This window comes from Streptomyces sp. NPDC031365 (genome assembly GCF_055569765.1).
In genome coordinates this window covers 489,678-541,012 of sequence record NZ_JBVIIM010000001.1, presented here as the reverse complement: position 1 = coordinate 541,012, position 51,335 = coordinate 489,678, and the positions used below count along the sequence as shown (strand labels likewise).

The 51,335-nt window shown below is 71.0% G+C and carries 46 protein-coding genes, 1 tRNA gene, 1 pseudogene and 1 riboswitch; of the genes and pseudogenes, 16 read left to right on the top strand and 32 right to left on the bottom strand.

Features of this window, described 5'->3' with window-relative positions; translation table 11 throughout:
- Positions 1 to 109: 109 nt before the first annotated feature.
- On the bottom strand, positions 110 to 478 hold the full coding sequence (locus ACZ5C2_RS02555; RefSeq protein ID WP_468785675.1) for a four-helix bundle copper-binding protein: 369 nt from the start codon (positions 476 to 478) through the stop codon (positions 110 to 112).
- Between the two features lie 229 nt (positions 479 to 707).
- Here ACZ5C2_RS02555 and ACZ5C2_RS02550 point away from each other — a divergent pair, with 229 nt between their 5' ends.
- Positions 708 to 1,871 carry a phospholipase D-like domain-containing protein gene (locus ACZ5C2_RS02550; RefSeq protein WP_468785673.1) on the top strand — a complete coding sequence of 388 codons (1,164 nt, stop codon included), beginning with the start codon at positions 708 to 710 and terminating at the stop codon, positions 1,869 to 1,871.
- A gap of 39 nt (positions 1,872 to 1,910) precedes the next feature.
- Here ACZ5C2_RS02550 and ACZ5C2_RS02545 read toward each other — a convergent pair whose 3' ends face one another.
- A complete protein-coding gene (locus tag ACZ5C2_RS02545; RefSeq protein WP_468785671.1) occupies positions 1,911 to 3,083 on the bottom strand; it encodes an acyl-CoA dehydrogenase family protein in 1,173 nt (390 codons plus the stop codon).
- Positions 3,084 to 3,264: 181 nt separating this feature from the next.
- Here ACZ5C2_RS02545 and ACZ5C2_RS02540 point away from each other — a divergent pair, with 181 nt between their 5' ends.
- Positions 3,265 to 4,608 carry a UDP-glucose dehydrogenase family protein gene (locus ACZ5C2_RS02540; RefSeq protein ID WP_468785669.1) on the top strand — a complete coding sequence of 448 codons (1,344 nt, stop codon included), beginning with the start codon at positions 3,265 to 3,267 and terminating at the stop codon, positions 4,606 to 4,608.
- Between the two features lie 90 nt (positions 4,609 to 4,698).
- Here ACZ5C2_RS02540 and ACZ5C2_RS02535 read toward each other — a convergent pair whose 3' ends face one another.
- Complete coding sequence (locus ACZ5C2_RS02535) at positions 4,699 to 5,205, bottom strand: CGNR zinc finger domain-containing protein (RefSeq protein ID WP_468785667.1); 507 nt, start codon at positions 5,203 to 5,205, stop codon at positions 4,699 to 4,701.
- Between the two features lie 126 nt (positions 5,206 to 5,331).
- Here ACZ5C2_RS02535 and ACZ5C2_RS02530 point away from each other — a divergent pair, with 126 nt between their 5' ends.
- Together ACZ5C2_RS02530 and ACZ5C2_RS02525 are read left to right on the top strand one after the other, a co-directional pair.
- Positions 5,332 to 5,691, top strand: a complete 360-nt coding sequence (locus ACZ5C2_RS02530) for a VOC family protein (protein ID WP_468785665.1) — start codon at positions 5,332 to 5,334, stop codon at positions 5,689 to 5,691.
- 15 nt (positions 5,692 to 5,706) lie between these two features.
- Positions 5,707 to 6,099: a VOC family protein gene (locus ACZ5C2_RS02525; RefSeq protein ID WP_468785663.1), complete on the top strand. Its 393-nt coding sequence runs from the start codon at positions 5,707 to 5,709 to the stop codon at positions 6,097 to 6,099.
- Positions 6,100 to 6,109: 10 nt separating this feature from the next.
- Here the strand turns inward: ACZ5C2_RS02525 and ACZ5C2_RS02520 are convergent, their stop codons facing one another.
- The 4 genes from ACZ5C2_RS02520 to ACZ5C2_RS02505 form a co-directional block, all read right to left on the bottom strand.
- Positions 6,110 to 7,237 (bottom strand): dipeptidase, encoded by a 1,128-nt coding sequence (locus ACZ5C2_RS02520; protein WP_468785661.1) that lies wholly within the window; start codon positions 7,235 to 7,237, stop codon positions 6,110 to 6,112.
- Between the two features lie 205 nt (positions 7,238 to 7,442).
- Positions 7,443 to 8,621: a dipeptidase gene (locus ACZ5C2_RS02515; RefSeq protein WP_468785792.1), complete on the bottom strand. Its 1,179-nt coding sequence runs from the start codon at positions 8,619 to 8,621 to the stop codon at positions 7,443 to 7,445.
- 17 nt (positions 8,622 to 8,638) lie between these two features.
- Positions 8,639 to 9,163 carry a 5-(carboxyamino)imidazole ribonucleotide mutase gene (gene purE / locus ACZ5C2_RS02510; RefSeq protein ID WP_468785659.1) on the bottom strand — a complete coding sequence of 175 codons (525 nt, stop codon included), beginning with the start codon at positions 9,161 to 9,163 and terminating at the stop codon, positions 8,639 to 8,641.
- On the bottom strand, positions 9,160 to 10,299 hold the full coding sequence (locus tag ACZ5C2_RS02505; protein WP_468785657.1) for a 5-(carboxyamino)imidazole ribonucleotide synthase: 1,140 nt from the start codon (positions 10,297 to 10,299) through the stop codon (positions 9,160 to 9,162). The genes purE and ACZ5C2_RS02505 overlap by 4 nt, the downstream gene beginning before the upstream one ends.
- A gap of 167 nt (positions 10,300 to 10,466) precedes the next feature.
- On the opposite strand from ACZ5C2_RS02505, the gene ACZ5C2_RS02500 reads away from it, so the two are divergent.
- Positions 10,467 to 10,958 carry a GtrA family protein gene (locus ACZ5C2_RS02500; RefSeq protein ID WP_468785790.1) on the top strand — a complete coding sequence of 164 codons (492 nt, stop codon included), beginning with the start codon at positions 10,467 to 10,469 and terminating at the stop codon, positions 10,956 to 10,958.
- Between the two features lie 4 nt (positions 10,959 to 10,962).
- Here ACZ5C2_RS02500 and ACZ5C2_RS02495 read toward each other — a convergent pair whose 3' ends face one another.
- Both ACZ5C2_RS02495 and ACZ5C2_RS02490 read right to left on the bottom strand, forming a co-directional pair.
- Positions 10,963 to 12,237 (bottom strand): ATP-binding protein, encoded by a 1,275-nt coding sequence (locus tag ACZ5C2_RS02495; RefSeq protein WP_468785655.1) that lies wholly within the window; start codon positions 12,235 to 12,237, stop codon positions 10,963 to 10,965.
- Positions 12,238 to 12,270: 33 nt separating this feature from the next.
- On the bottom strand, positions 12,271 to 12,948 hold the full coding sequence (locus ACZ5C2_RS02490; RefSeq protein ID WP_190165172.1) for a response regulator transcription factor: 678 nt from the start codon (positions 12,946 to 12,948) through the stop codon (positions 12,271 to 12,273).
- A gap of 514 nt (positions 12,949 to 13,462) precedes the next feature.
- On the opposite strand from ACZ5C2_RS02490, the gene ACZ5C2_RS02485 reads away from it, so the two are divergent.
- On the top strand, positions 13,463 to 14,959 hold the full coding sequence (locus ACZ5C2_RS02485; protein ID WP_468785652.1) for an oligopeptide:H+ symporter: 1,497 nt from the start codon (positions 13,463 to 13,465) through the stop codon (positions 14,957 to 14,959).
- A 266-nt stretch (positions 14,960 to 15,225) separates the two neighbouring features.
- Here the strand turns inward: ACZ5C2_RS02485 and ACZ5C2_RS02480 are convergent, their stop codons facing one another.
- Both ACZ5C2_RS02480 and ACZ5C2_RS02475 read right to left on the bottom strand, forming a co-directional pair.
- Complete coding sequence (locus ACZ5C2_RS02480) at positions 15,226 to 15,777, bottom strand: ATP-binding protein (RefSeq protein WP_468785650.1); 552 nt, start codon at positions 15,775 to 15,777, stop codon at positions 15,226 to 15,228.
- Positions 15,778 to 16,019: 242 nt separating this feature from the next.
- A complete protein-coding gene (locus ACZ5C2_RS02475) occupies positions 16,020 to 16,397 on the bottom strand; it encodes an STAS domain-containing protein (RefSeq protein WP_468785648.1) in 378 nt (125 codons plus the stop codon).
- 251 nt (positions 16,398 to 16,648) lie between these two features.
- Between ACZ5C2_RS02475 and ACZ5C2_RS02470 the strand changes: the two genes are divergently transcribed.
- Positions 16,649 to 17,563 carry an RNA polymerase sigma factor SigF gene (locus ACZ5C2_RS02470; RefSeq protein WP_468785647.1) on the top strand — a complete coding sequence of 305 codons (915 nt, stop codon included), beginning with the start codon at positions 16,649 to 16,651 and terminating at the stop codon, positions 17,561 to 17,563.
- 183 nt (positions 17,564 to 17,746) lie between these two features.
- Here the strand turns inward: ACZ5C2_RS02470 and hutI are convergent, their stop codons facing one another.
- The 4 genes from hutI to hutU all read right to left on the bottom strand — a co-directional run bounded on the left by hutI (position 17,747) and on the right by hutU (position 23,521).
- The gene (hutI, locus tag ACZ5C2_RS02465; protein ID WP_468785645.1) at positions 17,747 to 18,955 is read right to left on the bottom strand and encodes an imidazolonepropionase; all 1,209 of its coding nucleotides are present in this window, start codon (positions 18,953 to 18,955) and stop codon (positions 17,747 to 17,749) included.
- A 20-nt stretch (positions 18,956 to 18,975) separates the two neighbouring features.
- Positions 18,976 to 20,358, bottom strand: coding sequence for a formimidoylglutamate deiminase (locus tag ACZ5C2_RS02460; RefSeq protein ID WP_468785643.1), 1,383 nt, complete (start codon positions 20,356 to 20,358; stop codon positions 18,976 to 18,978).
- Entirely contained in the window at positions 20,355 to 21,557 is a 1,203-nt protein-coding gene (locus ACZ5C2_RS02455; RefSeq protein WP_468785641.1) for an allantoate amidohydrolase, read from the bottom strand. The genes ACZ5C2_RS02460 and ACZ5C2_RS02455 overlap by 4 nt, the downstream gene beginning before the upstream one ends.
- Before the next feature lie 275 nt (positions 21,558 to 21,832).
- The gene (hutU, locus tag ACZ5C2_RS02450; RefSeq protein WP_468785639.1) at positions 21,833 to 23,521 is read right to left on the bottom strand and encodes a urocanate hydratase; all 1,689 of its coding nucleotides are present in this window, start codon (positions 23,519 to 23,521) and stop codon (positions 21,833 to 21,835) included.
- Between the two features lie 122 nt (positions 23,522 to 23,643).
- Here hutU and ACZ5C2_RS02445 point away from each other — a divergent pair, with 122 nt between their 5' ends.
- Positions 23,644 to 25,065, top strand: a complete 1,422-nt coding sequence (locus ACZ5C2_RS02445; protein WP_468785637.1) for a type III PLP-dependent enzyme domain-containing protein — start codon at positions 23,644 to 23,646, stop codon at positions 25,063 to 25,065.
- A gap of 76 nt (positions 25,066 to 25,141) precedes the next feature.
- On the opposite strand, the gene ACZ5C2_RS02440 is transcribed toward ACZ5C2_RS02445, so the two are convergent.
- Positions 25,142 to 25,726, bottom strand: a complete 585-nt coding sequence (locus tag ACZ5C2_RS02440; RefSeq protein WP_468785635.1) for a hypothetical protein — start codon at positions 25,724 to 25,726, stop codon at positions 25,142 to 25,144.
- A 120-nt stretch (positions 25,727 to 25,846) separates the two neighbouring features.
- The gene (locus ACZ5C2_RS02435) at positions 25,847 to 26,689 is read right to left on the bottom strand and encodes a MurR/RpiR family transcriptional regulator (RefSeq protein WP_468785633.1); all 843 of its coding nucleotides are present in this window, start codon (positions 26,687 to 26,689) and stop codon (positions 25,847 to 25,849) included.
- Between the two features lie 278 nt (positions 26,690 to 26,967).
- Here ACZ5C2_RS02435 and ACZ5C2_RS02430 point away from each other — a divergent pair, with 278 nt between their 5' ends.
- Together ACZ5C2_RS02430 and ACZ5C2_RS02425 are read left to right on the top strand one after the other, a co-directional pair.
- A complete protein-coding gene (locus ACZ5C2_RS02430; RefSeq protein WP_468785631.1) occupies positions 26,968 to 27,546 on the top strand; it encodes a hypothetical protein in 579 nt (192 codons plus the stop codon).
- Between the two features lie 85 nt (positions 27,547 to 27,631).
- Entirely contained in the window at positions 27,632 to 28,054 is a 423-nt protein-coding gene (locus ACZ5C2_RS02425) for a hypothetical protein (protein ID WP_468785788.1), read from the top strand.
- A 371-nt stretch (positions 28,055 to 28,425) separates the two neighbouring features.
- Here the strand turns inward: ACZ5C2_RS02425 and ACZ5C2_RS02420 are convergent, their stop codons facing one another.
- Positions 28,426 to 29,814, bottom strand: coding sequence for a cystathionine beta-synthase (locus tag ACZ5C2_RS02420; protein ID WP_468785629.1), 1,389 nt, complete (start codon positions 29,812 to 29,814; stop codon positions 28,426 to 28,428).
- 162 nt (positions 29,815 to 29,976) lie between these two features.
- On the opposite strand from ACZ5C2_RS02420, the gene ACZ5C2_RS02415 reads away from it, so the two are divergent.
- From ACZ5C2_RS02415 to ACZ5C2_RS02405, 3 genes are all read left to right on the top strand, one after another.
- Positions 29,977 to 31,002, top strand: coding sequence for an SGNH/GDSL hydrolase family protein (locus ACZ5C2_RS02415; protein WP_468785786.1), 1,026 nt, complete (start codon positions 29,977 to 29,979; stop codon positions 31,000 to 31,002).
- Positions 31,003 to 31,303: 301 nt separating this feature from the next.
- Positions 31,304 to 32,524, top strand: coding sequence for an acetyl-CoA C-acetyltransferase (locus ACZ5C2_RS02410; protein ID WP_468785627.1), 1,221 nt, complete (start codon positions 31,304 to 31,306; stop codon positions 32,522 to 32,524).
- A gap of 325 nt (positions 32,525 to 32,849) precedes the next feature.
- On the top strand, positions 32,850 to 33,629 hold the full coding sequence (locus ACZ5C2_RS02405; RefSeq protein WP_468785625.1) for a hypothetical protein: 780 nt from the start codon (positions 32,850 to 32,852) through the stop codon (positions 33,627 to 33,629).
- Between the two features lie 9 nt (positions 33,630 to 33,638).
- Here the strand turns inward: ACZ5C2_RS02405 and ACZ5C2_RS02400 are convergent, their stop codons facing one another.
- A complete protein-coding gene (locus tag ACZ5C2_RS02400; protein WP_468785623.1) occupies positions 33,639 to 33,950 on the bottom strand; it encodes a hypothetical protein in 312 nt (103 codons plus the stop codon).
- A gap of 100 nt (positions 33,951 to 34,050) precedes the next feature.
- Between ACZ5C2_RS02400 and ACZ5C2_RS02395 the strand changes: the two genes are divergently transcribed.
- Positions 34,051 to 34,281: a DUF4287 domain-containing protein gene (locus ACZ5C2_RS02395; protein WP_468785784.1), complete on the top strand. Its 231-nt coding sequence runs from the start codon at positions 34,051 to 34,053 to the stop codon at positions 34,279 to 34,281.
- 83 nt (positions 34,282 to 34,364) lie between these two features.
- On the opposite strand, the gene ACZ5C2_RS02390 is transcribed toward ACZ5C2_RS02395, so the two are convergent.
- From ACZ5C2_RS02390 to ACZ5C2_RS02375, 4 genes are all read right to left on the bottom strand, one after another.
- Entirely contained in the window at positions 34,365 to 34,571 is a 207-nt protein-coding gene (locus ACZ5C2_RS02390) for a hypothetical protein (RefSeq protein ID WP_468785621.1), read from the bottom strand.
- Between the two features lie 347 nt (positions 34,572 to 34,918).
- Positions 34,919 to 35,812, bottom strand: a complete 894-nt coding sequence (locus ACZ5C2_RS02385) for a Bax inhibitor-1/YccA family protein (protein ID WP_468785619.1) — start codon at positions 35,810 to 35,812, stop codon at positions 34,919 to 34,921.
- A 190-nt stretch (positions 35,813 to 36,002) separates the two neighbouring features.
- A complete protein-coding gene (locus ACZ5C2_RS02380) occupies positions 36,003 to 37,193 on the bottom strand; it encodes a 4-hydroxybenzoate 3-monooxygenase (RefSeq protein WP_468785617.1) in 1,191 nt (396 codons plus the stop codon).
- A gap of 284 nt (positions 37,194 to 37,477) precedes the next feature.
- Positions 37,478 to 37,564 (bottom strand) — tRNA-Leu (locus ACZ5C2_RS02375).
- A gap of 391 nt (positions 37,565 to 37,955) precedes the next feature.
- Between ACZ5C2_RS02375 and ACZ5C2_RS02370 the strand changes: the two genes are divergently transcribed.
- Both ACZ5C2_RS02370 and ACZ5C2_RS02365 read left to right on the top strand, forming a co-directional pair.
- Entirely contained in the window at positions 37,956 to 38,753 is a 798-nt protein-coding gene (locus ACZ5C2_RS02370; RefSeq protein WP_468785615.1) for an ABC transporter ATP-binding protein, read from the top strand.
- Positions 38,754 to 38,827: 74 nt separating this feature from the next.
- On the top strand, positions 38,828 to 41,371 hold the full coding sequence (locus ACZ5C2_RS02365; protein ID WP_468785613.1) for an ABC transporter permease: 2,544 nt from the start codon (positions 38,828 to 38,830) through the stop codon (positions 41,369 to 41,371).
- Between the two features lie 85 nt (positions 41,372 to 41,456).
- Here the strand turns inward: ACZ5C2_RS02365 and ACZ5C2_RS02360 are convergent.
- From ACZ5C2_RS02360 to ACZ5C2_RS02320, 9 genes and pseudogenes are all read right to left on the bottom strand, one after another.
- Positions 41,457 to 41,816: pseudogene (locus tag ACZ5C2_RS02360) on the bottom strand (SAM-dependent methyltransferase); the annotation flags it as partial.
- Between the two features lie 240 nt (positions 41,817 to 42,056).
- Complete coding sequence (locus tag ACZ5C2_RS02355) at positions 42,057 to 43,448, bottom strand: NAD(P)/FAD-dependent oxidoreductase (protein ID WP_468785611.1); 1,392 nt, start codon at positions 43,446 to 43,448, stop codon at positions 42,057 to 42,059.
- Between the two features lie 429 nt (positions 43,449 to 43,877).
- Positions 43,878 to 44,843, bottom strand: coding sequence for a Ppx/GppA phosphatase family protein (locus ACZ5C2_RS02350; protein WP_468785609.1), 966 nt, complete (start codon positions 44,841 to 44,843; stop codon positions 43,878 to 43,880).
- A complete protein-coding gene (locus ACZ5C2_RS02345; protein ID WP_468785607.1) occupies positions 44,840 to 45,373 on the bottom strand; it encodes a DUF501 domain-containing protein in 534 nt (177 codons plus the stop codon). Before ACZ5C2_RS02345 ends, ACZ5C2_RS02350 begins: the two co-directional genes overlap by 4 nt.
- A gap of 30 nt (positions 45,374 to 45,403) precedes the next feature.
- Positions 45,404 to 45,880 (bottom strand): FtsB family cell division protein, encoded by a 477-nt coding sequence (locus tag ACZ5C2_RS02340; protein ID WP_468785605.1) that lies wholly within the window; start codon positions 45,878 to 45,880, stop codon positions 45,404 to 45,406.
- Positions 45,881 to 45,997: 117 nt separating this feature from the next.
- The gene (gene eno, locus ACZ5C2_RS02335; RefSeq protein WP_468785782.1) at positions 45,998 to 47,287 is read right to left on the bottom strand and encodes a phosphopyruvate hydratase; all 1,290 of its coding nucleotides are present in this window, start codon (positions 47,285 to 47,287) and stop codon (positions 45,998 to 46,000) included.
- 264 nt (positions 47,288 to 47,551) lie between these two features.
- Positions 47,552 to 48,253, bottom strand: coding sequence for a transglycosylase family protein (locus tag ACZ5C2_RS02330; protein ID WP_468785603.1), 702 nt, complete (start codon positions 48,251 to 48,253; stop codon positions 47,552 to 47,554).
- A 4-nt stretch (positions 48,254 to 48,257) separates the two neighbouring features.
- Positions 48,258 to 48,427, bottom strand: a riboswitch (cyclic di-AMP (ydaO/yuaA leader).
- 238 nt (positions 48,428 to 48,665) lie between these two features.
- Positions 48,666 to 49,643 carry a transglycosylase family protein gene (locus ACZ5C2_RS02325; protein ID WP_468785601.1) on the bottom strand — a complete coding sequence of 326 codons (978 nt, stop codon included), beginning with the start codon at positions 49,641 to 49,643 and terminating at the stop codon, positions 48,666 to 48,668.
- Between the two features lie 204 nt (positions 49,644 to 49,847).
- A complete protein-coding gene (locus ACZ5C2_RS02320) occupies positions 49,848 to 51,125 on the bottom strand; it encodes a cytochrome P450 family protein (RefSeq protein ID WP_468785599.1) in 1,278 nt (425 codons plus the stop codon).
- Positions 51,126 to 51,335: the final 210 nt, after the last annotated feature.

Here is a 51,335-nt window from a genome sequence, read left to right as displayed (position 1 = left end):
ACAAAAAAACAAAAAAGGAAACGACCACCCCCCCCCCCCCCCCCCCCACCCCCCTCCCCCCCCCCCCCCCCCCCCCCCCCCCCCCCCCCCCCCCCCACGTCCGGCGGTGTCACGTCATGCTGCCCGCCATGGCACGGCACATCTCGGAACAGCGGCGACAGGACTCCGCGCAACGCGTCATCCGGTCGTCGTCCGGCATGGACATACACGCCTCGGCGCACATGTCGCACGCCTGCGCGCACATCATGCACATCTCGTTCGCCAGCGGCGAGCGGCGCATCATCATGTCCGCGCACATGCGGGTCATCTCCGAGCAGTCCATGAGCGCCCGCATGATCGGCATCTGGGCCTGGCCGCCCATCTGCAGACAGGAGCTCATGGTCTCCTCGCACGCACCGTGGCAGGACATGCAGGCCTGGACGCAGTCCTGCGTCTCCTGGCTCATCGGTTCCGCGGCGGTGGGCTGCTGCTGGGTCATGGTTCCTCCCGGGGGGACGACGAGGACCGGCGCTCGGCCCCCGCCCTTCCGTCCTACGCCCCTCGCCGCATGACCACCACAGGGCGAGGCCCACCCCGCCCGTCCTCCGTCTGCCGGGCCCCCTGAGGGAGATGCCTGCTTGAAAGCGCCGGCAACGGCAAGAAGAGAGGGGGCCCAGGTCGACCGACGACGTCATGAGGGCTCGACGAGCAGCACAGGGAGAGCGCGCGTGACACCACAGGCGGAGAGAAAGCGGCTGCGCAGACGGCTGGAGCGGCTCATCGGCATCGCCGCGACCGAGGGCAACGAGCTCGTGCCGCTGCGCAACGGCGACCGGATCTTCCCCGAGATGCTGGCGGCCGTCCGCGCCGCGGAACACACCGTCGACATGATGACCTTCGTGTACTGGCGGGGCGACATCGCGCGGGAGTTCGCCGCCGCGCTGTCCGACCGGGCCCGCGCGGGCGTCCGCGTACGACTGCTGCTGGACGGTTTCGGCGCCAAGGAGATCGAGCCGGAGCTACTGGACTCCATGGCGGAGGCCGGCGTCCAGGTGGCCTGGTTCCGCAAGCCCACGCGGCTGTCGCCCTTGCGGCAGAACCACCGCTGCCACCGCAAGGTCCTGGTCACCGACGAGCGCACCGCCTTCACCGGGGGCGTCGGCATCGCCGAGGAGTGGTGCGGCGACGCCCGCGACCCGGGCGAGTGGCGGGACACCCACGTACGGGTCAGGGGGCCCGCCGTGGACGGCATAGCCGCGGCCTTCGCCCAGAACTGGGCCGAGTGCCACGACGACCTGTACGACGACCACGACCGCTTCACCGCCCAGGAACAGCCCGGGAACGCCACGGTTCAGGTGGTGCGGGGCTCGGCGAGCTTCGGCTGGCAGGACATGCAGACACTGCTGCGCGTCGTGATCACCTCGGCGCAGGAGCGCTTCCGGCTGTCCACCGCGTACTTCGCTCCCGACACCTACTTCGTCGGCCTCCTGGCCGCCGCCGCCCGCCGGGGGGTACGGGTGGAGATCCTGCTGCCGGGTCCGCACACCGACCAGCGTGCCTGCCTGCTGGCCGGGCGGCAGCATTACCAGACCCTGGTGGACGCGGGCGTGGAGCTGCGGGAGTACCAGCCGACCATGCTCCACACGAAGATCATCACGGTGGACGGCGTCTGCTCCCTCATCGGCTCCAGCAACTTCAACCGCCGCTCCATGGAGCACGACGAGGAGGTCATGCTGGCCGTCCTCGACGAGGAATTCACCGCGACGCTCGATGCCGATTTCAATGCCGACCGCGCGCTGAGCGAGCCCGTCGACCCGGCCCGCTGGCAGCGCCGTCCCCTGTCCGAGCGCTTCGCCGAGGCGGCCGTCGCCCCGGTCCGGCGCTTCCTGTGAGCTTCTCCCGGGCCGGTCGCCCCGGCCCGGGAGGAAGGGCTACGGCAGGTTGCGGGCCATCACGATCCGCTGGACCTGATTCGTGCCCTCGTAGATCTGCGTGATCTTCGCATCGCGCATCATCCGCTCGACCGGGTAGTCGCGGGTGTAGCCGTAGCCGCCGAGGAGCTGCACGGCGTCCGTGGTGACCTCCATGGCGACGTCGGAGGCGAAGCACTTGGCGGCGGCGCCCTGGAAGGTGAGGTCCCCTTCTCCACCTCCGGCGGCGACGCGCTCGGACTTGGCCGCGGCGGCGTAGGTGAGCTGGCGGGCGGCCTCGATCTTCATGGCCATGTCGGCGAGCATGAACTGGACGCCCTGGAAGTCGGCGATCGGCTTGCCGAACTGCTTGCGCTCCTTGACGTAGCCCTTGGCGTAGTCGAGGGCGCCCTGGGCGATGCCGAGGGCCTGGGCGGCGATGGTGATGCGGGTGTGGTCCAGCGTCTTCATCGCGGTGGCGAAGCCGGTGCCCTCCTCGCCGATCATGCGGTCGGCGGGGATGCGGACGTTGTCCAGGTACACCTCGCGCGTGGGCGAGCCCTTGATGCCGAGCTTCTTCTCCGGGGCGCCGAAGGAGACGCCCTCGTCGGACTTCTCGACGACGAAGGCGGAGATGCCCTTGGAGCGCTTGGCCGGGTCGGTGACGGCCATCACCGTGTAGTACTCGGACTCGCCGGCGTTGGTGATCCAGCGCTTCACTCCGTTGAGGACGTAGGTGTCGCCCTCGCGGACCGCCCTGGTCTTCATGCCGGCGGCGTCGGAGCCGGCGTCCGGCTCGGAGAGGCAGTACGAGAACAGCACGTCACCCTTGGCGAGCGGGGTCATGTACTTCTTCTTCAGCGCCTCGGAGCCGGAGAGGATGACCGGCAGCGAGCCCAGCTTGTTCACGGCGGGGATGAGGGAGGAGGACGCGCAGACGCGGGCCACCTCCTCGATCACGATGACCGTCGCGAGCGCGTCGGCGCCGGCACCGCCGAACTCCTCCGGGACGTGCACGGCGTGCAGGTCGTTCGCGACAAGGGCGTCCAGCGCCTCGCGGGGGAAGCGGGCGTCCTCGTCCACCGCTGCGGCGTACGGCGCGATCTTCGCCTCGGCCAGCGCGCGGACGGCGTCCCGGAGCATGTCGTGCTCCTCGGACAGGCGGTACAGGTCGAAGTCAGCCGATCCGGCCAAGGTCTCTCACGCTCCAAAACGCTGCGATGCTGATCACGCTAACTACCGTTAAGTAACTCCGATTTTAGGCCTTCCTCCACGGTCGTGGATAGGTGAGCTTGACGACAGCCGACCGGAGCCCGTCCCGGTCCCCCGGCTATGCTCGGGCGCGCACTGCATGCCGTATACCTCTGGAGCACCCATGGCCCTCAAGATCACCGTGATCGGCACCGGTTATCTCGGCGCGACCCACGCGGCGGCCATGGCGGATCTGGGGTTCGAGGTGCTGGGCCTCGATGTCGTACCGGAGAAGATCGACAAGCTCCGGCGCGGCGAGGCCCCGATGTACGAACCGGGGCTGGAGGAACTGCTGCGCCGGCATGTCGCCGGGATCGAGGGGTCGAGCGGGCGGCTGCGGTTCACCATGGACTGGGCCGAGGTGGGCGAGTTCGGCGATGTGCACTTCGTCTGTGTGACCACCCCTCAGCGGCACGGCGAGTACGCCTGCGACATGTCGTACGTCGATTCCGCGATCGCCTCGCTCGCGCCGCACCTCAAGGGTCCTGCCCTCGTCGTCGGCAAGTCGACGGTGCCCGTCGGTTCGGCCGACCGGCTGGCCGCCTACCTGGCGGAGCACGCCCCGGCCGGTGAGGACGTGGAGCTGGCCTGGAACCCGGAGTTCCTGCGCGAGGGCTTCGCCGTCCAGGACACGCTGCACCCGGACCGGATCGTGGTGGGTGTGCGCGGTGAGCGGGCGGAGAAGCTGCTGCGGGAGGTGTACGCCACTCCGGTCGAGGAGGGCTCGCCGTTCGTGGTGACGGACTTCCCGACGGCGGAGCTGGTGAAGACCTCCGCGAACTCCTTCCTGGCCACCAAGATCTCCTTCATCAACGCGATGGCGGAACTGTGCGAGGCCACGGGCGGCGATGTGGCCCGGCTGGCGGAGGCCATCGGCTACGACGACCGGATCGGCGCGAAGTTCCTGCGGGCGGGGATCGGGTTCGGCGGCGGCTGTCTCCCCAAGGACATCCGGGCGTTCATGGCGCGCGCCGGTGAGCTGGGCGCGGACCAGGCGCTGACGTTCCTGCGGGAGATCGACTCGATCAACATGCGCCAGCGCGGCCGGATGGTGGAGCTGACACGACAGGCGCTGGGCGGCGGTCCCTTCCTGGGCAAGCGGGTGGCGGTGCTCGGTGCCACCTTCAAGCCGGACTCGGACGACGTCCGGGATTCGCCGGCGCTGAACGTGGCCGGGCAGATCCACCTGCAGGGCGGCCAGGTCACGGTGTACGACCCGAAGGGCATGGACAACGCCCGCAGGCTCTTCCCGACCCTTGGGTACGCCGACTCGGCGCTGGAGGCGGTGCGGAGCGCGGACGTCGTCCTGCATCTGACGGAGTGGCGGGAGTTCCGGGAGCTGGACCCGGCGGAGCTGGGTGAGGTCGCCGCCGAGCGGCTGATCCTGGACGGACGCAACGCGCTCGACGCGGAGGAGTGGCGGCGGGCCGGGTGGCGTTTTCGCGCGATGGGGCGCCCCGCCGCCTAGAAGAACGGGTGACGCCGGTTCGGCCGAGGCTCAGTCGGCCGAACCGGCGTCTTGCTGCATTCTGCCCCACCGGGTGCGGGCGCGGTGCGGCTACGCCCCCTTCGCCCGGTACCGGCGCATCTTGGCGCGCGCCCCGCACACCTGCATGGAGCACCAGCGGCCGCGCCCGGCGGGGCTGCGGTCGTAGTACGCCCAGTGGCAGGTGACGGCCTCGCAGGCCTTCAGCCGGTTCCAGGTGCCCGCGGTGACCGCTTCGGCGACGGCGGCGGCGATCCGGGAGAGCAGCCGGCCGTCGTCGACCGGTGCGAGGGCGGCCGAGCCGTCGGTGGTGTCGACCGTGACCACCAGGGGCGCCCGCGCGAGCAGGTCGCCCAGGGGGGTGACCTCGCGGTGCGGGGGGTGGCCGGCGTGGGCGAGGAGGGCCGCGCGCAGGGACTCCCGCAGCTCGCGGGCGGAGCCGGCGGTGTCCTCGGTGAGCCCGAAGGGCGCACGGCCCTCCGCGGTGTCCAGCGCGTCGCCGCCCGTCTCGACGTCCAGCGTGTTGACCAGCGCCTGGATCAGGGCCGGCCCGCCGGGCGGGGCCGATCTCTCACTCATGCCTGGACCGTACCTCCCGGATCTCTCTTATCCGCTTGCGGCGTTACCCCCTATGGTGCAGCATGCAGTAACGGTTACCGGTTACCGGTTCTTACGGGTAACCATCACTACGTCGAGGAGGACGTCATGTCCGTTGCCAAGGTGGGCGCCGTTGTTCTGGACTGTCCCGATCCGCGGGCGCTGGCGGGGTTCTACGCCGGGATCGTGGGCGGCACGGTGGAGGGTGAGGACGACTGGGTGGACCTCGCGGTGCCCGGCGGCCCGGTCCTCGCCTTCCAGGCGGCCCCGGGGCACGTGCCGCCGCAGTGGCCGGCGGAGGACCGCTCGCAGCAGTTCCATCTGGACCTGACCGTCGAGGACCTGGACGCGGCCGAGAAGGAGGTACTGGCACTCGGCGCGAAGCCGCTGGACACGGAGGACCGCTCGCGGACCTTCCGGGTTTACGCGGACCCGGCCGGGCACCCGTTCTGCCTCTGCGCCTGCTGACACCTGGAGGAACGCATGGCCGCCGTGGCCCGCCTGCGCTCTGTCGTCCTCGACTGCCCCGACCCCCGGGAGCTGGCCGTCTTCTACGCGGCCGTCGGCGGCGGCACCCCCGTGGAGGAGGACCCGGACTGGGTGGTGCTCCAGATCCCCGCAGGCCCACGGCTGGCCTTCCAGCGCGCGCCGGGGTACGCCCCGCCCGGCCGGCCGCGCGCCGACCACGGCTCCCAGCAGTTCCACCTCGACTTCGACGCCGGGGGCACCTGGGAGGAGCTCGACGTGGCCGAGGAGAAGGTACTGGCGCTGGGGGCGCGGGTGCTGGACCGGGAGGACTACGAGAGCAAGGACTTCCGGGTGTACGCCGACCCTGCGGGGCATCCGTTCTGCCTCTGCCGCATCGAGCAGCCGTAGGGGCGGGGACTCAGCCGTCCAGGTCGGCGATCGACGCGGTGGACGGGGGGCGGCGCTGCTGGGCGGCGTGGGCCGTGAAATCGGCGCCGCGCAGCACCCGTTGGACGTTGCCCCAGGTCAGCAGGGCCACGTCGGACTCATCCCAGCCGCGCCTGAGGAGTTCGGCGATCAGCGCGGGGTAGCACGAGGTGTCGTGGAGTTCCTGCGGGTGGGCGCTGCCGGTGTCGTAGGTGCCGGACAGGCCCACGCACTCCGGTCCGGCGAGGGTGCGGATGTGGTCGAGGTGGTCGGCGACGTCACGGACGCTCGGGCCGGCCTGTTCGGCGGTCAGCGGCACCAGGCACAGGCCCTTGGCCTCCCCCACCCCGGTGAGCAGGTCGTCGGGAAGGTTGGCCGGGTGGGGCCGCAGGGTGCGGGCGGCGGAGCGGGTGAACAGCACGGGTGCCTTGGAGAGGGCGAGGACCCGGCGGATCGTCGGGGTGGAGGCGTACGAGAGGTCGGCCACCATGCCGACCCGGTTCATCTCCCGGACGACCTCCTCACCGAAGCGGGTGAGCCCCGGGGCGCCCGCCCAGGAGGTGCCGGTCAGGGTGAGGACGCGCAGCCCGAGGGTGTGCAGCGACCGCAGGACGCCCAGGGAGTCACCGAGCGCGGCGGCGTCGGCGGGCCCGAACAGGACCGCCACCCGGCCGCAGTTGCGGGCGTCGGCGATCTGTCCGGCGGTGCGGGCGGGCCGCAGTCCCTGCTCGTGGGCGGCGACCACCGCCTTCGCCAGGTCCAGCTGCTCCAGGGTCGCGCCGACGGCACGGTCGCCGCCCTGCCCCTCGGTCAGGTGCAGTGACCAGAACACGGCGCCGACCTGGCCCTTGCGCAACCGGGGTACGTCCGCGTCGAGGGCGCTCTCCCCGACGTCGAGGTCGTACCAGGGCCGCCGGCGCAGCTCGCCGGGGAGCCCGCTGTAGCCGTCGGCGACGGGGTGGGCGGCGAGGACGGCACGGGCGCGGGTCAGCGGGGCGTCGTCCGGGTCGGAGACGGGCTCGTAGGCCTCCGGCCCGACGACCACCGCCTCCTGCGGGTACGGCTCGTCGACCCGGCCGGCCTCGGCGGCGGGGTGCAGGTCGTCCTGGAGATCGGCCATCACGGGCTCCGTACGTCGTGACCTGGGCAGTACGGTCACGGTCGCACGGAGCGGGCGCGTGCTTCCTGGTGGACGCGGCGTTCGGGGTATGCCCGCCGGGGCATACGGCGTTCGGGGCATGCCCCGCCGGGGCATACGCTGCTGTGCCGCGCCCCCTCCGCCCCTCCCCGTCCCGCCCCGGAGGGCTCCGCCCCGGACCCCGCTGTCAGGCGTCCAGGGAGTCCAGGGTGGCGTTGGACGGTGCGCGGGTCGTGCGGAGGTCCCGGGACACGTCCTCCGCGGCGCCCAGTACCCGTACCGCGTTCTGCCAGGTCACCTTGGCCAGGTCGGTCTTCGACCAGCCGCGGTCGAGGAGCTCGGCGATCAGGTTCGGGTAGGCGGACACGTCGCCGAGGCCGTCGGGGGTGAAGGCCGTGCCGTCGTAGTCACCACCGATGCCGAGGTGGTCGATGCCGGCGACCTCGCGCATGTGGTCCAGGTGGTCCGCCACCGTGGACACCGTCGCGACCGGGCGCGGACGGGTTTCCTCGAAGGCGCGGTGGACCTTCATCGCCTCGGCTGTGGCGTCGAGGTGGTGGAAGCCGTGTGCGCGCATGTTCTCGTCGGCCGCCGCCGTCCAGTCGACGGCCGCCTGGAGCACGAACTTCGGGACGAACGTCACCATCGCCACGCCGCCGTTGGCGGGCAGCCGCTCCAGGACGTCGTCCGGGATGTTGCGCGGATGGTCGCAGACCGCGCGGGCGGAGGAGTGGGAGAAGATCACCGGCGCGGACGTGGTGTCGAGGGCGTCGCGCATGGTCGTCGCGGCGACATGGGAGAGGTCGACCAGCATGCCGAGCCGGTTCATCTCCCGCACCACCTCGCGGCCGAAGGCCGAAAGGCCGCCCACTCCCGGCTCGTCCGTCGCCGAATCCGCCCACGCCACGTTGAAGTTGTGGGTGAGGGTCAGATAGCGGACCCCGAGGGCGTACAACCCCCGTAGCGTTCCCAGGGAGTTGGCGATCGAGTGGCCGCCCTCCGCGCCCATGAGGGAGGCGATACGGCCCTGACCGCGCGCGGTCTCCATGTCGGCGGCGGTCAGCGCGGGCGCCAGGTCCTGCGGATACCGGGCCAGCAACTGCCGTACGCAGTCGATCTGTTCCAGCGTGGCCGGCACCGGGTCGGGCAGATCCGCGCGGACGTACACCGACCAGAACTGCGCCCCCACCCCGCCCGCGCGCAGCCGGGGGATGTCGGTGTGCAGGTGCTCGGACCGGTCGGCGGCGATGTCGCGGGCGCCGAGGTCGTAGCGGACCTGTTCGCGCAGCGCCCACGGCAGGTCGTTGTGCCCGTCGACGACGGGGAACTCGGCCAGCAGGGCGCGGGCTTCGTCGAGGTACTTCACGGCCGGACCCACCCCGCTCACGTGCCGAAGCCGAAGCCGTTGGCGGAGCCCTCGGCCTTGGCGCGCAGCCGCTTGCCCTTCTCGGTGGCCTGGTCGTTCAGCTCCTGTTGGAACTCCCGCATCCGGTTGAGCAGTTCCCCGTCGTGGGCGGCGAGGATACGGGCCGCGAGGAGACCCGCGTTGCGCGCCCCGGCCACGGAGACGGTGGCGACCGGGACACCGGCCGGCATCTGCACGATGGACAGCAGGGAGTCCATGCCGTCGAGGTACTTCAGCGGCACGGGCACGCCGATGACGGGCAGCGGGGTGACCGAGGCGAGCATGCCGGGCAGATGGGCGGCGCCGCCCGCACCCGCGATGATCACCTTCAGTCCCCGGTCCGCGGCCTGCTCGCCGTACGCGATCATCTCGCGGGGCATGCGGTGCGCGGAGACCACGTCGACCTCGTAGGCGATCTCGAACTCGTCGAGGGCCTGGGCCGCCGCTTCCATGACGGGCCAGTCGGAGTCCGACCCCATGACGATGCCTACAACGGGGCTCATTCGGTGATGGTCCCTCTCAGGTAGCCGGCTGCGTGGCCTGCGCGCTCCAGCACGTCGTCCAGGTCGTCGCCGTAGGTGTTGACGTGGCCGACCTTGCGGCCCGGCTTCACGTCCTTGCCGTACATGTGGATCTTCAGCTGGGGGTCGCGGGCCATGCAGTGCAGGTACGCGGAGTACATGTCCGGGTAGTCGCCGCCGAGGACGTTCACCATGACCGTCCACTTCGCGCGCGGGCGCGGGTCGCCGAGCGGGAGGTCGAGGACGGCGCGGACGTGGTTGGCGAACTGCGAGGTGATCGCGCCGTCCATGGACCAGTGACCGGAGTTGTGCGGGCGCATCGCGAGTTCGTTGACGAGGACGCGGCCGTCGCGGGTCTGGAACAGCTCGACCGCGAGGTGGCCGACGACGCCGAGTTCCCCCGCGATGGTCAGGGCCATCTTCTCGGCCCGCAGCGCGAGGTCCTCGTCGAGGCCGGGCGCGGGCGCGATCACCGTGTCACAGACGCCGTTCACCTGCCGCGACTCCACGACCGGGTAGGCGACGGCCTGGCCGTGCGGGGAGCGGACCACGTTCGCGGCCAGCTCGCGCACGAAGTCGACCTTCTCCTCGGCGAGGACCGGAACACCGGCCTTGAACGGCTCGGCGGCCTCCTCGGCGGAGTCGACGACCCACACACCCTTGCCGTCGTAGCCGCCGCGGACCGTCTTGAGGACGACGGGGAAGCCCTCGCCCTCCGCCGCGAACGCGGCCACGTCCCCGGGGCCGTCGACGATGCGGTGCCGCGGGCACGGCACGCCGATCGCGTCGAGCCTCGCGCGCATCACCCCCTTGTCCTGGGCGTGCACCAGCGCGTCGGGGCCGGGACGGACGGGGATGCCGTCCGCCTCCAGGGCCCTGAGGTGCTCGGTGGGCACGTGCTCGTGATCGAAGGTGATCACGTCACAGCCGCGCGCGAACTCGCGCAGTGTCTCCAGGTCGCGGTAGTCGCCGACGACGACATCGCCGACGACCTGCGCCGCGGAATCCTGCGGAGTGTCACTGAGGAGCTTGAACCTGATGCCGAGCGGGATGCCCGCCTCGTGTGTCATACGAGCGAGCTGGCCCCCGCCGACCATGCCGACTACCGGGAACGTCACGCACCCAGGGTATCGGCCCGCGCCACGGTGGCCGATTTCGCACCCGTCACGCCGGGAAGGTGCGCGGTCGCGGCCCGGGTCCGCGCACGCGTCCCGCAGGAAGATCGCGCGGGTGGGTGGTTAGCATGGCGGGGTTGACGCATTCGACTGACGGGAGCCTGCAGACGATGGAACGAGGTTCCTCGGGGCTTCGACGGCTCTTCCGGGAAGTGGCCAAGTTCGGCGCGGTGGGGGGAGCCGGAGTACTGGTCAACCTGGGCGTGTTCAACCTGGTCCGGCAGGTGACGGACCTCCAGGTGGTGCGGGCGAGCGTCATCGCCACGATCGTGGCGATCATCTTCAACTACGTCGGTTTCCGGTACTTCACCTACCGGGACCGCGACAAGTCCGGGCGCACCCGAGAGCTGTCCCTGTTCCTGCTGTTCAGCGCCATCGGCCTGGTGATCGAGAACGGCGTGCTGTACGCGGCGACGTACGGCTTCGGCTGGGACAGCCCACTGCAGAGCAACATCTTCAAGTTCCTCGGCATCGGCGTCGCGACCCTGTTCCGCTTCTGGTCCTACCGCACATGGGTCTTCCGCGCGCTGCCGGCCCGGGGGCCGGTGGCGGGGTCGGGCCCGGTCGCCGACGGCCGCAAGCCCAAGCAGCGGGTGCCGTAGCCGGTCAGCGCACCGTCCGGCGGCTGTCCTCGTTCCCGGACCTCTGCGGGGGCGTGCGGGAGAGGAACAGGCCGAAGACCGCCGGGGCGGCCTGGAGCATCTCCAGGCGCCCGCCGTCGGCCTCCGCCAGGTCCCGGGCGACGGCGAGTCCGATGCCGGTCGAGTTGCGGCCGCTGATCGCCCGTTCGAAGATCCGGGCGCCCAGGTCGGCGGGGACGCCGGGGCCCTCGTCGGTGACCTCGACGACGACCTGGTTGCCGGTGACCCGGGTGCGCAGGGCGACCGTGCCGCCGCCGTGCATCAGCGAGTTCTCGATCAGCGCGGCCAGCACCTGGGCGACCGCGCCCGGTGTGCCCACCGCCCGCAGCTCCCGCTTGCCGGAGGAGACGATCGCCCGGCCCGCGCTGCGGTAGGCGGGGCGCCACTCGGCGAGCTGCTGCTTGATCACCTCGTCGAGGTCGAAGGTGACCGCGGAGCCGGTACGGGGGTCCCGGGAGTTGGTCAGCAGCCGCTCCACCACGTCGGTCAGCCGCTCCACCTGCGCCAGCGCGATCGTCGCCTCTTCCTTCACCGTCTCCGGGTCGTCGGTGAGGGTGATCTCCTCCAGGCGCATGGACAGAGCGGTGAGCGGGGTGCGCAGCTGGTGGGACGCGTCGGCGGCCAGGCGGCGCTCGGCGGTCAGCATGCGGGCGATGCGTTCGGCGGAGGAGTCCAGTACGTCCGCGACGCGGTCCAGCTCGGGGACGCCGTAGCGGCGGTGCCGGGGACGCGGGTCACCGGAGCCGAGGCGTTCGGCGGTCTCCGCGAGGTCGGTCAGCGGGGAGGCGAGCCGGCTCGCCTGGCGGATCGCCAGCAACACCGCCGCGATCACCGCCAGCAGCGCCACCAGCCCGATGATCAGCAGCGTACGGCCGACCTCCCGGGTCACCGAGGAGCGCGGCTCCTGGACGGTGACCGTCTCACCCTCCTCACCGGGGGCCGAAGCGCTGATGACGTCGCCGTCCGGCTTGGCGCCGACCTCGATGGGCGGCTTGCCGGGGATCTTGACGACGGCGTACCGGTCCTCGGTGATCTGGTCGCTCAGGATCTCGGCGGTGACCTTGTCCTCGACCAGCAGCCGGCTGTCCACGATGCTGGCCAGCCGTACCGCCTCGGACTCCACCCGCTCCTGGGCGGTCTCGCTGATCGTGCGGGTCTCGACGATCACCAGGGAGACGCCGAAGACGGCGATCACGACGAGCACCACGGCGAGCGTGGACTGGATCAGACGACGGCGCATGTTCTCTTACCCACTGCTGAACCCCGGCGGGGTTCAGCTCTTCTCGAAGCGAAAGCCCACACCGCGCACGGTCGCGATGTAGCGGGGGTTGGCGGCGTCGTCGCCCAGCTTCTTGCGCAGCCAGGAGATGTGCATGTCGAGGGTCTTGGTGGAGGACCACCAGGTGGTGTCCCAGACCTCGCGCATCAGCTGGTCGCGGGTGACGACCCGGCCCGCGTCCCGCACCAGGACCCGCAGCAGGTCGAACTCCTTGGCGGTGAGCTGGAGCTCCTCGTCGCCCATCCACGCCCGGTGCGACTCGACGTCGATGCGCACCCCGTGGGTGGCGGGCGGCTGCTGGGGTTCGGTGGAGCCGCGCCGCAGCAGGGCCCGGACCCGCGCGAGCAGCTCGGCGAGGCGGAACGGCTTGGTGACGTAGTCGTCGGCGCCCGCGTCCAGGCCCACGACCGTGTCCACCTCGTCCGCGCGGGCGGTCAGGATCAGCAGCGGAACCGTGTGCCCCTCGGAGCGGAGCCGGCGGGCGACCTCCAGGCCGTCCATGCCGGGCAGACCGAGATCCAGCACCACCAGGTCGACGCCGCCCTGCATTCCGGCGTCGAGCGCACCGGGTCCGTCCTCACGCACCTCGACTTCGTAGCCCTCCCGGCGCAGGGCGCGGGCCAGCGGCTCCGAGATGGACGCGTCGTCCTCGGCGAGCAGTACACGGGTCATGGCAGTGATGGTAGTCCCGTCGCGGTGCGCCCAGTGGTGTGATCACCGGGCTTGGTTCTCACCTCCGGGCACACCGGGTTCCCGCCCTCGGCATTCCTGGTACGGACCTGGATTGCGTGGGGTACACCCCGGGAATACCTTCGAATAGGCGATCCGGTTCCTCCATGACCTGTGATCCGTGTCTCAAGTCCTTCCATATCCGGCACTGTCCTGCCGTATGGTGAATCCACGCCTGTTGCACCACGGGGACCTTTGGCGCAGTCGACGCCGAGGGTCTCTTCCGTGTCCGGGCCGGTTTTCCGCCGGCCCCGGAAGGAATGACCTGTGGCCGGGCCTCACCGTGCGCGGACGCACGGAGGAGGCGTGGATCCCGGTGGTCGCCGTCCGCCGTTCCGCGATCCGGAACGGCCTCCCCCGGGCGTGGGGTGGGCGGTACGGCCTCGCCGGTGCCGGCCTGCCCCCCACCGGGCGCGTCCGCGCATCCGCGACGCGTCCCGACAGCAAGGAACGACCAATGGCGTCCAGCCTGACGAAGGACTCGGTCTCTCCGGGCACCCCCGGGTCCGAGAAGACCTTCTTCGGCCACCCCCGCGGACTGGCCACACTCTTCATGACCGAGATGTGGGAGCGCTTCTCCTACTACGGCATGAGGGCTCTGCTCCCGCTGTACCTCGTCGCGCCGGGCGGACTGGGTCTGAGCGCCGGCACCGCCACCGCGATCTACTCGGTGTACCTCTCGCTGGTGTACCTGCTCACGATGCCGGGCGGCTGGTTCGGCGACCGCGTGTGGGGCCCCCGCAAGACCGTCGCCGTGGCCGGCGGAATCATCATGCTGGGCCACCTGACGCTGGCCCTGCCGTCCTCCGGCACCTTCTACGCGGGGCTCGGCCTGGTCGCCATCGGCTCCGGTCTGCTGAAGGCCAACATCTCCACGATGGTCGGCCAGCTCTACCAGGGCCCGGACGACCCCCGCCGGGACGGTGGCTTCACCGTCTTCTACATGGGCATCAACCTGGGTGCCTTCGCCGCGCCGCTGATCATCGGCACCATCGGTGAGAACGTCAACTGGCACCTGGGCTTCGCGCTCGCCGCGGTCGGCATGGGCCTGGGCGTGGTGCAGTTCCTGCTGGGCAGCCGCCACCTGGACGCCCGGTCCAGCGTCGTCCCGAAGCCGCTGTCCGACCGGGAGAAGTCCTCGACGCTGCGCAAGGCCGCGCTGTGGGCGGGCATCGCCGTCGTCGCGTACGCCGTCATCGGCATCACCGGCAACTACACCCTGAACTGGATCCTGGTCCCGCTGACGCTGCTCGGCGTGATCGTCCCGGTGATGGTGATCGCCCGCATCAAGCGCGACAAGGACCTGGACCGCGCCGAGCAGTCGAAGATGTCCGCGTACATCTGGTTCTTCGTCGCCGCCGCGATCTTCTGGATGATCTACGACCAGGGCGGCTCGACCCTGTCGATCTTCGCCGCCTCCTCGGCCGAGAACAGCGTCCTCGGCTGGGACTTCCCGGTCTCCTGGTACCAGTCGGTCAACCCCGTCCTGATCATGGCGCTGGCTCCGGTCTTCGCCTGGATCTGGCTGGCGCTGAACCGGCGCGGCAAGGAGCCGAGCACGATCGTGAAGTTCGCCTCCGGCCTGCTGCTGGTCGGCGTGTCGTTCTTCCTGTTCCTGGCCCCGCTGTCGATCGCCGAGGGCGGTCACAAGGCGGCTGCGCTGTGGCTGGTGGCGATCTACTTCACGCAGACCGTCGGTGAGCTGCTGCTCTCCCCGGTCGGCCTGTCGGTCACCACGAAGATGGCGCCCGCGAAGTACGCCTCGCAGATGATGGGTGTCTGGTTCCTGGCCGTCACGGCCGGTGACGCCACGACCGGTCTGCTGTCCATCGCCGGCGTCGACCTGAACAGGACGGGCATCGTCGCGATGGAGGCCACGCTCGCCGTGGCCGCCGGTTTCGCGGTGTGGATGTACCGCAACAAGGTCAAGGGCCTCATGGGCGACGTCCGCTGAGCGGTCCCCCGAGGAGCGAGCCGAACGGACGGAGGGTCCCGCATCCGGGTGGATGCGGGACCCTCCTGGCGCCGGACCGTACGTTGAGACGGCTGCCACCGCCGTCCCATGCGGGACGCTGGGCCGCCCCCGAAGAACTCCGGTGCAGGCACAAGCGAAGTGAGGCCCCGCCGGGGCGTCGGTCACGGTGGGGCGTCGGTCACGGTGGGGCGTCGGTCACGGTGGGGCGTCGGTCACGGTGGGGCGTCGGTCACGGTGGGCCGGTACTACGCCGGCGTCCCCAGTTCCGCCCAGACCGTCTTGCCCGCCACATCAGGAGCGCGTACGACACCCCAGTCCAGGCACAGCCGCTGCACGATGAACATGCCGTGGCCGCCGGGCCGCCCCGCCCGGTGCGGGGTGCGCGGGGCCGGCTGGCCCGTGCCGCGGTCGGTGACCTCCAGCCGGATCACCTTCCTGTCGCACGTGATGGCCAGATGATCCGGCCCTTCGGCGTGCAGGCAGGCGTTGGTGACCAACTCCGAGACGACGAGCAGAACGTCCTCGGCGGCGGCCCGCCGGTCCGCGGTGGCGGCGGGCAGCACGCCCCACTCGTACAGCGCCTGACGGGTGAAGTCACGGGCCAGCGGGACCACACCGCTCTGGCCGTCGAAGCTCAGCCGGCGGACACGGCCACCCGAAGAGCCCGGGGGCGCCGTCGGCGTGGCCACGCCGCCGTCGGACGCGCCCACGGCCGGTACCGCGCCCCCGGGCGTCCCGGAAGCGCCGCCGGGCTCCGGACCGCGGTCGCCCGGCGAATAGGGCCGGGTGGTGCTCATCAGCGCTTCACCTCACCGTGTCACCGGTTCACGATAGAAAACATTCCGTACTCGGTCGGTCACGTGCGTGCGGCACGTCCGGTTCCCGGCGTCCTCGCGGCCACCGCGTCCGGCACGTTCAGGATGTCTTTTGCCCGGGCGGACCGAGGGGACACCCCCGTATTCGCACGAAAAGGCGCGACGGATCTGGCCCTCCGACGACGGGCGGGACGGAAACGCCCCGCCGGGCGTGCCCGCGCGGGTCACGCCGAATCGTCGGCCAGGGCCGCCTCGAGAGTGTCATGGACAGTGAACACCGCGTCCGCACCCGTAATCTCGAACACCCGCGCGACCACGGACTGCATGGCCGCGAGATGAACCCCGCCTCCGGCGGCCTCGGCCTTCAGCCGGGCACCGAGCAGCACGTTCAGTCCCGTGGAGTCACAGAACTCCAGTCGGGCGCAGTCGATGACAAGACGCTTGAATCCCTTGGCGAGGCAGTCCTCCAGTGGCTCACGCAACAGATCGGCGGTGTGGTGATCCAACTCACCCGCCGGAGTCACGACGGCACTGGGGCCCTCTTCTCGCACCTCGACCAGAAGCCGGCCCGACTGTGCGCTGCCGACCGTCCCGCGGTCCATGCCGTCTCTTCTCCCGACGTCGTGGCTGCTTGCTGACGCTCTTGAACATTACGCCTTCCGGCCATGCATCGACACTCTAACAATCACGCACAAACCGACATATCCACACAGAACGCACTTGCGATGTGCTTGCGAGAGCCGATAGGGCTAGTAAAGACACGTACCCGAACACGGCCGGCTTTGGAGGCGCCGCACACCGCAGTGCACGTATCGGCTTCGGCAGCCATATGCCGAGAACGATGGAGGACATCATGTCACCCCGGCTCGACGCATCGCCTACCCCTGAAGCGACGTCGGCACCCGCTCCGGAACATCTGGATCCCATCGAGCAGGACGACCTGGGTGTCGTCCCGGACGACCTACTCGCCGGACTACCGGAGATCCCCCCGTACGACGAGGTGGGCCCGGTCGACGCACGGGCTTTGTCCAAGACCCTTTTCGAGCGCCTCGAGTCGCTGGAGGAAGGCACCCACGAGTACTCCTACGTACGCAACACGCTCGTCGAACTGAACCTCGCGCTCGTCAAGTTCGCCGCCTCCCGCTTCCGCTCGCGCAGCGAGCCGATGGAGGACATCATCCAGGTCGGCACTGTCGGCCTGATCAAGGCGATCGACCGCTTCGAGATGTCCCGCGGTGTGGAATTTCCCACTTTCGCGATGCCGACCATCATCGGCGAGATCAAGCGCTTCTTCCGTGACACCTCGTGGTCCGTGCGCGTACCGCGCCGGCTGCAGGAGTTGCGCCTCGACCTGGCCAAGGCCGGCGACGAACTGGCCCAGCAGCTCGACCGCGCGCCGACGGTGGCCGAGCTGGCGGAACGGCTGGGCATCACCAGCGACGAGGTCGTCGAGGGCATGGCGGCGTCGAACGCCTACACCGCCTCCTCGCTGGACGCCCAGCCGGAGGAGGACGACGCCGAGGGGGCGCTGGCGGACCGGATCGGTTACGAGGACCACGGGCTCGAAGGCATCGAGTACGTCGAGTCCCTGAAGCCGCTGATCGCCGAACTGCCGCCGCGGGACCGGAAGATCCTCTCCCTGCGCTTCGTCGCGGGCATGACCCAGTCGGAGATCGGCGAGGAGCTGGGCATCTCCCAGATGCATGTCTCCCGTCTGCTGTCACGGACGCTGGTGAAACTGCGCAAGGGGCTCACGGTCGAGGAGTGATCCTCACCGGGTGATGCTTGTCCTCCAGGGGGGCGGTCCGCAGCCGGGCCGCCCCCCTTCGGGCTGCCGGGACGCCCGCCGGCGGTCTGTCGGGGCCTACGGTCTGGTGCGGCGGCCCGCCGGGCACACGGTCTGGTGCGGCGGCCCGCCGGGCGCACGGTCTGGTGCGGCGGCCCGTCGGGGTCACACCGCGCGTACGCCCCGGCGCCACACCCCGGCGACGAGCGGGACGCCCGGCCGGTAGGCGAGGTGGACGTGGCTCGGGGCGTCGAGGAGGGTGAGGTCGGCGTACGCGCCCGGCGTCAGGCGGCCGATGTCGTCACGACGCAGGGCGGCGGCGCCGCCCGCGGTGGCCGACCAGACCGCCTCGTCCGGGGTCATCCCCATGTCCCGTACCGCCAGCGCGATGCAGAAGGGGACGGAGGAGGTGAAGGACGATCCGGGGTTGCAGTCCGTGGACAGGGCGACCGTCGCCCCGGCGTCCAGCAGCCGGCGGGCGTCCGGCCACTCGGCACGGGTGGAGAACTCGGCGCCGGGCAGCAGGGTGGCGACCGTGCGGCTGCCCGCCAGGGCGTCCACGTCGGCGTCGGTGAGGTGGGTGCAGTGGTCGGCGCTGGCCGCGTCGAGATCGACGGCGAGCTGGACACCGGGGCCGTAGGAGAGCTGGTTGGCGTGAACGCGCGGGTGCAGCCCCTTCGACCGGCCCGCGGTGAGGATGGCGCGGGCCTGGTCGCCGTCGAAGGCGCCCTTCTCGCAGAACACGTCGATCCAGCGGGCGTGCGGCGCGCAGGCGTCCAGCATCTCGCCGGTGACCAGGGCGACGTACCCGGCCGGGTCCTCGGCGTACTCGGGGGCGACGATGTGGGCGCCGAGAAAGGTGACCTCGTCGGTGTGACGGGCCGCCAGGCGCAGGGCTCGGGCCTCGTCCTCGACGGTCAGGCCGTAGCCGGACTTGGTCTCGAAGGTCGTGGTGCCCTGGCGCAGGGCCTCCGCGAGGTGGCGGGTGAGGTTCGCCTCCAGTTCCGCGTCGTTCGCGGCCCGGGTGGCGGCCACGGTCGTACGGATGCCGCCCGCGCTGTAGGGGCGGCCGGACATCCGGGCGTTGAACTCCTCGGTGCGGTCGCCCGCGAAGACCAGGTGGGAGTGGGAGTCGACGAAGCCCGGGAGGACCGCACGGCCCCCGGCGTCGACCCGATTGTCAGTGGCGGGTGCTTTGCTTGATTCACCGGTCCACACGACGCGGTCGCCCTCGATGACGACGGCCGCGTCCCGGACCAGACCGAGGGGGGAGCCTTCCCCACTCTCGAATGTGCCCGAGCGGGGGGACCCTCGTCCCAGGGAGGGGTCGTTGGTGACCAGCGTGGCGATGTTGTTGATGACGGTGCTGCTCATGGTGTCCTCGTGGGTGGTTGTCAGGCGCGCAGGGCGGCGACTGCCCGCGCGAGGGCTCCGGGCACATCGGGGACGAGCGTGTGCGCCCCGTCGCGTACGACGTGCCGGCCACCCACGATCGTGTGCCGTACGTCCGCTGCCGTCGCGGCGAATACGGCCGTCTCGGCGCCGGATCCGGGCAGGGGCCCCGCTGTTCTGACCGAGTCGAGCGCGATCGTGACGAGGTCACCGCGCGCCCCGGTCTCGATGCCGCCGATGCCGTCCCAGCCGAGGGCGGCATGTCCGTCGGCGGAGGCGGCCCGCAGCAGCGCGGCGGCCGTCCAGTGGCCGCGGGTGCGGGTGCGCAGGCGCTCGTTCAGCTCCAGCGCACGCGCCTCTTCGAGCAGGTCGATCACGGCGTGGCTGTCGGAGCCGAGGGAGAGGGGGGAGCCCTCGTTCTGCAGCGCCGCGGCGGGGCCGATGCCGTCGGCGAGGTCCCGTTCGGTCGTCGGGCACATGCAGGTGCCGGTTCCGCTGCCGCCGATGAGGGAGATGTCCTCGGCGGTGAGGTGGGTGTTGTGGACACCGGTGGTGCGCGGTCCGAGAACACCGTGCAGGGCCAGGAGCTGGGCCGGGGTGCAGCCGTGGATCTCGCGGCAGGCGTCGTTCTCGGCGGTCTGCTCCGACAGATGCACATGGAGCGGGGCCCGCCGCTCCTCCGCCCACCGTGCCACGGTCGCCAACTGCTCCGCCGGTACGGCCCGGACGGAGTGGATCGCCGCGCCGATCCGTGCGTGATCTTGTTCCTTGAGACCTGAACAGCGTTCGGCCCAGGCGTCCGCGTCGCCGTCGGAGAAGCGGAGCTGGTGAGTGGTGGGCGGCTGTCCGAAGCCGGAGGAGAGGTAGGCGGTGTCGAGGAGGGTGATCCTGATACCGGCTTCGGCGGCGGCCGTGACGAGCGCCTCGCCCATGGCGTTGCGGTCGGCGTAGGGCGTGCCGCCGGGGGCGTGGTGGACGTAGTGGAACTCGCCGACCGTCGTGATGCCCGCCAGGGCCATCTCCGCGTACACCGCCCGGGCGAGGGCCCGGTAGGTGTCCGGGGTGAGCCGGGCGGCCGTGGCGTACATGATCTCGCGCCAGGTCCAGAAGGTGCCGGAGCCCACCTGGGTGGTGGAGCGCAGGGCGCGATGGAAGGCGTGGCTGTGGGCGTTGGCCAGTCCCGGGAGGGTCAGTCCGCGCAGGATCTCGGCGCCGGGCGGCGGGGCGGGCGTGTCCGGGCGGACGGCGGTGATGCGACCGTCCCCGACCTCCAGGGCCACGCCCGGCTTGATGGGGGTCCCCCCTGCTCGAGCGGAGCCGAGAGCTTGGGGGAGGGTGCCGAGCCAGGCGTGCTCCAGCCAGTACGTCCGCGGGGTGGCTGTCACGTGCGGGCCAGTCCTTCCAGTACGTCGGCGAGTGCGAGGACCCCGGCCACGCAGTCGTCCTCGGACGCGTACTCGGCCGGGGAGTGCGAGACACCCGTGGGGTTGCGCACGAACAGCATGGCGGCCGGGACGCGTCCGGCGAGGATTCCGGCGTCGTGTCCGGCGCCGGTGCCGAGGACGGGCACCTTGAGGTCCGTGTCACTGCCCAGGATGCGGGCGAGTTCGCCGCGCAGGGCGTGGTCGAAGTCGACGACGGGCGTGAAGGACTCGCGTTCGACGCCGAGGTCGACTCCGTGGGCGGCGGCGTGGGCGCGGGCGGCCTTCTCCACCCCGCCGACCACGGCGTCCAGGCGCTCCTGGTCGGCGGCGCGGGAGTCGAGCCAGCCGCGCACCAGGGAGGGGATGGCGTTGACACCGTTCGGTTCGACCGCGATCTTGCCGAAGGTGGCGACGGCGCCGGCGCGTTCGGCCTCGCGGCGGGCGGCGAGGACGGTCTCGGCGTACGGCAGCATCGGGTCCCGGCGGTCGGCGAGCCGGGTGGTGCCGGCGTGGTTGGCCTCGCCGCGGAAGTCGAACCGCCAGCGGCCGTGCGGCCAGATGGCGGAGGCGATGCCGATACGGTCGCCGGACAGTTCCAGGGCCCGGCCCTGCTCGACGTGGAGTTCGACGAAGGCGCCGATGCGGTCCAGCCGTTCGGGGTCGGCGCCGAGGGCGTCGGGATCGTATCCGGCGGCCTCCATGGCCTGCGGGAGCGTGATGCCGTCGCCGTCGGTGAGCCGGTGGGCCTGCTCGACCGTGAGCACGCCCGCGGTGAGGCGCGAGCCGACGCAGGCCAGTCCGAAGCGGGCGCCCTCCTCGTCGCCGAAGTTGACGATGCCGAGCGGCCTGGCGAGTTGCACACCTCTGCGGCTCAGTTCATCGAGGGCGGCAAAGGCGGAGACGACCCCGAGAGGCCCGTCGAAGGCCCCGCCGTCGGGCACGGAGTCGAGGTGCGACCCGGTGACCACCGCGTCCCCCCGCGCGGGGTCGCCGAGCCACGCCCACTGGTTCCCGTTCCGGTCGACCTCGTAGGTCAGCTGCCGAGCGCGGGCCTGCTCCTCGAACCAGTCCCGACACTCGGAGTCCACCCGGGTCCAGGCGAACCGCCGGTAGCCGCCGGTCACGGAACTCCGCCCGACGGCCAGCAACTGACGCCACATCTCATGAAAGCCATCACCCGGAACGAACCCCGCCCCACCACGCGCCGCCCCGCCTCCGGCCTGCGGCCCTCCACCAGGCCCTGGGCCACCACCCGGCGGTGAGCTGCCACCAGCCCGCGGACCCCCGCCAGGCTGTAGGCCACCACCAGCCCGCGGACCCCCGCCAGGCTGTGGGCAGGCGTTCCGCAGGGCGGAACGGGTGGGCACAGCCGGAGCCGCAGGCGGCGACGAGAGCTCAGCCCTCACCGACGCGTCGCCGTCGCCGTCACCGTCCCTCACGCCGAACCACCCTCACGCATCGGCACCCGCACGCCCCGCTCGCCGGCCACCGACTCCGCGGTGTCGTACCCGGCATCGACATGCCGGATGACGCCCATCCCCGGATCATTCGTGAGCACCCGCCGGATCTTCTCCCCAGCCAGCGCCGTCCCGTCGGCCACCGTGACCTGCCCGGCGTGGATGGACCGCCCCATCCCGACACCCCCACCGTGGTGGATGGACACCCAGGACGCCCCGGACGCCACATTCACCATGGCGTTCAGCAACGGCCAGTCGGCAATGGCATCGGACCCGTCCAGCATCGCCTCCGTCTCCCGGTAGGGGGACGCCACCGATCCGCAGTCGAGATGGTCCCGCCCGATGACGATCGGCGCGGCCAGCTCCCCGCTCGCGACCATGTCGTTGAACCGCTCACCGGCCTTGTCCCGCTCGCCGTAGCCGAGCCAGCAGATGCGCGCCGGCAGCCCCTGGAAGTGGACCCGCTCCCCCGCCAGTTTGATCCAGCGGGCAAGGGACTCGTTCTCCGGGAAGAGCTCCAGGATCGCCCGGTCGGTCTTGGCGATGTCGGCCGGGTCACCGGACAGCGCGGCCCAGCGGAACGGACCCTTGCCCTCACAGAACAGCGGCCGGATGTACGCCGGCACGAACCCCGGAAAGGCGAACGCACGCTCGAAACCGGCGAGTTGCGCCTCACCCCGGATGGAGTTGCCGTAGTCGAACACCTCCGCGCCGGCGTCCTGGAAGCCGACCATCGCCTCGACGTGCCGGGCCATGGACTCGCGGGCGCGGGTGGTGAAGCCGGCCGGGTCCTTCGCGGCGGCGTCGGCCATGTCCTCGAAGGCCATGCCGGCCGGGAGGTACGCCAGGGGGTCGTGGGCGGAGGTCTGGTCGGTGACGATGTCGATGGGGGCGCCCTGGGCGAGCAGTTGCGGTACCACTTCGGCGGCGTTTCCGAGGACGCCGATGGACAGGGGCTCCCGCCGGTCCCGGGCCTCGACGGCCAGCCGCAGGGCGTGGTCGAGCGAGTCGGCCTTCACGTCCAGGTACCGGTGCTCGATACGGCGCTCGATCGCGCGCGGGTCGCAGTCGACGCAGATCGCGACGCCGCCGTTCATCGTCACCGCGAGCGGCTGGGCGCCGCCCATGCCGCCGAGGCCGGCGGTGAGGGTGATGGTTCCGGCCAGCGTGCCGCCGACCCCTTTACCCATGGAGTGCAGCTTCGCGGCGACGGCGGCGAAGGTCTCGTAGGTGCCCTGGAGGATGCCCTGGGTGCCGATGTAGATCCAGGAGCCGGCCGTCATCTGCCCGTACATGGTCAGGCCGAGCGCCTCCAGGCGGCGGAACTCCTCCCAGTTGGCCCAGTCCCCGACGAGGTTGGAGTTGGCGATGAGGACACGCGGGGCCCACTCGTGGGTCTGCATGACCCCGACCGGGCGGCCGGACTGGACGAGCATCGTCTCGTCCTGCTTGAGGGTCTTCAGCGTGCGGACCATGGCGTCGAAGGAACGCCAGTCGCGCGCCGCCTTTCCGGTGCCGCCGTAGACGACGAGCTTGTCGGGGTGCTCGGCGACCTCCGGGTCGAGATTGTTCTGCAGCATCCGCAGGGCGGCCTCCTGCTGCCAGCCCAGAGCGCTCGGTTCGGTGCCGCGCGGCGCTCGGACGGGGCGGGGTCCGGGACCGGCCATGGTGTGCCTCCTGTGGGCTGCGGATGATTACTGCAGATATTCATATCCTCAGGTTCTGAATAGAGCTAGTCAAGACGGGGGGTGCGTCGGCGCGGCGGTGCGGGGGATGTTTGGCTGGATACATGCGCGCGAACATGGAGAACACGGACGGGACGGGGGACACGGTGGCTTACGACGGCGGTCCGACGGACGAGGGCGACCCGCAGGGCGCCGGGCGGGCCGCCCGGCGGGACGAGGCGGTCCGGGCCGCCGTGGAGCAGGGCCTGCTCGAGGCGGACGTCCCCTTGGTGGCGCTGCTCGATGTGACCGGCATCCGGGAGTCGGCGGCCGGGCTGCGGGCGGCGTTCGACGCGGTGACGGCGCCCGGCACCTCCGTGCTGCACGCCTTCGCGGTGAAGGCGAGCCCGCTGGTGCCGGTGCTGCGGCTGCTGCGTGAGGAGGGCATCGGCGCGGAGGTGGCCAGCCCGGGTGAGCTGGCGCTGGCCAAGGCGGCGGGGGTGGAGCCGGAGCGGACGGTCCTCGACTCACCCGCCAAGACGCCCGCCGAGCTGCGGGAGGCACTGGCGCTGGGCATCGCCCTGAACGCGGACAATCCGCAGGAGCTGGAGCGCATCGACGCCCTGATGAGCGGTTCCGGCTCCCGCTCCCCCATTGGCATCCGGGTGAACGCGCAGGTCGGCGGGGGTTCCATCGAAGCGTTGTCCACGGCGACGGCGACCTCGAAGTTCGGGGTGGCGCTGCGCGACGAGGGGGCGCGGGAGTGGGTGGTGCGGGCATATCTGGACCGGCCGTGGCTGACCCGGCTGCACACCCACTCCGGTTCCCAGGGCGTCGCGCTGTCGATGATGGCGCGGGGGGTCTCGGAGGCGTACACGCTGGCGGAGGAGATCAACGGGCGTGCGGGGTGGCAGCAGATCGACACCATCGACATCGGCGGCGGACTGCCGGTCAACTTCGCGTCCGAGGCGAGCAGCCCGACGTACGGGGAGTACGCGCGGGTGCTGAGCGAGACGGTGCCGGGGCTGTTCGACGGGCGGTACGGTCTGGTCACCGAGTTCGGCCGGTCGCTGCTGGCCAAGCACGGCACGGTGGTCGCGCGCGTGGAGTACGCCAAGAGCGCGGGCGGGCGCCCGGTGGCGGTGACCCACGCGGGCGTGCAGGTGGCGACGCGGACGGTGTACGCGCCGGGGTCGTGGCCGCTGAGGATCGCCGCGTACGACGCGAAGGGGCGGCCCAAGGAGGGGCCGGCGGTGGTGCAGGACGTGGCGGGGCCGGCCTGTTTCGCGGGCGACCTGCTCGCGCAGGGTCAGGAACTGCCGCTGCTGGAGCAGGGCGACTACGCGGCGGCGCTGGACACGGGCGCGTACTACTTCGCCCACCACTACGCGTACAACTCACTTCCCCGCCCGGCCATCCACGGTTTCGCCCGGGACGCGACGGGCGCCGTCACCTTCGCGACCGTACGCCGTGCCCAGACGATCGAGGAGATCGTCGCCGAATCAGGCACCGCCCACACCGACGCCCTGACAGGCCTCGCCTCCTGAACAACGCCCTCAGAAGGAGCGCCCCGAGGGGCGCGGGGAACTGCGCGAGCCGCCCCCACGCCCCCGCGCGGAATCCTCAGGCCGGCGCGGCAACCCGCCGGCGCGAGCCACCCGGCGCCGCGTCACCCGCCGCGATCCCCGTCGCACGGTACGCCTTGACCCGCTTGCCGGCAGGCCGCCCCGCACCCGCGCGCAGCCAGTCGACGCGCACCCACAGCAGGGCCTCGTCCGCCTGCTCCAGCCGGCCGATCCAGGCCGCCTTCAGCCACAGGCCGACCCCGCCCCCGGCAAGCAGCAGCCCCCCGGCGGCGGGTGCGGCGAACGCGGTGCCCAGGGCGGCGAGGAAGGCGAGCAGCAGCCACCAGCGGTGCGTCCGGCGCCAGTTGCGCACGGTCACCGCCCGGTCCTGGAGCACGTCGTGTCTGCCCGCCCGCGCCGCCTGGCGGGCAAGCACGCGGTACCGCCCCCGTCCCGCGTACGCCACGACGGCCGCCGTCACGAGGAACAGCGCGGCACCCGCCAGCACGCCGATCCGGCGCCCGGTCAGTCCGGGCACCAGCACCCCGGTGCCCGCGGCGACGACTCCCAGCCACCACAGTGGCGCGGCTCCGGCCCGTACGACGACGGCCACCCGGGCCAGCCCCTGTCCTCCACGTGTCACGTCCAGCCTCCCGTGTCTCACGTCAGCGAAGCGTCCGATGTCTGAGCGTTTCTCAGGAGTCGGACGCTAGCGACGCAAGGTGAGACGAGTCTGAGAAACACGGATCGCACGGCACCTTGGTCAGTCCACGAACAGCCCGCGTGCCGCCGCCTTCGCGTCGAACTCCTCCAGCCGCGCCTGCGCTTCGGGCAGGTCGTCGCACATCGCCTCCAGCAGCACCCGGCCCAGCAGCATCGGCGCGCACGCCGTGTCGAAGGCCAGTCCCGTGCCGACGGCGGCGGGCAGCAGCAGGTCGGACACCTTGGCGACCGGCGCGAACGGGGAGTCGGCGACGGTGACGACGGTCAGTCCCGTCTCCTTGGCGTGGCCGAGCGCGTCGACGACCTCACGGGGATGGCGGGGCAGCGCGAAGCACAGCAGGGCGCTCGCCCCGGCGCGGGCGGCGGCATCGATCCGGTCGCGGAGCATCGTGCCACCCTCGTTGAACAGCCGTACGTCCGGATGGACCTTGGCGGCGAAGTAGGCGAAGCCGTGTGCCTGGGCCGCGGCGGCCCGCAGCCCCAGCACGGGCAGCGGCCGGCTGCCCGCGAGGACCCGCCCCGCCCGCCGCACGGGTCCGGCGTCCGCCAGCGCCTCCGCCAGGTGCCGCAGGTTCTCGATCTCGGCCTCGACGGCCTGCTGGTACGCGTTGTACGAGCCTGTCTCCGGAGCGGGCTCGACGGGCGCGACCTCGCGCAGATGCCGGCGCAGGGCCGGGTAGCCATCGAATCCGAGAGCGACGGCGAACCGGGTCACGGACGGCTGGCTGACCCCGGCCAGCTCGGCCAGCTCCACGCTGGACAGGAACGGCACGTCGGCGGCCCGCCGCACCATGCTGTGCGCGATGCGCCGCTGGGTCGGCGTCAGCCGGTGCCCCTCGAAGAGCGCCTGGAGGCGCGCGGCAGGGCTCTCGGTGCCGCTCATGACGTGACGTCCCCCTCGGACCTCGGACCCTTCGGGCCTATTCACCCATCACCACTTCTGCATGCCGTTATACAGCCGCACGTGAGGTCGCGCCGTACACACCCCCCGATGGGCGGGGATCACACACCGTGCCCGTTCGGGGACAGATCCGGACCTCGGCGGTTTTGCTACGAACGTCCGCGCATCCCGAAGGGGCCGGATAGCGTAACGCATCGAACAACTAAGCGCCTTGAGACGCAGGGGCCCCCTCGGCGCCCGACGACAGGCCCGGTACAAGCGTGGATGCGCCAAGTCGTGGACAGGCGGACGGGACCGACCCTGCCGACCAGTGGGTACGCAACCCGAGGACGGGCGAGTACGAACTCCGGCTGGAGGGCTCCCCGGAGCGCGGCCCGGTCCCCCGCCCTCGTGGTACGTCCCACCCCGGCCCTGCCGCCCCCGCGCCGGGCCCTGTCCCCGGGCAGCGCGGTCGCCGCACCGTTCCCGTTCCCGCGCCCGTTCCCGCTCCTGCTCCTGCTCCCGCGCCCGTTCCCGCTCCTGCTCCCGCGCCCGTTCCCGCTCCCGCTCCTGCTCCCGCGCCCGTTCCCGCTCCCGCGCCGGACGACGCGCACGACTCCGGCCACCGCAGGCGCCGACCGCAGAGGCGCTGCGACCAGGCCGGCCAGGCCCGCAAGCTCGCCGACCTGATGGGCCTGCCCGCCTCGGCCCTGAAGCCCGGCGCCGAGGGCGCGGACACCGGCACGCCGATGACGCTCACCCTCGGTCCCGACTTCACGAAGGCGGGCGTACCCGTCGCCGCACCCGAGAAGATCGACGTCGGGCGGTCCCGGGCCGACGAGAAGATGTGCGAGAAGTAGGGGCCCGGCGAACCCGAATCCGAGAGGGGGGTTACCCCCAGTGTCATCGGTCTGCCGCCTGCCTACCGTGGAACCCATGACCGGAATGGACGCGCGGGACGCCGAGCTGAAGAAGGAACTCAACGCCTCCCTGCAGGCGCGCAGGGAACTGGGCGAGGAGTACGAGTCCGCACTGGTCGACTCGTTCCTGGAGAAGGTCGACCAGCGCATCGACGGCGCGGTGGAGCGCCGGGTGCGCCGGCAGCTCGCCGAGCGGCAGCTGACGGTGGCCCGGGATGCGCGTTCGCCGAAGGCCACGGACTCCTGGGGAGAGCGTTTCGGCTTCGGGATCGTCTCGCTGGTGCTGGCGGTTCCGCTGTCCGCCATCGGCGGGGGCGTGGGACATCTGCCGGGCCTGTTGGTCACCTGGCTGGGCATCGTCGGCGTCAACGTGGTCCAGGCGGTCCGCACCAGCCCGGGCCTGTTCGGCCGCCGCACGAGCGATCGGGACAGCGACTGGGAGGACTGAGTCAGGCGTGCGCGGGGACCGCCTCACCCCCGGTTGCCCGGGGGTCGGGACGACGGCGGTCCCCGCGGGGACGCGTGCCGGTTGAGACGGCCGCGCGTCCGAGGCGTCCATGGAGGTCCGGGAGCCGCTCCGGAGGTGTCCTTCGACGCCGTATGGCCGCCGGCCGGAACGAAGGAGTCTCCCCCAGTGCTCAACGCCTGGGAGGTACCCCTCCTTCCCGCCGACATCCACCAAGGTGCCGGAGTCGTGTTAAGCGAGTGCTGCGCGGACGTGACACGCTCGTACCACTTCCGCGAAGTCCACGAAGATCACGTACGCGCCGGCACCCGGCCGTTCAGGGCCGGTTCGCCTCCGCCTCACCCGACGCCCCGTCACCTGCCCGTCTTGGCGAGGAAGGACAGCAGGTCCTGGCGGCTGACCACACCGGTCGGCTTGCCCTCGACGAGGACCATCGCCGCGTCCGCCTTGCCCAGGACGGCCATCAGGTCCGCGACGGGCTCGCCGGAGCCGACCTGCGGCAGCGGCGCGGACATGTGCTTCTCCAGCGGGTCGTCGAGCGAGGCGCTCTTGCTGAACAGCGCGTCCAGCAGCTCCCGCTCCACCACCGAGCCGACGACCTCGGCGGCCATCACGTCCGGGTGACCGGCTCCCGGCTTGACCACGGGCATCTGCGAGACGCCGTACTCGCGCAGCACCTCGATGGCCTGGCCGACCGTCTCGTCGGGGTGCATGTGGACGAGGGAGGGGATGTGGCCGCCCTCCTTGTCGTTCAGGACGTCGGCGACGCGGGCGCTGGGGCCCGAGTCCTCCAGGAAGCCGTAGTCGGCCATCCACTCGTCGTTGAAGATCTTGCTGAGGTAACCGCGTCCGCTGTCCGGCAGCAGGACGACGACCACGTCGTCCTCACCGAGCCGCGAGGCCACCTCCAGCGCCGCCACGACCGCCATGCCGCAGGAGCCGCCGACCAGCAGGCCCTCCTCCTTGGCCAGGCGGCGGGTCATCTGGAAGGAGTCCTTGTCGGAGACGGCGACGATCTCGTCGGCGACCTCACGGTCGTACGCGGTCGGCCAGAAGTCCTCCCCGACGCCCTCGACCAGGTACGGCCGCCCGGAGCCGCCGGAGTACACCGAACCCTCCGGGTCGGCGCCGATCACCTTCACGCCGCCGTCACTGACCTCCTTGAGGTAGCGCCCGGTCCCGGAGATGGTGCCGCCGGTGCCGACGCCCGCCACGAAGTGGGTGATCCGCCCCTCGGTCTGCTCCCACAGCTCGGGGCCGGTGGAGTGGTAGTGGGAGAGGGGGTTGTGGGGGTTGGAGTACTGGTCCGGCTTCCAGGCCCCCGGCGTCTCGCGCACCAGCCGGTCGGAGACGTTGTAGTAGGAGTCGGGGTGCTCGGGCGCCACGGCGGTCGGGCAGACGACGACCTCGGCGCCGTAGGCGCGCAGTACGTTGATCTTGTCCGTGGACACCTTGTCCGGGCAGACGAAGATGCACTTGTAGCCCTTCTGCTGGGCCACGATGGCAAGACCGACCCCGGTGTTGCCGCTGGTCGGCTCGACGATGGTGCCGCCGGGCCGAAGCTCCCCGCTCTGCTCCGCCGCCTCGATCATGCGCAGGGCGATGCGGTCCTTCACGGAGCCGCCCGGGTTGAAGTACTCCACCTTGGCCAGGACGGTCGCCCTGATGCCCTTGGTCACGCTGTTGAGCCGCACCAGCGGGGTGTTGCCGACGAGGCTGATCATCGAGTCGTGGAATTGCACCGTTGTCTCCGGATGCTTGCAAAAGATGTGGTCGTAGTGGTCGAACCAGCCTAGGCCCTTCCCGAGTGGAACCTCCCGGGCCGTTCACTGCCCGTGGGGATTGGAGCACCCTCCGTACGGGGCAAGCACTGGGTGTACGGCTTCGAGGAGGTGGCGGCGAGCATGACGGGCATGTCGAGGGCACGGGTGGCCCGGCGGATCGCGGCCGGTGCGGCCTACGGCGGCGGGGGCGTCGGCCTGGCCGGCGCGGCCACCGTGGGTCTGCTGGTGGCGGAGGCGCAGCTGGCGCGGCGCCGCGTGGGCAACGGCACGAGTCCCTACGTACCGAACGCGGACGGTCTGTACGGGGCGGCCTACACGGTGCCGGGCGAACCGGCGCTGCGACTGACGATGCTGGGCGACTCCACGGCCGCCGGGCAGGGCGTGCACCGGGCCGGGCAGACGCCGGGCGCGCTGCTGGCGTCGGGGGTCGCGGCGATCGCGGAACGTCCGGTGGGGCTGAGCACGGTCGCGGTGCCGGGGGCCTGCTCCGACGATCTGGACCGGCAGGTGACACGGGCACTGGCGGATCCGTCCCGGGCCCCCGACATCTGCGTGATCATGATCGGCGCCAATGACGTCACCCATCGGATGCCGGCCACCCGTTCGGTACGTCATCTGTCCTCGGCGGTGCGCCGGCTGCGGACGGCCGGGGCGGAGGTGGTGGTCGGCACCTGCCCCGATCTCGGCACGCTCGAGCCGGTGCAGCAGCCGTTGCGCTGGCTGGCCCGGCGGGCGTCGAGGCTACTGGCGGCGGCGCAGACGATCGGCGCCGTCGAACAGGGCGGGCGGACGGTGTCGCTGGGCGATCTGCTCGGGCCGGAGTTCGCGGCGAACCCGCGGGAACTGTTCGGGCCGGACAGTTATCACCCCTCCGTGGAGGGGTATGCCACGGCGGCGATGGCGGTGCTGCCGACGGTGTGCGCGGCGCTGGGCCTGTGGCCGGCGGAGGAGGAGCGCCCGGACGCCGCGCGCCGGGAGGCGTTCCTGCCGGTCGCCCGGGCGGCGGCGGAGGCGGCGTCGGAGGCGGGCACGGAGGTCACGGCGGCGATGCCCACGGGGCCGCGGGGAGCCTGGGCCCTGCTGAAGCGGCGTCGCCGGCGGCGGGTCACCGCGACGGAGCCGGAACGTTCGGCTCAGGCGTCGTAGCCGTTCGCGAGGGTGGCCGTCCGGCAGACGGCGGTGGACGGCACGGGTGCGGACCGGGAGGTCTCCGCGCAGCCCGGCGCCGGCGGGGTACCGTCGCGCCCGGCCGTGCCGCCACGGGGGAAGGGAACAAAGCAAGCGCTTAGACAGTTGCGGTCCATGTCACACCGCGAGAGCCGTGACCCCGCTCATACGGCCGGGTAACTTCCCAAGAGGCCCTGCACCAACTCACCGGTATGCCCGCCGTCACCGGACCACCACCCTCAACGAGGCGCTACGCGCCGCCCCACCCTCTGGAGCCGTGATGCCCGAAGCCGTGATCGTCTCTGCCGCCCGCTCCCCCATCGGCCGCGCCTTCAAGGGTTCCCTGAAGGACCTGCGCCCGGACGACCTGACCGCCACGATCATCCAGGCCGCGCTCGCCAAGGTCCCCGAGCTGGACCCGAGGGACATCGACGACCTGATGCTCGGCTGCGGCCTCCCCGGCGGCGAGCAGGGCAACAACCTCGGCCGTGTCGTCGCCGTGCAGATGGGGATGGACCACCTCCCCGGCTGCACCATCACCCGCTACTGCTCGTCCTCGCTGCAGACCTCCCGCATGGCCCTGCACGCCATCAAGGCGGGTGAGGGCGACGTCTTCATCTCGGCCGGCGTCGAGACGGTCTCCCGCTTCGCCAAGGGCAACTCCGACAGCCTCCCGGACACCCGCAACCCGCTGTTCGCCGAGGCCGAGGCCCGTACCGCCGCCGTCGCGGAGTCGGAGGGCTCGACCTGGCACGACCCGCGTGAGGACGGCCTCGTGCCCGACCCGTACATCGCGATGGGTCAGACCGCCGAGAACCTGGCCCGCCTCAAGGGCGTCACCCGCCAGGACATGGACGAGTTCGGTGTCCGCTCGCAGAACCTGGCCGAGGAAGCCATCAAGAACGGCTTCTGGGAGCGTGAGATCACCCCGGTGACGCTCCCCGACGGCACGGTGGTCTCCAAGGACGACGGCCCCCGGGCCGGCGTCACCATGGAGGGCGTCCAGGGCCTCAAGCCCGTCTTCCGCCCGGACGGGCTCGTCACCGCCGGAAACTGCTGCCCGCTCAACGACGGCGCCGCCGCGCTGGTCATCATGAGCGACACCAAGGCCCGCGAGCTCGGCCTCACCCCGCTCGCCCGCATCGTCTCCACCGGCGTCTCCGGCCTCTCCCCCGAGATCATGGGCCTCGGCCCGGTCGAGGCGAGCAAGCAGGCCCTGTCCCGTGCCGGCCTCACCATCGACGACATCGACCTGGCCGAGATCAACGAGGCGTTCGCCGCGCAGGTCATCCCCTCCTACCGCGAGCTCGGCATCCCGCTGGAGAAGCTGAACGTCAACGGCGGGGCCATCGCCGTCGGCCACCCCTTCGGCATGACCGGCGCGCGCATCGCCGGCACGCTCATCAACTCCCTCCAGTTCCACGACAAGCAGTTCGGCCTGGAGACGATGTGCGTCGGCGGCGGCCAGGGCATGGCGATGGTCATCGAGCGTCTGAGCTGACCACCGCGACGGCGACGGCGACGGCGACGGCGACGGCGACGGCGACGGCGACGGCGACCACACCGTAGCCGTCGGAGCACGTTCCGTGAGACGAACGCCCGGCACCCCGGTCACCCCGGGGTCCGGGCCGTTTTGTGATCCAATCTCCCCCAGGATGTGACCTATCCCTCTCGCGACAGGGATCCCGCAGGTCAGCCTCACACCCCTGCCGGGCCCGAAACCAAAGTGCTGTCCGTTTCGTGATGTTACGCACTGACAGAAGGTCAATCCGCCCTTCAAGCTGATGTAGGAAGTCGGGGGTCGACTTTGAACCGGGAGTACGTCAGTGAGCGCCATGCCGATCGCCCTGCTGGTCACCACGGCCGCCACCGGCGCCGTGGGCGTCGCTGTGCTGCGCAGCATCATGGTGCTGCGCCGACAGGTCGCGGCCCTGCACACCGAGCTGGCCGGGAACCGGGGCGCCGCCGCGCGCGCACACGTTCCGTCCGCCCGCTCGGCCGACGCCGACGGGATACGCGCGGCCGTGGCCGAGGCGCTCGCCGAGGAGCGGGAGCGCGAGCTCGCCGAGGCGCGGGCCTTCTGGGCCGCGCAGGAGGCGCATGACGCCTCCGACGCGCCGTCCCTGCTGGGTCTGGCCGACAGTGAGCTGTTCCTGCCCCGGCAGGCGGATTTCGTGGGTCTGGAGCCGGTGAGCGAGCCGGGCGCCGACACCGACGAACACGCCGGGGACTCCCCCGAGCTGGCCGCGGCCCGCCGCCGTCACCCCTCGCACCCGGACTTCGTACCGAACCCCTCACCGGTCGTGAACGACCACGAGCGCACCGTGACCACCCTGGAGGAGCTGGCGGGCTCCCGCACCGAGCTGACCGATGTCCGCCCGGGCCCGCTGGGCACCCTGGACGTCTACGTGTTCGCCGACGGGACGACGCTGTGCATGACACCGGGCCACCGTGAGACCGCGGAGCGCCTGGCCTCGGCCCTGCGTGAGGGCGAGACCCCGTTCCTGCTGGGTGGCTCCGGCATCTCGGGCGCGTACACGCTGACCTTCTCCTGCGGCGAGGAGAACGTCTACATCCTGGCGGACCGCGTCATCGCGTCCCTCTAGCCGGGCCGACTACACCCCGGCACGCTCGCGCGCCTCCTCCACCAGCCGTACGGCCTCCTCGACCTCCTCGTCGCTCTTCAGTACGAGGGCGAGGTCGTGCCCGGCGACGGTGATCTGGTCGGCGGCGGCGAACATACCCGCGTCGGGCATCTCGCGGGGCTCCGTGCCCGGCTCCTCGACGAGCTGGGTGCGCCGCGCCAACTCCCTGGCCAGGGCCAGCGCCTCGGCGGCCCCACCCCGTTGCAGCCGGCTCTGCGGCGCGGCCCGCAGACGGTCGGCGAAGTGATCCACGGCACGGGTGAAGGGCGTCGTATCAAGCACGCGGCGAGCGTACGCGGCGCGGCAGCACTGTTGCCAACGGGCGGACGCTCGGGCACGGTGACCTGAAGGACCGGCTTACACCATGCGTCCGGAGGCGCCGATGTCCCACGTCCTGTCCGCAGAGACCCATCGCAACATGCTCGCCCGTATCCCGCACTGCACCGGTCGCGAGATCTCCGACTGGCTGCGCACCGTCGAAGAAGGCCCGTCGCTCTTCCGCTTCGAGGAGAAGGTCAGCTGGCTCCGGCACGAGTACGACCTGGCGTACGGCCACGCCAAGGCGATCGTCCACGAGTACGACCTGAGGAGGGCGGCGCGCAACCTGCGCTAGCTCCGGCGCGTAATCGGGTAGGAGGGCCGGGTCACCCGCCCTCCTCCCACACCACCGGACATGCGGGCCACGCATCCGGCGGTTCATCCAGTTGATCTCCACCGTTGCCAGGTCGGCTTGAGCATGCGCAGACCAAGGTCGTCCCCGTAGGCGTTGGGCAGTGCCCGCGCAAGGACGGGAGACCCCGCGACTCGCCAGTAGCCCTTGCTGGTGCCTCCCCATTCACGGGAGAGCTGCTCGTTGAGGCCGAGCTTTCGCAGCATGGCCTGGCGGGTCTTGGCAACCGACACCCGGACAGACCTCCCCGGATAAGAACGATCACTGTCCCTGGACCGCTGCCGCGTTTACGCACTGGCCTTCTTGGCAGTGACGGGCTTCACCCTCGTCGGCGGGCTCACCCGACCAGCACGCCTCCTACACGGTTCGTGTTCCTCAGTGCCCAGGTCTCGCCTCGGGCTTCCTCCCGACCCCACCTCACGATGACGCCGTTGCCTCCGGCTCGGGGTTAGCACCACCTCTTCCCCCAGGGGACTTCCACCCCCAAGCAATCGCCCACGCCGGGCATACCGACGAAGGGCCCCGGTGGAACCGGGGCCCTTGTCTGTGCTGTCGGTGGCGTACGGGACGCCGCCTGCCGTCAGTCGCTGCTGTTGAAGATCGCGATGAGCCTCAGGAACTCCATGTAGATCCACACCAGCGTCAGCGTGAGGCCGAAGGCGGCGAACCAGGCCTCCTCGCGCGGCGCACCGTAGGCGATGCCGTCCTCGACCTGCTTGAAGTCCAGGGCGAGGAAGCAGGCACCGAGGATGATGCCGATGACACCGAAGATGATGCCGAGCGGGCCGCTGCGGAAGCCGAGGCCGTCACCGCCGCCGATCACCGCGAACAGCAGATTCACGGCCATCAGCAGGATGAAGCCGAGCGCGGCCGCCATCACGAAGCCGTAGAAACGGCGGTTGACGCGGATCCAGCCCGCCTTGTACGCCACCAGCACGCCGGCGAAGACCGCCATGGTGCCGAGCACGGCCTGCATGGCCGCCCCGTCGGCGATGCGGTTGTCGACGATGCTGGAGATGACGCCGAGGAAGACACCCTCGAACGCGGCGTACGTCAGGATCAGCGCGGGCGTGGGCTTGCGCTTGAAGGACTGCACGAGCGCCAGGACCATGCCGATGAGCGCGGCACCGATACCGATGCCGTAGGACCGGCCGATGTTGGCGTCGTCGACCGGCAGCAGCGCCCAGGAGAGCGCGGCGGTCACGATGAGCACGCCGAGCGTGCTCGCCGTGCGGATGATGACGTCGTCAATCGTCATCCGGCCGACGGCGGCCGGCGCCTGCGGCGGTGCGCCGTACTGCTGGTCCGTCTGCGCGTAGGGGTTCTGGGCGTACGGGTTGCCCGTCGGCTGCGCGTACGGGTTGGCCTGCGTGGCGACAGCGGGACCCCCGGCCTGCGGCGCGGTGTTGAAGCCCGCGTAGCCGTTGTCGCGGCTGAACCCCCGTCGCGAGAAGACCGGGTTTCTGCTCCTCATTTCACTCCTCCATGGCCACTCAGTGCGGCCTTGGCTCAAGAGTAATAGGTAGGCAAAGGATTGACCCTAATGCTTGGGGAGGATCTTTCCCTCGTCATGCTCCGCAACACGCTACGCGGCTTGGTGATTCCTTTCACCACGGGGGACCGAACCATGACCGACCCGGTACCTGCCCGGAACCGGCCGGAGATCATCCGCCGGCCGGCCGGTCCAGGGGGAAGCCGGTGTAGGCCTCGGCGAGGTCGGTCTCGGCGGCCCGGGAGGAGGTGAGGCGGTCCAGGCGGGCGAGCTGGAGGCGGTCCTCGAAGACGGTGGCGTCCGGGGCGCGGTGCAGCAGGGTGGTCATGTCGGAAGAGAACCGCTCCGCCTGCCAGACCCGGCGCAGACAGTCCGCGGAGTAGCCGTCGAGCAGCTCGGCCGAACCGGTCTCCTTCTCGTGCGCCAGCGCCCGCGCGAGGACCACCACGTCCCCGACGGCGAGGTTCAGCCCCTTGGCCCCGGTGGGCGGCACGATGTGGGCGGCGTCTCCGGCGAGGAACAGACGGCCGTACCGCATGGGCTCATACACGAAGGAGCGCATGGGGGTGACCGACTTCTGGGTGACGGGCCCGCGCCGCAGCGGCCGGCCGTCGGCCGTCTCGGACCGCAGCTCCAGCTCCCGCCAGATCCGCTCGTCGCTCCATTCCTCCGCCTTGGTCCCCTCGGGCACCTGGAGGTAGAGCCGGGAGACGGCCGGGGTACGCATGGACAGCAGGGCGAAGCCGCGCTCGTGGCGGGCATAGACCAGCTCGTCGTGGGACGGCGGCACATCGGCGAGGATGCCGAGCCAGCCGTAGGGATACGTTCGCTCGAACACCTGGCCGACCCCGGCGGGGACGGCGGAACGCGACACCCCCCAGAATCCGTCGCACCCGGCCACGTAGTCGCACTCGAGAACGTCCTCGCGCCCCTGGTGCCGGAAGCGAACGCGCGGAGATGCGGTGTCCACCCCCTCCACACCGACCGCCTCGGCCTCGAAGAGCAGCGGCCCGCCCTCGGCGAGCTGGAGGGCGATGAGGTCCCGGCAGACCTCGGTCTGCGCGTAGACCATCACGGACCGCCCGCCGGTGAGCGCGGGGAAGTCCACCCGGTGCCGCCTCCGGTCGAAGCGCAGCTCGATCCCGTCGTGCCGCAGCCCCTCCCGGTCCATCCGCGCCCCGGCCCCGGCAGCACGCAGCACGTCCACGGTGCCCTGCTCCAGCACCCCGGCCCGCTGCCGCTGCTCGACATACTCCCGGTCCCGGGCTTCCAGGACCACCGACCCGATCCCGGCATTGCGCAGCAGCCGCGCGAGCAGCAGCCCGGCCGGCCCGGCACCGATGATCCCCACGGTGGTACGCATCAGTCGTCCCCCTCACCACACCGGAACGCGAGTTTCCAGCCGCGTACCTCCAGTGTCAACGGCACCTCGCAGATGGCGGCACGCCTCGGTTCGGCAGGCGTGCCGAGCCGTGGGACGCCCGCGCACAGGGGGGACGTTCGGCGCGGACGCCATCACGTCCGGTCCGCTTGCCCCACCCGCCGCGCGGAGGGTCTGTGCACGTTAAGGAATGCGATGTGCGCCCACTTCCTGGACGGGAGAAGGCGGCAGCGGGACGTTGTCACTGATCAAGAGGAAGAGCGTGGTGGTGCCCGGAGCCGGACTTGAACCGGCACGCCCGCTCAGGGGCAGCGAGGTTTAAGCTCGCCGTGTCTGCATTCCACCATCCGGGCAGGTCGTGGGCCCCGCTTCGCGGCTCCGAGCCTATCGGTGGCCGCCTCGCCGCCGACGGCGGGATGGACCGATCTTGTCTTATTTTATTGGCGCCTGAGGGAGCATCAGCACTTGGAACGCGCCGTCAGCACGTGCCAACAGCCTTGCGGCTGACGCTCCGCCATGTATACGGAATGACGGAATTTCACCGTCCGAACAAGGGCGCTCCACCCGTTCCCGGCACGGCCCGGCTCGGAGGGCGCCGTCATCCCCAGGTATGACTCGGCGCCCGGCGATCCGCCCCGAGTCGCCCCCCGGAACCGGAGCAGCGGGTGACTACACGGCGGCAAAGCGGCGGAAGGATGGACGGCGTCCCCGAGAACATGTCGTCCCGACAGGAGCGTCCATCCCGTGACCACCGCACCCTCCCCCGGACTCCGTCCGGGGGGACCCCCAGCCGACCGGACCACCGCCGTGGCCGCACGCGCCACGGAGCTGTCGAAGATCTATGGCCAGGGCGAGACCCAGGTGGTCGCCCTGGACCGGGTCTCCGTCGACTTCCGGCAGGCCGAGTTCACCGCGATCATGGGCCCCTCCGGCTCCGGCAAGTCCACGCTGATGCACTGCGTGGCCGGGCTCGACACCTTCTCCTCGGGTTCCGTGCGCATCGGCGAGACCGAGCTGGGCTCGCTGAAGGACAAGCAGCTGACCAAACTGCGCAGGGACAAGATCGGGTTCATCTTCCAGGCGTTCAACCTGCTCCCGACGCTGTCCGCCCTGGAGAACATCACGCTCCCGATGGACATCGCCGGCCGTAAGCCGGACAAGCAGTGGCTGGACACCGTGATCCGGATGGTCGGGCTGGCGGACCGGCTGAGCCACCGTCCCTCGCAGCTGTCCGGCGGTCAGCAGCAGCGGGTCGCCGTGGCACGGGCGCTGGCCGCCCGGCCCGAGATCATCTTCGGTGACGAGCCCACCGGAAACCTCGACTCCCGCTCCGGCGCCGAGGTGTTGGGCTTCCTGCGCAACTCCGTACGGGAGCTGGGCCAGACGGTGGTCATGGTGACCCACGACCCGGTCGCCGCCGCCTACGCGGACCGTGTGATCTTCCTCGCGGACGGCCGGATCGTGGACGAGGTGTACGAGCCGACGGCCGACTCGGTGCTCGACCGGATGAAGCGGTTCGACGCCAAGGGCCGCACCAGCTGACCTCCCCGGCGGCTCCCGCGTCCGCCCGTCCGCCCGCGCCCCTCCCTCGTACGTCTGGACTCGAGAAGACTTCCATGTTCCGTACCGCCTTGCGCAATGTGCTCGCACACAAGGCCAGGCTCCTGATGACCGTGCTCGCCGTGATGCTCGGCGTGGCCTTCGTGTCGGGGACCCTGGTCTTCACCAACAGCCTCACCGAGGCCCTGCAGAAGCAGTCCGCCAAGGGCTTCGACCATGTCGACGTCGCCATCACCCCCCAGTGGAGGGAGGCCGAGGACGGCAGGGCCGGCGAGTACTACGAGCTGACCCGCGAACTGGTCGACGACAGCGCCGCCGTCCCCGGCGCCGCGCAGGCCATCGGCACCGTCCAGGGCTTCACCGCGATCGCCGACAAGGACGGCAAGCTGCTCGGCAACGGCTTCCAGTCGCAGGGCGGTAACTACTGGGGTACCAAGGACCCCCGGTATCCGCTGGTCAGCGGGCGCGCGCCGAAGGGCGGGGGCGAGATCCTCATCGACTCCGAGACCGCGAAGCGGGCCGGCTACAAGGTCGGTGACACCGTACGGATGTCGGTCGACGGTCCCGTCCTGGAACCGGAGATCACCGGCATCTTCACCACCGACGACGGCAATGTCGCGGCCGGCGGCAGCCTCACACTGTTCGACACGGCGAGCGCGCAGAAGCTGTTCGGCACGGCGGGCTCCTTCGACGAGATCGCCGTCAAGGCCAAGGACGGCGTCAGCGACACCGCACTGCGGGCCCAGCTGGAGAAGGCGCTGCCCTCCGACGCCGTGAAGACCACGACGGGCACGAAGCTCGCCGACGACCAGGCGAAGGCCATCGCCTCCTCGATGAGCGGTCTGAAGCAGGGCATGCTGGTGTTCGCCGGGATCTCCCTGTTCGTCGGCACGTTCATCATCGCCAACACCTTCACCATGCTGGTCGCCCAGCGCACCAAGGAGCTGGCCCTGATGCGCGCGGTCGGCGCCTCCCGGCGTCAGGTCACCCGGTCGGTGCTGATCGAGGCGTTCGTGGTCGGCACGATCGCCGCCGTCGCCGGACTCGTCGCGGGTGTCGGTATCGGCGTGGGGCTGCGCTCACTGATGGGCACGCTGGACGCGCCCATGCCCGACGGGCCGCTGGTGATCAGCCCGGGGACGGTCGCCTCCGCGTTCGCCGTCGGCATCCTGGTGACCATGCTCGCCGCGTGGCTGCCCGGTCGCCGGGCCGCGAGGATCCCGCCGGTGGCGGCGATGAGCGCGCTGCACGCCCAGGCGACCACCAAGTCGCTGGTGCTGCGCAACACGCTGGGCGCGCTGTTCTCGGGGGCCGGTGTCGCCGTGGTCCTCGCGGCCACGACGATGGACGGCACCGACGGCCAGGTCCCCATGGGGCTCGGCGCCGTACTGCTGATCATCGGCGTCTTCATCCTGACCCCGCTGCTGTCCCGCCCGCTGATCGCCGCCGCGGCGCCTGTGCTCCGCGTCTTCGGGGTCTCCGGGAAGCTGGCCCGGCAGAACTCGGTGCGCAACCCGCGCCGTACCGCCGCCACCGCGTCCGCGCTGATGATCGGACTCACCCTGATCACCGGTATGACCGTGATGGCCGGCAGTCTGCAGAAGTCCATCGACAAGATGGCGGCCTCCGCGATCGAGGCGGACTACATGGTGTCCATGGCCAACGGGCACCCGCTGTCGCCGGACGTCGAGAAGAAGCTGAAGCAGGCCGATGACGTCACCGCCACCAGCCCGATGCGCAACGCGTACGCCCTCGTCGACGGCGAGGACGCGTACATGACCGGCGTGAACGGCGCCACGATCGGCGAGCTGACCGAGTTTCCGGTGGTGCAGGGCGCCTTCGAGGTCGGCGGCACACGGATCGTCGTGGACGAGGACACGGCGAAGTCGCACGGCTGGAAGGCCGGTTCGGACGTCACCGTCACCTATGAGGACGACGAGAAGCAGAAGCTCACGGTCGCCGGTGTCTACCAGGCCAACGAGATGATGAGCGGCATCCTGATCGACACCGCGGCCCTCGACCCGCACGAGTCGGAAGCGACCGAGTCGGAACCGGCCGACATGATGGTCATGGTGAAGACCTCCGACGGCACGTCCGACGCGGCGAAGGCCTCGCTGGAGAAGACGCTCGGCACCAACCCGGCGATCAAGGTCCAGGACAAGCAGGACCTCTCCAACGAGATCGCGAGGATGTTCACCCTGATCCTGAACATGGTCTACGGCCTGCTGGCGATGGCGGTGATCGTGGCCATCCTCGGCGTCGTCAACACCCTGGCGATGTCGGTGTTCGAGCGCTCCCAGGAGATCGGCATGCTGCGGGCGGTCGGCCTGGCCCGCAAGGGCATCAAGCGGATGGTCCGGCTGGAATCCCTGGTCATCTCGTTGTTCGGCGCGGTGCTCGGCCTCGGCCTGGGTGTGTTCTTCGGCTGGGCAGCCGGTGAGCTGGTGGGATCGAGTATGGCGACGTACGAACTGGTCCTGCCGTGGGCCCGGATGGGGATCTTCCTGCTGCTGGCCGCGGTGGTGGGTGTGCTGGCGGCGCTGTGGCCGGCGCGGCGGGCGGCCCGGCTGAACGTACTGCAGGCGATCAAGGCGGAGTAGCCGGCGGCGAAGGCATCACTGTGCGGCGGGCCCTGTTCCGGGTGGAACGGGGCCCGCCGCCGCGTCAGTTCCAGGTGCGGGCCCGCAGGGGGAGGCCCGCCAGCCGGGCGAGGCCGCGTGCGGCGGTGCGGAAGGCGGGGTCGCGCAGGGCCTGGGCGAGGGTACGGGCGTCCTCGTCGCGCTCCCAGACGACGCCCGCGATCCGGTCCAGGGCGGTGTAGAGGTCGTTCTCGACGACGAGGTCACCGGCCACCCAGGCGCGGGCCAGGCCCAGTTCGCCCGGCTTCCACAGCAGGTGGCGCAGGGCGCGGCGGTTGCGTGCGACCAGGATGGGGGTGTCCGGAGGGCCGGCCTGGGATCCGTCCCAGGCGCGGATGCGGACGGGGAGGGGCGTGCCGGTCAGCTGTTCGAGGATGCCTTTCAGCCGCGGGGCGGCGTCTGCCATGGTGTACACCTCCGTGACGGAGAATCCCGGAATGCCCTCAGCACATAGGCACCTGGCGGGTGGGTTTGGCAGTCCCCGGTGCGCGTCGTCTCCGGGCAGAACCCGGCAGCGAGGGGACGGAACAGGGGCGGTCTCCTCACCCGCCGAGTCGGGCGGGTGGGCAGACCCGGCGTGCGCCGCAACGCCGAAGGGGCCGCCCGCACCACGGATGGCGGGCGGCCCCTTCGAGGGGTGTGGGTGTCAGGAGGCCTTGACCTCGGTCTTCTTCCGCTCCTGCTTCGCCGCCGCGGGCGCCGGCGCCGGCTTCGCGGCCTCGTAGAACTCCTCGCGCGGCGACGCAATCGCGCCCAGGGACACGACCTCGCGCTTGAGGAACATGCCGAGGGTCCAGTCGGCGAAGACGCGGATCTTGCGGTTGAAGGTCGGCATCGCCATGCCGTGGTACGTGCGGTGCATGTACCAGGCGAGACGGCCCTTCAGCTTGATCTTCATCTTGCCGACGACGATCATCGCGACGCCCTTGTGCAGGCCGAGGCCCGCCACCGCGCCCTTGTTGGCGTGGCTGTACTCCTTCTGCGGGAAGCCCCGCATGCCGGAGATCACGTTGTCGCCGAGGACCTTGGCCTGGCGCAGCGCGTGCTGGGCGTTCGGCGGGCACCAGGCGTTCTCATGGCCGGCCTTGCGGCCCGCGAGGTCCGGGACCTGGGCGTTGTCGCCCGCGGCCCAGATGTAGTCGGTGCCGGTGACCTGGAGGGTCGGCTGGGTGTCGACGTGACCGCGCGGGCCCAGCGGCAGGCCGAAGCGGGCCAGCGCCGGGTTGGGCTTGACGCCCGCCGTCCACACGATGGTGTGGGAGTCGACCTCGAGGCCGTTCTTCAGCACCACGTGACCGTCGACGCAGGAGTCCATCGAGGTGGACAGGTAGACCTCGACGCCGCGGCTCTCGAGGTGCTCCTTGCCGTACGCGCCGAGCTTGGGACCCACCTCGGGGAGGATCTTGTCGGCGGCGTCGACCAGGATGAAGCGCATGTCCTCGCGGGACACCGTCTTGTAGTACTTGGCCGCGTCCCGGGCCATGTCCTCGACCTCACCGACGGTCTCCGCGCCGGCGAAGCCACCGCCCACGAAGACGAAGGTGAGCGCCTTGCGCCGGATCTCCTCGTCCGTGGTGGAGTCGGCCTTGTCGAGCTGCTCGAGGACGTGGTTGCGCAGGCCGATGGCCTCCTCGACACCCTTCATACCGATGCCCTGCTCGGCGAGGCCGGGGATCGGGAAGGTGCGGGAGACCGCGCCCAGCGCGATCACCAGGTAGTCGAAGGGCAGCTCGTACGCCTCGCCGACCAGCGGCGAGATCGTGGCCACCTTGCGGTCCTGGTCGATGGTGGTGACCCGGCCGGTGAGAACCTCCGCCTTGGGCAGCACGCGTCGCAACGGGACGACGACGTGACGCGGGGAGATGTTGCCTGCCGCGGCTTCGGGGAGGAAGGGCTGGTAGGTCATGTACGACCGCGGGTCGACGACGGTGACGGTCGCCTCGCCGTAACGCATCTTCTTCTGGATGCGCCGAGCTGCGTACAGGCCTACGTACCCACCGCCTACTACGAGGATCCTGGGACGCTCCGTGGTGCTCATGCCATCGAGTATCCACCTGTTCCAGGGGGGTACCTCGTGCGCCCCTTCACAAGCTCCGGCAGACGCTGTGTTACCATCCCGCACTTCTTGATCCACATGACCCCGCCGAGAGCGGTCCTGGGCATGGCGCAGGACGCGGTCAAGGCCGCGTGAGCTGCCTCTCTGTCGATTCACGGCGGATGTGAGGCCGGTCGTCCGATGCGGGACGACAGTCACGACCGGACCCTTCAGGGCACCTTCTGAACATGTTCAAAGGAGGGTTGAGGCCCCGGACGGGCCAACAGGACCCAGCACTTCGTTCCACGGGGGCCGAATCCTTGTGAAGAACTTCACGAACTTTCCCGGCGGACGTCGCCGGAGGGTCCACGAGGGGCCCGCGCACACCCCTCACGCGCTGCTCAAACGCTATCCCGACCGCTCAGGGGAGTGCTACCCATCAGTAGGAAAGGAGACCTGGGCCACGGACCACGCGATGCCGTCGAGGATGTCGTGCTCCGACACCACGACCTCCTCGGCGCCGATCCGCTCCATGACCGAGAGAAGGACCAGGGCACCGGCGCCGATCACGTCGACCCTGCCGGGGTGCATGGACGGCACCTCCGCGCGCTCGGCGTGCGTGGAGCGCAGCAGCCACCCGGTGATCTCGCGGACCCGGTCACGGGAGACGCGTGAGTGGTGGATGACGCCGGAGTCGTACTCGGGGAGGTCCTGGGCGATCGCCGACACGGTGGTGACCGAGCCGGCCAGTCCGACCAGGGTGTGTGCCTCACGCAGCGGGACCGTCTCCTCGGCCCGGTCGAGGGCGGCCTCGATGTCGGTCCGCATCGCCGCGATCTGCTCGTCGGTGGGCGGGTCCGTCACGGCGCCGTCCCGCACCAGGTGCCGCTCGGTCATCCGTACGCAGCCCACGTCCACGGAGCGGGCCGCGCGTACGTGGTCGTCGCCGACGACGAACTCGGTCGAGCCGCCGCCGATGTCCACGACGAGGAAGGGGCGGCGCAGATCGGCCCGGCCGGTGAGCTCCTTGGTGGCCCCGGTGAAGGAGAACCCGGCCTCCTGGTCGCCGGTGATGACCTCGGGTTTCACACCCAGGATGTCCAGCACCCCCCGCACGAACACGTCACGGTTCTCGGCGTCTCGAGAGGCAGAGGTGGCGATGAAGCGAAGGCGTTGGGCGCCGTGCTCCTTGATGATCTCCGCGTACTCGCGGCAGGCGGCGAACGTCCGCTCCAGGGCCTCGGGCGCCAGCCGGCCCGTGCGGTCGACGCCCTGGCCGAGCCGCACGATCGTCATCCGCCGCTCCAGGTCCGTCAGTTCGCCGGTCATCGGGTCGGCGTCGGCCACCAGCAGCCGGATGGAGTTCGTACCGCAGTCGATGGCGGCGACCCGGGTCATCGGTCCTCCTCCGTCGCGGGCAGCGTCACGCAGGCGCCCTTGCGCCACCACTGAGGCAGCATCGCCAGCGTCTCGTCGCCCAGCGGGTTGACCCCGGGGCCCGCGGCCAGCGAGTGGGCGACCAGCACGTGCAGGCACTTCACCCGGTCCGGCATGCCGCCCGCGCTGGGGAAGTTCTTCAGCTCCTCGATCTCGTCGCGGCGCCGGATGTAGTCCTCGTGCGCCGCGCGGTACGCGGCCGCCAGCTCCGGGTCGGTGGCCAGCCGCGCCGTCATCTCCTTCATCACGCCATCTGCCTCCAGCGTGCCGATCGCGGAGTTCGCCTTCGGGCACGTCAGGTAGTAAAGGGTCGGGAAGGGGGTGCCGTCGGGCAGCCTCGGCGCGGTCTCCACGACGTCCGGCTGTCCGCAGGGGCAGCGGTGCGCGATGGCGCGCAGCCCGCGCGGGGGCCGCCCGAGCTGCTGCTTGAAGGCCTCGACGTCCGCGTCGGTGGGCTCGGTGCGGGGGGTCGTGGGCGGGGGCATGTCCATACGTGTCTTTTCTGCGGCTTCCGATATGGGTTACTGGCCGGCGGCGTCGGCCTTGTCGACGCCGTCCCAGACGTTCGCGTACCAGGGGCGGTCGGCGGCTTCGAGATCCGTACGGGACTTCGTGGCCGTACCAGGGTCGATGACGATGTAGCCGGTCTCGCCGGGCATGACGTAGTGCAGCCGCCGGCGGATCTGCTGCTCGGCGTACGCGTCGTCCTGCCAGCGCGCCTTCATGTCGCGCAGCCGTTCGACCCGCTGGCGGGTCTCGTCCTGCTCCTGCTGGAGGTCGGCGATCTCCGCCCGCTGGGACACGTACTGCCGCATGGGATAGGCAAGGGCCACGATCAGCGAGCAGAGCACCAGGGCGAGCAGCGCCGCCCGTCCGGTCAGCCGGGAGCGGCGGGCCTGGCGCTTGGTCTGCGAGCGGTAGACGCGAGCCGCGGTCTGCTCACCGATCAGCCGGATCCTGGTCGCGGTGGAGAAACGCTCCCTGTCCTTCACCGCCATGTTCCCGCCTCCGGTTCGCCGTCATACGCGTGTACGTCCCCGCACACGGTACGGGACCGGGTACGGGGACGTACGTACGACGCTGCCTGCCGAAGTGCTGCTCAGCCCTTGCTGTACTTACTGGTTCGCGGAGCGAAACCGGGGGAACGCGCTGCGGCCGGCGTACACCGCGGCGTCGTCGAGGATCTCCTCGATGCGCAGCAGCTGGTTGTACTTGGCGACGCGCTCGGAGCGGGCCGGGGCACCGGTCTTGATCTGGCCGCAGTTGGTGGCGACGGCGAGGTCGGCGATGGTGACGTCCTCGGTCTCACCGGAACGGTGGGACATCATGCACTTGAAGCCGTTGCGCTGGGCCAGCTCGACGGCGTCCAGGGTCTCGGTCAGCGAGCCGATCTGGTTGACCTTGACCAGCAGGGCGTTGGCGGCGCCCTCCTCGATACCGCGGGCGAGACGCTCGGGGTTGGTGACGAACAGGTCGTCGCCGACGATCTGGACCTTGTCACCGAGCTTGCCGGTGAGGACCTTCCAGCCCTCCCAGTCGTCCTCGAACAGCGGGTCCTCGATGGAGACGAGCGGGTACGCCTCGACGAGCTCGGCGTAGTACTCGGTCATCTCGGCGGCGGAGCGCTCCTTGCCCTCGAAGGTGTAGACGCCGTCCTTGTAGAACTCGGAGGCGGCGACGTCGAGTGCCAGGGCGATCTGCTCGCCGGGGGTGTAGCCGGCTTCCTTGACGGCCTCGAGGATGAGGTCGAGGGCCTCGCGGTTGGAGCCGAGGTTCGGGGCGAAGCCGCCCTCGTCGCCGAGGCCGGTGGCCAGGCCCTTGCTCTTCAGGACCTTCTTCAGGGTGTGGTAGACCTCGGCGCCCCAGCGCAGGGCCTCGGAGAAGGTCTCCGCGCCGATCGGGGCGATCATGAACTCCTGGATGTCCACGTTGGAGTCGGCGTGCGAGCCGCCGTTCAGGATGTTCATCATCGGCACCGGCAGCAGATGCGCGTTCGGGCCGCCCAGGTAGCGGAAGAGCGGGAGGTCCGAGGCCTCGGAGGCCGCGTGGGCGACGGCGAGCGAGACGCCGAGGATGGCGTTGGCGCCCAGCGAGCCCTTGTTGTCGGTGGCGTCCAGGTCGAACATGGCCTGATCGATCAGGCGCTGCTCGGTGGCGTCGTATCCGACGAGCTCCGGGCCGATCTGCTCGATGACGGCCAGTACGGCCTTCTCGACGCCCTTGCCCAGGTAACGGCCCGCATCGCCGTCACGGAGTTCGATGGCCTCGAAGGCACCGGTGGAGGCACCGGACGGGACGGCGGCACGACCCGTGCTGCCGTCGTCGAGGCCGACCTCGACCTCGACCGTGGGGTTGCCTCGGGAGTCCAGGATTTCCCGGGCTACGACGACGTCGATGGACGGCACGAGCATCTCCTTCTTGGATGTGACGCGGGTGAGCGGGACCACGGTGGGTCCTGCGAGACCGAGCCTAACCGGCTCAGCGCGATCGGCCAGCGGCCGACCGTCCCGTGGACAGAACCGAGCGTAAATTGTTTCCGAACGGAACAAAGACGTTTCGGGAAACCGTGACCGGAAAGCGCCCAGAAAAAAGCCCGTCCCGGTGCGTACGGGGGAAGACGCACCGGGACGGGGAGCCCGTGGGACGGGGAGGGACCTGCGACGCCGCCCTTAGCTCAGGTGCAGCTGCTGGCCCGGGTAGATGAGGTCGGCGTCCTGGACGATGTCGTCGTTGAGCTCGAACAGCTCGGCCCAGCCACCCTCGACGTCGCGCTCCGCGGCGATCGAGCTGAGGCTGTCGCCCTTGACGACCTTGTACTCGCCGTCGCCCTTCTCGACCTTCTTGCCGGTCGGGGTGGTGACGGTCTTGTCGGCCTTCTTCTCGGCCTTCGGCGTGGCCTTCGGCTCGGCGGCCGGGCGCTCGGCGGAGCGGGAGGCCTTCTGCTCGGTCTCACGGGTCTCGGTGCCCTGTGACGAGCCGGCCGAGGAACCGGTGTAGGCGGCGCCGGACAGGCCCTTGCCGCAGACCGGCCAGGCGCCCTTGCCCTGGCCCGCCAGGACCTTCTCGGCGATCTCGATCTGCTGGGCCTTGGTGGCCTGGTTGGCGGTGGAGGCGTACTTGGTGCCGCCGAAACCGGCCCAGGTGGAGGCGGAGAACTGCAGACCGCCGTAGTAGCCGTTGCCGGTGTTGATGGACCAGTTGCCGCCGGACTCGCACTGGGCGACGGCGTCCCACTCGGATGCGGTGGCGGCGGAGGCGTTGCCGGCCACCATCAGCGGGGCGGCGACGGCGGCGGACGCGACGCCGGCGACGGCGATGGCGCGGGTGGCCTTGGACGGACGACGGTGCTTGCCCTTGCCGGAAAACAGCATGGATGGATCCCCTCACCGACGCCTGCGAGGTGAGCTGTCGGGTTCGGGCCGGTTGAGTTGCCCGGCCACGCCCCTCACGGGACGCGGCTTCACCCCAAGCCGTACCCGGCGTCAACCGCCCGGATCCGGCACTTACCTTGGGTCCCCCGCTCCTGCCTACGGCGCATGACGCGACGACTGTTCCCGTGCTGCCACTGGCAGGATTCGGCGTTGCGGCAGCCGGGGCCCGCGGTGGCGAGCGGTCACGACCGTAGACACGCGATCCGCGGAATATCAAAGACGATCACGGCTTCTGAGACCTATCTCTCACACTCTTTAAACCGGACATTCAGCGCGAACCATGACGTCAACTACCCCCACATCCAGGCGTTTTCGACTGTCGCTTTTCGCCCGTTTCAGCCCCGGTCGCACGCTACTGACCGGGCAGGACGAGCCCCGGGTCGCCACCGATGAGCTGCTCGCCCACCGGGTGGAGCACGCCCCATCCGCCGCCGACCGCAAGGGAGTCGGTGACGGACGCGGAGCCACCCTCCTCGGGCGCGGTGGAGGAGTCGGCGACCGTGCCGCCCCAGGCGTTGAGGCCGCGCGAGACGTGCCGGCCGGACGAACCGGACGCGCGGTCCTGTTCCTTGCCCTCCTCGGCGCTGGTGCCGCGATGACGGCCGGTGCCTTCGGTGTCGCCGGCGGCCGAAGACTCGCCGGTCCGCCCCGCCTTGTCCGGTTCGTCGGTCCCGGAACCGGATGACGCGGAGGGAGAGGTGCCGGAGTCCGCCTCCGTGTCCTTGTCCGCGCCCTTGCCCGAGTCGGTGTCCGATGCGGCATCCGAAGGGGCGGACGTGCCGGAATCGGCTGATTCGCCGACCGTGCCGTTCGGGCTCTCCTTCTCACCGTCCGCACCGGACGACGGGTCCGACGTGGCCGACGGAGAGGGCGACGCGGAAGCCTCACCGGAGCCCGGCGACGCGGACGGGTCCGTGGAGCCCACCGCGCCCGTGTCCTCGTCCGCGGCGGGCGAGTCCTGCCCCAGGCCCGCGAGCAGTCCGCAGGTGCGCCATGCGCCGACTCCCTGGTCGGCGAGAACCTTCTCGGCCACGGTTATCTGCTGGCCGCGGCTGGCCTGGTCGGCGCTCGGCGCGTAGTCCAGGCCGCCGTACTTCTCCCAGTCCTCCTGGGTCAACTGCAGGCCGCCGTAGAAGCCGTTGCCGGAGTTCTGGCTCCACGAGCCACCGCTCTCGCACTCGGCGACCCGGTCCCAGTTCATTGCGTCGGCCGCGCTGGCGCTGCCGGCTCCGAGGAGCGGAATCGCGATGGCGGAGCCGGTCACTCCAGCGGCGACGAGGAGAGCCGGAGCCTGGCGGGGGCGACGGTGCCGACCGTTCCCGGAGAGCATGCGGAAGACCTTTCGCAGGAGAACAACGACCAGCGCGGCGAGTGAAGCTCTGGCCACCGCACTTGATGGGTGAAGGTATCGGCACACGATCACCTGTCACAAGTTCATGCCGTGCAGATCACATGGAGATCACAAAGTTGAGGCTGTGTCATGTTTGCGGTGATCCACGCAGGGGCACGGAAAGCAGTGACTGGTCCGTCACCCTTACCGAGGCGTGAACTCCACCGGGAGCGTGCGCAGTCCCCGCATGATGAGGCCGCCGCGCCAGCGGAGTTCGGCCGGATCCGCCGCAAGCCGCAGGTCCGGCAGGCGGGTCAGCAGCGCGGCGAGCGCGGTCTGCCCCTCCAGGCGGGCCAGCGGGGCACCCAGGCAGTAGTGGAGGCCGTGGCCGTATCCCAGATGCTGGTTGTCGCGCCGGCCGAGATCGAGCACGTCCGGGCCGTCGAACCGGTCCGGATCCCGGTCCGCGGCGGCGAGTACGACGAGGACCGGCTCACCGGCGGCGATGTGCTGCCCGCCGATGGTGACGGGCCGGGTGGCGAACCGCCAGGTGGCGAGCTCCACGGGACCGTCGTAGCGCAGGAGTTCCTCGACTCCGGTCTCCAGCAGCCCGCGGTCCCCGCCGGCGAGGGCACGCTGGAGACGCTCGCGCTGCGCAAGATGGGTGAGCAGGGCGTAGGTTCCGTTGCCGATGAGGTTGACGGTGGTCTCGAAACCGGCGAACAGCAGGATGAACGCCATGGCGGCGGCCTCGTTCTCGGTGAGGTGCTCACCGTGGTCGGAGGCACGGATGAGACCGGAGATGAGGTCTTCACCGGGGGCGGGCTCGGCGGGCAGCACCTCGCGCTTGCGGTGAATCAGCTCGGCCAGGTACCCCCGCATCCTCTTCACGGACCGGGCGACCCCGCCACGCGGGCCTCCGCCGTGACGGATCATCATGCCGGCCCAGTCACGGAAGTCGTCCTGGTCCTCACGCGGGACGCCGAGCAGATCGCAGATGGCGTAGATGGGGAGGGGAAAGGCGAACTCGTGGATGAGGTCGGCGGAGCCGCTGTCCGCGAACCGGTCGATGAGCCCGTCGGTGAGCTCCTGCACCCGGGGGGCGAACTCGGCCACACGGCGTGGGGTGAACGCCTTGCTGACCAGCCGCCGCAGCCGGGTGTGGTCCGGCGGGTCGATGTTCAGCAGATGCGTCATCAGCTCCGCCTGGCGCTCCCCGGGGATGCCTGTCTTGCCCTTGGCGTGCGCGGGTTCGTCGTGGTGCGAGGGGTTCTTGGACAACCGGGCGTCGGCGAGCGCCTGCTTGGCGTCGGCGTACCGCGTGACCAGCCAGGCCTCCACCCCACTGGGCAGCCGGGTCCTGTGCACGGGCGCGTGCTCACGCAGCCAGGCGTAGGCGGGATACGGGTCGGCGGCGAACTCCCGGCTGAACAACTCGGGAACGGGCCCCTGCGGGGCGGAAGGGGCGGGCTGGTCATGCATGCGGCGACCCTAACGGGCGATGGGTGTGTGCGGCCCGGGATGCCGTGCGGCCCGGGTGGCTGGGGACACCGGGCGGGTGCAGGTGCGTCGGGGTTGTTCGCGCAGTTCCCCGCGCCCCCCCCAGGGGGGGGGGGAACGCGGGAAAAGGGGGCCGGGGGGGCAAACCCCCAAGGAGGGGAGGGAAGGGGGGGGGGGGGGGGAAACCCTGTT

What these genes read in the sequence shown, in the direction of transcription:
- ACZ5C2_RS02475 (WP_468785648.1), bottom strand. Translation starts at nt 16,397, where the DNA reads ATGGACCGCGGGACGGTCGGCAGCGCACAGTCGGGCCGGCTTCTGGTC.
- ACZ5C2_RS02490 (WP_190165172.1), bottom strand. Translation starts at nt 12,948, where the DNA reads ATGACCCGTGTACTGCTCGCCGAGGACGACGCGTCCATCTCGGAGCCG.
- ACZ5C2_RS02470 (WP_468785647.1), top strand. Translation starts at nt 16,649, where the DNA reads ATGTCACCCCGGCTCGACGCATCGCCTACCCCTGAAGCGACGTCGGCA.
- ACZ5C2_RS02415 (WP_468785786.1), top strand. Translation starts at nt 29,977, where the DNA reads ATGACGGGCATGTCGAGGGCACGGGTGGCCCGGCGGATCGCGGCCGGT.
- ACZ5C2_RS02535 (WP_468785667.1), bottom strand. Translation starts at nt 5,205, where the DNA reads ATGAGTGAGAGATCGGCCCCGCCCGGCGGGCCGGCCCTGATCCAGGCG.
- ACZ5C2_RS02520 (WP_468785661.1), bottom strand. Translation starts at nt 7,237, where the DNA reads ATGGCCGATCTCCAGGACGACCTGCACCCCGCCGCCGAGGCCGGCCGG.
- ACZ5C2_RS02485 (WP_468785652.1), top strand. Translation starts at nt 13,463, where the DNA reads ATGGCGTCCAGCCTGACGAAGGACTCGGTCTCTCCGGGCACCCCCGGG.
- ACZ5C2_RS02345 (WP_468785607.1), bottom strand. Translation starts at nt 45,373, where the DNA reads ATGGACATGCCCCCGCCCACGACCCCCCGCACCGAGCCCACCGACGCG.
- ACZ5C2_RS02320 (WP_468785599.1), bottom strand. Translation starts at nt 51,125, where the DNA reads ATGCATGACCAGCCCGCCCCTTCCGCCCCGCAGGGGCCCGTTCCCGAG.
- ACZ5C2_RS02380 (WP_468785617.1), bottom strand. Translation starts at nt 37,193, where the DNA reads ATGCGTACCACCGTGGGGATCATCGGTGCCGGGCCGGCCGGGCTGCTG.
- ACZ5C2_RS02525 (WP_468785663.1), top strand. Translation starts at nt 5,707, where the DNA reads ATGGCCGCCGTGGCCCGCCTGCGCTCTGTCGTCCTCGACTGCCCCGAC.
- ACZ5C2_RS02395 (WP_468785784.1), top strand. Translation starts at nt 34,051, where the DNA reads ATGTCCCACGTCCTGTCCGCAGAGACCCATCGCAACATGCTCGCCCGT.
- ACZ5C2_RS02455 (WP_468785641.1), bottom strand. Translation starts at nt 21,557, where the DNA reads ATGTGGCGTCAGTTGCTGGCCGTCGGGCGGAGTTCCGTGACCGGCGGC.
- ACZ5C2_RS02445 (WP_468785637.1), top strand. Translation starts at nt 23,644, where the DNA reads ATGCGCGCGAACATGGAGAACACGGACGGGACGGGGGACACGGTGGCT.
- ACZ5C2_RS02330 (WP_468785603.1), bottom strand. Translation starts at nt 48,253, where the DNA reads ATGCTGTTTTCCGGCAAGGGCAAGCACCGTCGTCCGTCCAAGGCCACC.
- ACZ5C2_RS02410 (WP_468785627.1), top strand. Translation starts at nt 31,304, where the DNA reads ATGCCCGAAGCCGTGATCGTCTCTGCCGCCCGCTCCCCCATCGGCCGC.
- ACZ5C2_RS02530 (WP_468785665.1), top strand. Translation starts at nt 5,332, where the DNA reads ATGTCCGTTGCCAAGGTGGGCGCCGTTGTTCTGGACTGTCCCGATCCG.
- ACZ5C2_RS02435 (WP_468785633.1), bottom strand. Translation starts at nt 26,689, where the DNA reads ATGAGCGGCACCGAGAGCCCTGCCGCGCGCCTCCAGGCGCTCTTCGAG.
- ACZ5C2_RS02425 (WP_468785788.1), top strand. Translation starts at nt 27,632, where the DNA reads ATGGACGCGCGGGACGCCGAGCTGAAGAAGGAACTCAACGCCTCCCTG.
- ACZ5C2_RS02340 (WP_468785605.1), bottom strand. Translation starts at nt 45,880, where the DNA reads ATGGCGGTGAAGGACAGGGAGCGTTTCTCCACCGCGACCAGGATCCGG.
- ACZ5C2_RS02325 (WP_468785601.1), bottom strand. Translation starts at nt 49,643, where the DNA reads ATGCTCTCCGGGAACGGTCGGCACCGTCGCCCCCGCCAGGCTCCGGCT.
- ACZ5C2_RS02355 (WP_468785611.1), bottom strand. Translation starts at nt 43,448, where the DNA reads ATGAGCACCACGGAGCGTCCCAGGATCCTCGTAGTAGGCGGTGGGTAC.
- ACZ5C2_RS02480 (WP_468785650.1), bottom strand. Translation starts at nt 15,777, where the DNA reads ATGAGCACCACCCGGCCCTATTCGCCGGGCGACCGCGGTCCGGAGCCC.
- purE (WP_468785659.1), bottom strand. Translation starts at nt 9,163, where the DNA reads ATGAGCCCCGTTGTAGGCATCGTCATGGGGTCGGACTCCGACTGGCCC.
- ACZ5C2_RS02350 (WP_468785609.1), bottom strand. Translation starts at nt 44,843, where the DNA reads ATGACCCGGGTCGCCGCCATCGACTGCGGTACGAACTCCATCCGGCTG.
- ACZ5C2_RS02385 (WP_468785619.1), bottom strand. Translation starts at nt 35,812, where the DNA reads ATGAGGAGCAGAAACCCGGTCTTCTCGCGACGGGGGTTCAGCCGCGAC.
- ACZ5C2_RS02555 (WP_468785675.1), bottom strand. Translation starts at nt 478, where the DNA reads ATGACCCAGCAGCAGCCCACCGCCGCGGAACCGATGAGCCAGGAGACG.
- ACZ5C2_RS02495 (WP_468785655.1), bottom strand. Translation starts at nt 12,237, where the DNA reads ATGCGCCGTCGTCTGATCCAGTCCACGCTCGCCGTGGTGCTCGTCGTG.
- ACZ5C2_RS02540 (WP_468785669.1), top strand. Translation starts at nt 3,265, where the DNA reads ATGGCCCTCAAGATCACCGTGATCGGCACCGGTTATCTCGGCGCGACC.
- hutI (WP_468785645.1), bottom strand. Translation starts at nt 18,955, where the DNA reads ATGAGCAGCACCGTCATCAACAACATCGCCACGCTGGTCACCAACGAC.
- ACZ5C2_RS02500 (WP_468785790.1), top strand. Translation starts at nt 10,467, where the DNA reads ATGGAACGAGGTTCCTCGGGGCTTCGACGGCTCTTCCGGGAAGTGGCC.
- ACZ5C2_RS02365 (WP_468785613.1), top strand. Translation starts at nt 38,828, where the DNA reads ATGTTCCGTACCGCCTTGCGCAATGTGCTCGCACACAAGGCCAGGCTC.
- hutU (WP_468785639.1), bottom strand. Translation starts at nt 23,521, where the DNA reads ATGGCCGGTCCCGGACCCCGCCCCGTCCGAGCGCCGCGCGGCACCGAA.